This window comes from Treponema primitia, from assembly GCF_046533075.1.
Taxonomy (GTDB): domain Bacteria; phylum Spirochaetota; class Spirochaetia; order Treponematales; family Breznakiellaceae; genus Termitinema; species Termitinema primitia_B.
In genome coordinates this window covers 1-43,313 of the sequence record NZ_JAJQRB010000059.1, presented here as the reverse complement: position 1 = coordinate 43,313, position 43,313 = coordinate 1, and the positions used below count along the sequence as shown (strand labels likewise).

Below are 43,313 nucleotides of genomic sequence, written 5' to 3'. Positions count from 1 at the left end.
AAATTTCCCGAAGGGGGAGGTTGGGTAAAATTTCGGGCAAATTTTTTTTTTTAAAAAAAATTACCCCCCCCCCCCCCCCCCCCCTACAATAATAAGTATTTTTGCTTAAGAACGGTTTTACAGGATCTGATTCATAGGAAGGTCCGTCTCTTGCAGAGGATTACTAAATAAATGTCAAAAAGGAGTAATATATGCTTAAAAAAACGTTTGTATGTTTTGTTTGCTTCCCGGTCTTTATTTTCTTAAGTTCCTGTGCATCAACCACAGTATGGGACGATACAATTCCTGAGGACCAACTGGCGACAATCCATTTTAACAGAATAGACCCTTCCGGTTATAACGGAATCCCCGTCAGAAAATGGGACAACGTCAAAATACCCCAGGGAGAGGCGGCCTTTGTTGCCGATGTGAATATCAGCTATGCGGGAATTATGGTTCTTGTGCATGGTATGGAGTTTGCCTATAACTTTGAATCCGGAAAAGAATATAGCATTACCGGTATAGCGCAGAATATGCAATGGGGTGTAAAAATATACAGCGGATCGGACAGTACCGATTATGATTTTGTGCCTTTTAAAACGCAGCCTGTTTTCAGATGACAAATTAACTATATAGTGATCTTACAATAGACATAGGTTTCATAAGGAGGATTTATAAAATGAAAAGGATATTAATCATTACGGGTTTACTTGGCGTATTGGTTTTTTCAGGATGCGTCGGTACCACGGCTTTGGGAATTTTAGACGAAACAATTCCGGAAGAATCCCTGTGTCCGTTGGAAATTCGGAATAACCTTGCGGTAATTATATACGATAATATGCCGGTTGAATGGGTACCGACAATTACGGCAAATAAAACAACTATTTCCTTACCCCCCGGTAAACATTCCTTTATCCTCAGATATTATACGGGTTCCAGTTCCGTCAATGTGGCAACAAAGAGCACCAATACTACGGTAACCCTTGAGCAGGAATTTCTTCCCGGTCACAGTTATAGGATCTATGAGTCCAGTATCTGGCTTATCTTTTTTACAATTACGGACCTTAAGATTAAAGATGTAACTCCTAAAAACAGATTATAAGGAGAACCGAGGCTGAATGTTTAAAAAAATTATATTCTGTTTCTGTCTTTTGTTTTTTCCTGTTTTTTTGTTTGCCCAAACCGGTGCGGGGGTGCTCCGCGATTATGTCGGCGTTATTCATCAGTCTTACCATCCTGATGTGGTTGGTTTTATGAATAAGCTTAAAGACTTGGCAAAGAAGCGCGGCAGAACCGAGGTGGTAAGCAACATAGAGGCCTTCCTTAAGGGCGGCTTTGGTTCCGGTTTTGTTTATGTTGACTCGGCCGGGAATAATTATATCCTGACGAACTATCATGTTATTACCAAGGCGTATACCATTTCGATTGAATTTGAAAAACAGGACGGTACAAAAATATCGTTTACGGGATTGAATGTTATTGCCGCCGATGAAAATACCGACATTGCATTACTGGCGTTTCCTCCGGGAGAACGGCCCTTTAAGACCGGTTTGCCCCTTGCTTCAAGGCTGGTGGAAGAGGGGGAGGACGTATATTCTGCGGGGTTTCCCGGGTTAGGCGCTAATCCTGTCTGGCAGTTCGGACGCGGTATTGTTTCAAATGCCCGGGTTGTGATACCCCCCACAGAAGAAGACAATAGGGAATATGGTCCATGGGTACAGCATACGGCCCAGGTTGACGCGGGGAATTCCGGCGGGCCTCTGCTTGTTATGGAAGAGGGTCAGTCCATTGCATACTCGGTTGTGGGTATCAATACCGCCAGCGGGGTAAACCGTCAGGCGGCGAATTACGCCATTCCTATTAATACGGCGCTGGATTTTATCTCCCTTTCTCTTAAAGATAAGGATTCAGGTGAGCAGCGCAGGAAACTGGAAGAAAAGGTTAGGGAATTTGTTGAGGGATTATCCGCAAACAAGGCGGTTTATCCCCACATTGCCCGGTATCTTTCCAATGAATGTGTGGCAAGTAACGCGGAATTCGCAATTTCAGAAGTTGAAGACAGTGCAAACTACGGTATCCAGAATACTATTTTTAATCAGTCTGTGTTTACCGCCATTGATTATTCTGTGGGCTGGCTTATTGAATCGGAATTCAGGAAGATTAATAATACCGGAGCAATGCATCCTTCCGTAGGAACTATAACGGGTAATGCGGATGGGACATGGACCGTACCTATCGTTTTTCCCAACAACAGGGAAGTTAATACCATTTGGGTGAGCGAGTACGGGATGTGGCGGTTGAAATCATCGGGGTCCGTAACCGGAAACAGTGCGGCGATGGATAAAAAAATTAAGGAAAGAAAGACGGAAAAGAATCTCCGTACTGATTATACCTTTGCCCTTTCGGCGGGCTATGCTTATCTTGGTTTAGGCGAAAGCGACCCACGGGGAAGCGCCCTGGATGTTTCAATGGAGTTTGGCGATGTATTTACCTATGGCGTCCACTTGTTTTTTCAGGGCAGCGATTTCGGTATTGCGGAAGGAAAGTTTGGATATACCGGGGCAATACGGATCAACAAGGTTGCGCTTATGCCATTTGGAAATGTCGGATTTGGATTATCCTGGCATGAAAAAGATTACGAGTATTCTTACTCCGGGTTGAAGGAAGAAAAGTTTGGTATATCGGATATATCTACGGGTCTTTCTTTTCAGGGAGGCATTAAGGTTACCACAAGCTATGTGCCCGGTTTGTTTTTAAAAACCGCATATCAGTTTAATTACTACCGGGGTGATTTTTTCGGAAGAAATGTGCCGTTGAAGGATGTTACCCACAGCGTAATTATTGGGGTGGGGTATTTGTTTTAGACATATACTCATGCTCCTTCCGTACTTCCCGGATCAGGGCCTTTATCTTCCACTCCAGATTCGTCGGGGTGGTGGTGGTAAAGGCGATGCTTCCGGGATCAATCCCCGCTTCACCGGCAACGCTTTTCACCGCCCTGACCACAGCCATCAGTGCATCCCCGTCAAACCCGTGCAGTAATACTACCGGCTCCCCGCTTACCGCAGGTTTTTCCCTATTCCCCATTTCTCACTTCTCCTTCCTAATTCATCATTATTACACCGGAAGCTTCCGTATCTCCACCCCCAGTTTAGCCGCCGCCTTTTCCGCTTCTGCGGTCCCGGCGATCACCGTGGGTATGCTCCGGCCTTGTTCACCGGCGGCAGCGGCAAGCCGTTTCGCTGCGGCGCAAAGCTCCTCTGCGGTGATTGAAACCATGGATTGCAATTTGTTTGCCCTGTGGGAGTCTTCAATGCCGTAGAGGAAACGGAAGAAATCTGAAAGCCCCTTTTCGGCGCCGGTCCGGGGCCGGGTTTCCTTGGCAAAGCTGCCTATCACCGCCTTGGTCATGGTCTCCTCGTCCGGCGTGTCCAGAGCCGCCGCTTCAAGGATGAGCGGAAAGGCTTCCAGGGAACGGAGGGGGCCCGGATCACGGTAGGTGGAAAGGGAAAAGGTTCCCTCCGCCAGATCAGGGTGGGCAAAGGCGCCATAAGCGCCCCCTTTCATGCGTATCTCTTCCCAGAGTGCGCCCGTGGAAAGCTGGTGGGCCAGCACCGATTCTATGCCCGGCCTGGGGCTGTTCAGGAAAGTGCCCGGTAGAGTTACTGCAGCAAAACCCACCTGAAGGGAAGGGGAGGACAGGACTTCCGCCCTTGGGGTATCGGCGCCATTTTTGAGCTGATCGAAGAAGGGCGTCCCTTCCGCAGTAACGGTGTTCCTGGGCCGGGGTGCGCCGAAGCTGCTGAAAGCTTCCGCCGCACCCTTCACTGCGCCCTGTATGGCTCCGGCGTTTCCGGTGATGTTTACCAGCAGTCCCCCCCGGCTTACCAGGGTGTCCCGTATGCGGCTGAGGACTTTGCAGATTTCCGCAGTATCCGTGTCGGCGATTTTATGAACCGTCTCAAGCTGGGAAATGCCGTTCCAGATTTCTTCCACCGCATGGGAGCGGGAGAAGAGGCGGCTCGAGCGGCCCATGGCGTAGCTGTGCCCCGAGGGGGCCAGGCTTGAATCGGTATCGTTTTTCATTTCCAGGACCAGATCCCGGATACGCCGCTGATCGGAAAAATCCGCCTCAGTAATGATGCGCCGGGCCAGATTCAGGGAATCGGGTATCCTTTCGTCCAGCGCCTTGAGCCGGAAGCAAAGCCAGTCCCGGCCGCGCAAATCCAGAGTTCCCGTGGGAATGGCCGCAGTCCGGGGGAAGCCAGGCAGGCAGGAACCGGTCTGGAGAGTGGCGTAGAAGGCGCCGGTGGTACGGGCCAGAAGGCTGGAGACCGCGCCGTAATCCATCCCCGGCAGCCCCAGTGATACTACGCAGCGAGAGAAGAGGGGGAACCAGGGGTAGTCGGCGGGTTCCATGATGTCCAAGGGGAAGGCAAGATCCAGGTAGGTGATACCGTTTGTAAAAAGTTCATGGGTCAACACCGGTATGCCCTTTGCATCCAGGATATCCCGGGGGATTGTTTCGATTTCTGGAACCAGGTCTTTCCGGGCAAGGTGGGGGATGGTCGCTAAAGCCTCAGGGCTCTCCCCCTCGCTTTGAAGTTTTTCCAGGGCGGCGGCTTTTTCCAGTATGTCCAGCCGCCCGGTTTCTGAAAGGGCCGCCTCTTTCTTTATCAGCGCCTCTGCCAGAATGGCATCCTTCTTTTCCTGAAACCCCTCTTCGGGGTCAACTGAAATCAGAGCCCGGTGGGGGTTATTCAGCAAATAGATTTCGATAAGTTTTTCAAAGTACCGGCCATTTTCGGCAAGGCGGCGCCTTAGTTCCGTAAAAGCCGGAACAAAGAGCAGACTGTCCCAGGGGCGGCCTCCGTGGAGCCAGGACCGGAGGGAGCGGCGCATCCACACCAGGGAGTAGGGTCCGCCGGATCGGCGTATCTCCCGGTTGGCGAATTCCATGGACAGCAGCGCCGCCTCAATTTCTTCCTTAGGGATTCCTTCCGATGCCAGACGCCGTAATTCGTCCATGATTAGTTTTTCTACTTTTTCGCTGATGCCCCTGTTCCCATTTTGCCGATCCACCCCCCGCAGCCCGGCGGTAAAGAGGGTTTCCCGTGATTCATTTTCCAAGCCCGTTGCCGGGGCGAGGTCCTCCCCCAGGCCGGATTCGATGAGCAGCCGGGTCAGGGGGGACCCGTCGTGGCCAAGCAATATTTCTGTCAGCGCCCCCAGGGCGATAGTTTCATTCGCATCGGTGGTGTCTCCGCAGAGCCAGCTGAGGACCACGGTTGATTTCTGTTCCCCCCCCGCCGGACAGGGGATAGAGATACTTTGTGGGGTGGTCCACCGTGCGGCCTTGGGAATAGGGGCCGTCGCCTTTCCCACCGGCAGGGAGTCGAAGAATTGTTTGTTAAGAAAACTAAGCTGCTTTTCTGTGGGAATGTTCCCCGCCAGAAAGATACGGCAGTTTGCGGGTGAGTACTTCCGCCGATGGAAGTCCCGTAACCCCTCCCAGGTCAGATCCGGTATTTTTTCCGGGTCACCGCCGGAATCAAAGGCGTAGGGTGTATCCGGCAGTACCGCCCGGACGGACCAGCGCCCGGCGTATTCGTCCGGAGACGAATAGGCGCCCTTCATTTCGTTGTAAACCACCCCGGTTATTTGCAGCTTTCCTACGGAAAGATCAGGGTTAGTGTTTTTTTCCGGCGGCAAAAAAGCTAAGCGGTGTCCTTCCTGCATGAAGGTCCATTCCGAAATGAGGGGCCGGAACACCGCATCCCCGTAGACCGCCATGAGGTTGAAGTAGTCCTGCTCGTTTACGGAACTTGCGGGGTAGACCGTTTTGTCCGGAAAGGTCCAGGCGTTGAGGAAAGTCTGGAGGCTTCCCTGGGCAAGAACCAGGAAGGCATCCTTCAGGGGGTAATGCTCGGAACCGCAGAGCACCGAATGTTCCAGGATATGGGCGACCCCGGTGGAATCCTCCGGCGCTGTAGCAAAGGCAAAACCGAAAAGATTTTCCTTATCATTGTTGAGGATATGAAAAACTTCGGCGCCGCTTTTTACGTGCCGGGCCCATATGCCCTTGGCTTCCAATTCCGCAAGATCAACCGTTTCCAGTATTTCAAAACCACTGTCTAATATCATAGGATCACATCCTTATCATCGATTAGTAAAATTCGTCCTTCCTCACGACACTGTCTGAACCAGGTGAGGAAGGCTTTGACCGCTTCGTCCACATCCCGCCGGGGGACCGGTCCCATAATTTGGATCTCCTCCCGTATCTCGGTACGCCGCTGAGCGGAAACATTTGAAAGGATCTTTTCGGTAAATTCATCATCCTTCCCTTTAAGGAGCAGTGCGATATCCTGATTCGTCATGGATCTGAATTTTTCCTGGAGAGGCCGATCCTCGGCTTTGATCACATCCGCCAGGGTATGGAGCCGTTCCTTGAGTTCCTGGCTTAATTCGGGATCATCCTCATCAAGCTCCCGGAGTATACGATCCCCAAAGGAATAATCCGATTGTTTCAGGATCGCCGCCAGGGCGTTCCGGCCATCAACATTGATCTGATTATTCGCAGCTGTACTACTGCCCAGACGACGGGCTTTTTCCCGCAGCGCTGCTGCCACCTGTTCCAGGACCTCCGGAGCGGTCTGACCCTGATGGGCTATGCGTTTGACAATCTCCATCTTACGGCCCGGTTCGATATTAACCAGGACCGCTGCGGATAATTTTGAAGGCAGCCGGGAGAGGATCAGCGCCGCCGCTGCGGGGAACTCTTCCTTTAAGAGCAGGGCTATCTGCTCACCGGTAAAATCCTCTAAAAAGCTGAGGGGATTTTCCTTGGTTTCCGGCAGAGCCCTGATGAGGAAGTCACTCCCCTTTTCCGGTCCAAAGGCGGCGTAGAGGAGACGCCGGGCGGCTTCTATACCGCCTGAGGAGGCGCCTAAAAGACCATAGGTGGAAGACAGGAGGGTGCGGAATTCCTCAAGGACCTCCGAGGCCTCCTCTTTGGAGATTCCACGGATAGTGGCGATTTCCCGGGAAATGGCCTCTACCTGCTCAACATCAAGCTTGGAAAGGATGCCCGCCGCCTCATTTCCCCCGATAAGGATGAGGAACTTAGCCACCCGCCGGAGTTTAGAGTCCTCTTCACCCGCTTCCGCTTGGCGGGGAAGGACCTTGGGTAGTTTTAAGAAGGGGTTTTCATCGTTTTTTGGGAGCCCGGTGGTCTCCGGAGCCTCTCCGGTTTTTACAAACCCGTCTTCAGGAATTACCGGAGGACGGCGCGGAGGGGGTTCCGGCACAGTTTCCTTCGGTTTCAGAGTGTTCTGATATGCCGCAATACCGTGACTCAACGGCGCTTTAGCGCCCGGCGCCTTAGCGTCTTCTGATGACAATTCTGGCCATACCGGAGTTCTAATCTTCGCCATACCCCTATAGTACGCAAAAGAGGGCGGGGCTTCAAGGACATGCTCTGATGGTTATGCCAATAAGCGATAGCCTGCGCCCCAGACTGTTTGTATATGTTCAGGATGGGTTGGATTTTTTTCGATATCAACACCCGAGGCTTTCGGCAATAAACATCGAACAAAAGAGGTTAAATCCCGGTAAACACTTTTGAAGATATTTTTTTGTTTTTTGTAACTTTATCTCCATTTGTGCCTTTTATTATTAGAACTCCTCCATATATTTTTTTTCGCCGCCGCCGTTTTCCTCCTTTTCGGCGGCGGTCTTTTTTAGGCTTTGTATCGTATATTGCATAAAAGCCCTTTTTTTTGTATATTCATGGGAATTGTTTTTTTTAAGGAGCCATCATGGGCGAACATGAGGAAGGGGCTGACCAGTGTCCCAAGGGTTTGTATCGGAAAGAAGACGAGCATGATGCCTGCGGTATAGGTTTTGTAGCGGATATTAAGGGTCGCGTTTCCCATGATATTTTAAAACGGGGTCTTGAGGTCCTGGAACGGATGGAACACCGGGGCGCCGAAAGCGCCGATAACAAGACCGGCGACGGTTCCGGGGTGCTTTTACAGATACCCCATGATTTTTACAAAGGGTTTATCCCCAATCTTCCCCCTGCGGGAAGCTACGGAACGGGCATGGTGTTTCTTCCCGGTCCGGCGAATGATAAAAAAGCGGAAACAAACAGCTCCACAATCGTTAAGCATATTGAAGAAACCGCTCTGGGCTTGGGTTTAAAGGTCCTGGGCTGGCGGGATGTGCCCACCAATAGCGAGGCTGTCGGCGCTATCGCCCGGGCTGCGGAGCCCGTCATACGGCAGATCTTTCTGGGCGGGGTTCCGGACCTGGAATTAGCCCTCTATATCTTCAGAAAGAAGCTGGAAAAACGTATCCGCCTTGACGCATCCCTGGAAAACGCCGGGACCAGGGGCTATATACCCTCCCTTTCCTCCCGAACCATTGTCTATAAGGGTATGCTCATGTCCGCCCAGCTCAAGGATTACTATCCGGAACTCAAGGATGAGCGGATAAAGACCGCGGTGGCACTGATCCATTCCCGGTTCTCCACCAACACCTTCCCCAACTGGACCCTGGCCCAGCCCTTCCGCATTGTTTCCCACAACGGCGAAATCAACACCGTCCGGGGGAACCGTTTCTGGATGGCCGCCCGGGAAGCTCTGTTCTCCCATCCCCGCTTCGGCGAGGCTCTGAAGGACATACTCCCGGTGATAGAGCCGGACCGGAGCGACTCCGCCAGCTTTGATAATACCCTGGAATTGCTGGTCATGTCCGGCCGCAGCCTCCCCCATGCCCTGATGATGCTCATCCCCGAATCCTGGAACGACAAAAACCCCATACCCCAGGATTTAAAGGCTTTTTACGAATACCACGCCAGCATCATGGAACCCTGGGACGGCCCTGCCTCCATGGTTTTCTGCGACGGCCGCTTTGTGGGGGGCACCCTTGATCGTAACGGTCTCCGCCCCTCCCGTTATACCATCACCAGGGATGATCTCATCGTCATGGCCTCCGAAACCGGGGTTCAGGACTTTAAACCCGAAGAAGTGGTCTACAAGGGCCGGCTCCGCCCGGGGAAACTCCTCCTGGTGGATATGTCCGAAGGCCGGATCATCCCCGATAACGAGGTAAAGCGCCAGGTTTTCCAGGCTAAACCCTACGCCGACTGGGTGGCCAAACAGCTTATCACCCTAAAGCAGGAACTGGGGGAAGGCGGCACGGCGGAAGCCTTTTCGGACCCCCAGATAGACACCGACGGCAAGCTCCTCTACCTGGAAAAATCCTTTGGTTATTCCCGGGAAGACCGGGAAAAGCTGCTTTTGGTTATGGCGGAAACCAGCCAGGAGCCTACCAGTTCCATGGGAACCGATACTCCCATCGCGGTTTTCTCCGACCGGAGCCAGCGGGTCTATTCTTATTTCAAGCAGATTTTTGCCCAGGTAACAAACCCACCCATAGACTCTATCCGGGAAGACCTGGTGATGACCTTGACCAGTTTTATCGGCCCCCAGAAAAACCTGTTGGACGAAACCGAAGCCCACTGCCGGCGGATCAAGGTGCTCAACCCCATCATGACCCCTGCGGATCTGGAAACCCTGAAAAAAACCGGCGGTGATTTTAAGTCCCACACCCTGGACGCTACCTTTGAAGTGAAGGACGGAGTTCCCGGCGCCCTGGAAGCGGCCCTGGAAACCCTTATCGCCCAGGCGGTTGCGGCGGTCAAGGACGGCGTTACCCTGCTGATCCTCTCCGACCGGGCAAGTCTGAGCTCCGGTCTGCGTTGTTCCATACCGGCCCTGCTTGCAACCGGGGCGGTACACCACGGCCTTATCGAAAGGGGCCTGCGGATGAACCTGTCGATTATCCTGGAATCCGCGGAACCCCGGGAACCCATGCACTTCGCCCTGCTTTTCGGTTACGGCGTGGATCTGGTGGTTCCCTACGGCGCATTGGCTGCCCTTGCCGCCCTTTGCGCCGGCCCCGACGGGAACCGTACCGGGAGTTTCCCCGAGGCGAAGAAGCATTATATCAAGGGCCTCAACAAGGCCATGCTCAAGGTTATGTCCAAGATGGGGACCAGTACCCTCCGGTCCTACCGGGGCGCTCAGATCTTCGAGGCCATAGGGCTTGGCAAAGCGGTGATAGACAAATGTTTCCGGGGTACCCCCAGCCGTATCGGCGGAGCGGGCTTTGCGGAACTGGAAGCGGAAGTTCTGGACCACTACCGGGTTGCCCGGGAATTCCTGGACAAAACCGGGGGTGAACCCAAAGGGGCGGATTACCTCCTCGCCGGAGACGGCCAGTACCGGTGGCGGAAGTTTGGGGAACGGCACGCCTGGAACCCCGAAACTATCTACCTCCTCCAATGGGCTACCCGTACCGGGAACTATAAAAAATTTAAAGAATTTTCCACCCTGGTTAATAAGTTAAACCAGGCGCCCCATGTTATTCGGGGTCTCCTGGACTTTGCCCCCGGTTCGGCGATTCCCCTTGACGAGGTGGAGTCCGTGGAAGAGATCATGAAGCGTTTCACCACCGGGGCCATGTCCTTTGGCTCCATCTCCAAGGAAGCCCACGAAACCGTAGCCAAGGCGATGAACTCCATCCACGGCCGTTCCAATTCCGGTGAGGGCGGTGAAAGCCCGGAACGTTTTGCGGTTAAGAGCGACGGTTCTTGGCTGCGGAGCGCCATCAAGCAGGTAGCCTCCGCCCGGTTCGGGGTTACCAGCGAGTATCTGGCCAACGCCCAGGAGCTTCAGATTAAGATTGCCCAGGGCGCTAAGCCCGGCGAGGGCGGCCAGCTTCCGGGGCATAAGGTGGACGCCATGATCGCCAAGGTCCGGCACTCCACCGCCGGCGTTACCCTGATCAGTCCTCCCCCCCATCACGATATCTATTCTATAGAAGATTTGGCTGAACTTATCTTCGATCTTAAAAATGCCAACCCCCAGGCCCGGATCAGCGTCAAGCTGGTATCCGAGAGCGGGGTGGGTACCGTTGCCGCCGGGGTTGCCAAGGCCCACGCGGACAACATCCTCATCTCCGGCTACGACGGCGGTACCGGAGCGAGTCCCCAGAGCAGCATCCGCCACGCGGGGCTTCCCTGGGAACTGGGTCTTTCGGAGACGAACCAGGTTCTGGTAAAGAACGGCCTCCGGGGCCGGGTGCGGCTGCAAACCGACGGCCAGCTTAAAACCGGCCGGGATGTGGTGATCGCAGGAATGCTGGGGGCCGAAGAATTCGGTTTCGGTACATCCACCCTGATCAACATGGGCTGTGTGATGATGCGGAAGTGCCACGAGAATACCTGCCCCATGGGGGTAGCCACCCAGGACCCGGAACTGCGGAAACGCTTTACCGGCAAAAGCGAGTACCTGATCAACTTCTTCCGCTTTATTGCCGAGGAAGTTCGGGAAATCATGGCCTCCCTGGGCATCAGAAAGTTTGATGAACTGGTGGGCCGGTCGGATCTGCTGGTGGAACGGAAGAGCGGTAAGGCGAAATCCGCCGGGGTCGATCTTTCGGCCATACTCTACAAACCCGAAGGTCCCGCATACATACCCGGCGGTCAGGCGCGCAGCTGCGTTGAGGATCAGGTCCACAAGATTGCTGCGGTCCTGGACCGGGAGCTTATCGAAAAGTGTGCCTCCGCCCTGGATGGAAAGATCCCCATAGCACTATCCCTGCCGGTACGTAATACCGACCGGGCGGTGGGGGCCATGCTTTCCTATGAGGTTTCCAAACGTTTCGGCGGCCAGGGGCTTCCGGAAAACTTTATTACCATCGACTTTACGGGCTCCGCAGGTCAGAGTTTCGGCGCCTTCCTCGCCAGGGGAATCACCTTCCGCCTGGCCGGGGACGCCAACGACTACCTGGGCAAGGGCCTTTCCGGGGGCCGTATCGTGGTAGCGCCTCCCAAGGGTTCCGGCTTTGAGACCGGCGAGAATATCATTGTGGGTAACACCCTGCTCTACGGCGCTACCTCCGGGGAATTCTACGCCGCCGGGGTTGCGGGGGAACGTTTCTGCGTACGGAACTCCGGGGCCACCGCGGTGATTGAAGGCGCCGGGGACCATGCTGCGGAGTACATGACCGGCGGCAGAATTATTGTTCTGGGAACCGTGGGCAGAAACTTTGCCGCCGGTATGTCCGGTGGTATCGCCTACGTACTGGACAAGAAGGGCGACTTCGAGTACTTCCTCAACAAAGGTATGGTGGAGCTGTCCGGCCTGGACAACGAAGAGGACGAACAGTTTGTCAGACAGCAAATTGAACAGCATATCTACTGGACCGGTTCGTCCTACGCTAAAAATATTTTTGATAATTGGGGGGAATATAAACCTAAGTTTGTAAAAGTACTCCCGGTGGAATATAAGATGGCCCTCCAGAAGATGAAGCTGGCGGAACTGGACCGGAAACTCTATGACATCCGGGAACGGGAAGAAATTGCGGACCGTGTATAAAAAACGATAAGAGAGGAATATATGGGTGATCCAAAGGGATTTTTAAAGATAAAACGTAAGGTTTCCGCTTACCGGCCCGTGGAAGAGCGGGTGAACGACTACAGTGAAGTAGAAATACTGCTTTCCGACGACGAACGCCGCTTACAGGCTGCCCGGTGTATGGACTGTGGAGTACCATTCTGCCATTGGGCCTGCCCGGTCTCCAACGTGATGCCTGAATGGCAGGACCGCCTCTACCGGGGCGACTGGACCGGCGCCTGGGCGGCCCTGGAATCCATGAACCCCTTTCCGGAATTTACCGGCCGGGTTTGTCCCGCCCTCTGCGAAGCTTCCTGCGTCCTGGGCGCCAACGACGAGCCCGTAACCATCAGACAGAACGAACTTGCCGTCATCGAAAAGGCCTACGAACTGGGTCTGGTGGCGCCGCGTATCCCCCGGGTGCGTAACGGCAAGAAGGTAGCCGTGGTCGGCGCCGGTCCCGCGGGACTTTCCGCCGCCTATTATCTTAACCGGGCGGGCTTCAGCGTTACTGTTTACGAGGGCGCACAAAAACTGGGGGGCTATCTCCGTTACGGCATCCCGGACTTCAAACTGGATAAGAGTTTTATTGACCGGCGTGTCAGGATCATGGAAGCCGAGGGGGTCGAGTTCAAAACCGGCGCCCGGATCGGTTCCGCCCGCTACGGATTCGGCGCAAAGGACGCCGGCGGAGCAGAGGGGGGCAAGGTCATTTCCGCTAAGGAACTGGAATCTTCCTACGATCTGGTGCTCCTTACCATAGGCGCACGGGAGCCCCGGGATGTAAAACTTCCGGGCCGGGAAAATTTCGGCATAGTCCAGGCCCTGGATTTCCTCTCCCTTCAGAACCGTGTCCTGGGCGGCGAAGTTACGGGGCTTGAACCCATCACCGCCTACGGAAAACGGGTGGTGGTTATAGGGGGCGGCGACACCGGCTCTGACTGCGTGGGTACGGCTAACCGTCAGGGGGCCTTAGCGGTTACCCAGATTGAGGTGCTTCCCAAGCCTCCGGAACACCGCCCCGACGCCGAACCCTGGCCGCTGTGGCCCAAGGTCCTCAAGACCTCAAGTTCCCATCTGGAAGGTGGTGAGCGGCTCTGGTCCGTTAACACCAAGTCTTTCACAGGGAATAACGGCAAGGTGAGCGCCATCCGGGCCTGCCGGGTAGACTGGGCCGAAAAGGACGGCCGCTTTACAATGTCCGAAGTAAGCGGTTCAGATTTCGATATCGGCGCAGATTTAGTGCTGCTGGCCATGGGCTTTACCCACGTGGTCCAGAACGGCGCCGTGGCCGACTTCGGCCTGGAACTCGACGAGCGCGGTAATATCCGTACCACGGGCACGTTCCACACATCCAACCCCAAAGTCTGGGCCGCCGGGGATTCCCGAAACGGCGCCAGCCTGGTAGTCCGGGCCATCTCCGACGGCCGTGCGGCTGCGGAGGCGATTATTAAAGCCCTATGATATGTCAGGAGGCGTTATGCGTGTACTTTTAATCAACGGAAGCCCCCATGTTAAGGGTTGTACTTATACCATCCTTGCGGAGGTGGCGGGGCAGATTGAAGCCGCCGGTATTGAGACGGAATTTTTTCATATCGGTGATGGACCTATCCGCGGCTGTACCGGCTGCGGAGGCTGCGCAAAAACAACCCGGTGTATTTACAACGATGATGGGGTAAATGCCTGCGTAGAAAAACTAATCAAATCGGATGGGGTGGTTGTTGGTTCGCCGGTTTATTATGCGGGACCAAATGGCGCCCTCTGCGCCTTTCTGGACCGGCTGTTTTTCAGGAAATCCCAGCTCTTTGCTTTTAAGCCCGCCGCTGCGGTGGTAAACTGCCGCCGGGGCGGGGGGACTGCCGCTTTTGATCGGCTCAATAAATATTTTACCATTTCCCGAATGCCCGTGGTTTCTTCCCAATACTGGAACACCACCCATGGTTTTACCCCCGAGGAAGTACGGCAGGATAAGGAGGGTATGCAGATCATGCGTACCCTGGGAAAGAATATGGCATGGATGCTCAAGGCCATCGCAAAAGAAGGAACCGCCGAAATTACCGCTCAAGAGGAAGATGCCATGCGGACGAACTTTATTCGGTAAGCAGTTTTACTGTTTTTACCGCCGTCCGCGGTGGGGAGCGCCGGAACCTCCATGGGAAGCTTCGGCATAGGTACCGGGGGATGCGGGCTTTATAGTCGGGTCGTTCGGGGTGTTTTGGGAAAAGGCGCAGGCCCGCCGGGCGGCGTCTTCCGGAAGGGTAGCAAAGGCACAGTAATCCTTTACTTCGATGGAGTCCACCAGCCGGCCCGGTACGCCGCCGGCGCGCATCAACAGTCCTGCTACGTCACGGGCGGTGGCGCCATGGCGGCGTCCCAAGCCCACATATACCCGTGCTCCTGTTCCTTGCATGGGGCTTTCACCGCCGTCCTCGCCTCCGTGTCTTACAGCCCCGTGTTTGCCCCGTATGGCGGCCGGTCCGGGCATATTCCGCCTGGGCCCTCCCCCGTGCAAGTGGGACCTTTCGGTGTTCCCCTCCGGATACGCAGCCGGGGCGAATCGTTTGCCTTTGCCCATCCGTTGTTTTACATCCAGTTCCCGCTGGGGGACTTCGGTGAGTTCAGTAATAGTACCGTAGCGGGAGGGGTCCAGCTTTTCCCCAAAGGCCATGGCGATTAGGGCTTCTACCGCAGTTTCCGCGCCCAGCTTTTTTACCAGTTTCCGTCCCAGCCGGGTTTGGGGCAGCGCCGACCCTGCCGGTGTTTCAGCCTGGACCGGCTGCCCTTCTCCGGAACCGAGGCTGCCGGGATCGGCTGCCAAGATATCATTTGCCGCCGGAATAGTATTGCTGATCTCCGGAACAGTATCACTGTCCGGGAGGGTCCCCAGGATGGCGCCCAGGATGCGGTTTTCCAGGGCCTTGGTTACCGACGAAACCGCCGGGGCTTTCATCCAGTTAATCTTACTGCCCAGGGTCCGTTCAATATTGTGTGAAAGGTGGCTGATGCGGCCCCGCTCCGACGGCAGGGCCATGCTGATGGCCGTCCCCCGCCTGCCCGCCCGGCCGGTGCGGCCAATACGGTGGACATAGGTTTCCCGGTCATTGGGGAGGTCCCAGTTAATCACATGGGTAAGCCGCTCTATGTCGAGACCCCGGGCGGCCACATCGGTGGCTACCAGGGCGGAGACTTCCCCGCTCGCAGATCCGTACCGGGCGCGGAAACGCCGCAGGGTCCGTTCCCGGGCTTCCTGGGTAAGGTCGCCGTGGATAGCCTCCGCGGAATAGCCTCCCTCGGTGAGCCGCCGGGATAGTTCATCCGCTCCGGCCTTGGTGGCGCAGAATATCAATCCGTAAAAACTTTCCGCGCTGTCGATAAGACGCCGCAGGGCTTCCAGGCGATCCTCTTTCTTAAGCACCAGATAGTACTGGTCTACCAGGGGCTTTTCGTCATCCGGGGTGGTATCCTCCAGGATATCCACTGCGCCTATATGTTCCCGGACTATTTTCAGGATAGGGTCGGGCATGGTGGCGGAAAAAAGGGCCACCCGGCGATCGCTCTTTACCGATTTGAGGATATGTTCCACATCCTCAAGAAAGCCCATGTCCAGCATTTCGTCCGCTTCGTCCAGGATGAACCAGTCAACAGCGGAAAGGTCCAGGACCTTCCGATCCATGAGGTCCATAACACGTCCCGGTGTACCCACCACAATCTCGGTCCCCCGTTTGAGGTCCAGAATCTGGGTTCTGATTGAAGCCCCGCCGTACACCGCGGTGATCCGGGGTATGGAGGATGATGCCAGGGAGGCGATTTCCTTGGCAACCTGGAGGGCAAGTTCCCGGGTCGGGGTGAGTATCAGCGCCCGGGGTGCGTGGCCGCTCTGCCGCAGCCGTTCCACCAGGGGTATGCCGAAAGCGGCTGTTTTGCCGGTCCCGGTCCGTGCTTTAACGATCAGGTGTCCCTGATCCGCCAGGAGGCGGGGTAGGGCTATGCTCTGTATAGAACTGGGGGCGGTGAATCCCTTGCGGGTCAGGGCCTCTAAAATGTCATCGGATAAACCAAATGAAGAGAAAGGGTGGGCGTCGTCGGTGGTCATATATTCCTTAGGGTTTAATTTCTAGTATATGGTAACATTTGCGGGATTTTCCGTCTAGTGGGCGGGAAATACCCCCGGTTTCTGGGCTATCGGCAAAATCGGGCGTGGGGAGGGGCACACTTGGCTTCATGTGCGTGTAGAGTCTGCTTGCGGAGCCCAGTAGGTCTCCTCCAGCAGGGAATTCCACATACATGAAGCCAAGTGTGCCCCTCCCCACGCCCGCCGGTGCAGGATGGGGGAGCTTTACTGATCTTCCCAGTACCACTCTAGGGCTTGGTTGGAAAAGCCTTCCCGCTTAAGTTGTCCCTTGAGGAAGCGATCCTCACGGAACGAGTTAGCTGTGAGGGGGTGCCTTTTGGATATGAACTTTTGGAGGAGATTGGTTTCTTTTTCAAAATCCAGTATGGCTTTGCAGGCGGATTTGGCAATTTCCCGGCTTATGCCCCTTTGACAGAGGGCGGTGACGAGGCGGAGGGGGCTGTCGGCGCCGCGGTATAAACGGGATTGGATCCAGCGTTCGGCAAAACGGCGGTCATCTACGATTTCCAGGTCCGTAAGGTAGGAGACTGCGGCCCGTACCTGGGAGGACCCGTGACCCCGCTGTTCCAGCTTTCGGGTAATGCCTGCCCGGGTTTGCTCGGCACGGGCTACCAGGCGTAGGGCGGCGCGTTCGGCACGGAAACAGTCTGCGGCAAAACGGAGACTCGTTTCTTCTTCGGGGCTGATTTCTTTGTTAGGGGAAAAATAACCATCACCCTGGAAAGGATGGAGAAGATAGACCGAGTTGAGGGAAAATAAAGAACCATCCGAAAGGCCGATTCGGAGGATTACCGGACCGGCCTTTGTTTCGGTTGTTTTTAATGATGCCACCACCATTGAAGGCGGTCCAAATCTAAGCTTAACGCTTGGAGAACTGGAAGCGGCGGCGGGCGCCGGCTTGACCGTACTTCTTGCGTTCCACCATCCGGGAATCCCGGGTAAGGAAGCCGTTGCTCCGCAGGGCGGTATAGTTAGTCTGGTCAATCTGGCAGAGCGCCCGGGAAAGCCCGTGACGGCATGCACCGGCTTGACCGTTAGGTCCGCCGCCGTAGACATTGATCAGAATGTCAAACTTATTTTCGTTAGCGGTCACCATAAGGGGTTGACGTACCACCATGGCGTGCTCACTGAGGGCAAAATACTGGTTCAGCTCTTTGCCGTTGACCACAATTTTACCATCCCCATCCCGGACATATACCCGGGCAACCGACGTTTTCCGTCGTCCGGTTCCGATACCAAGATTCTTAATCACCTGCATAACCTCTAATTAGTACAGCATCCGCCGTACAGTTTAATCGAAGCGAAACGGAGTTTCGCATTATAACTCAATAGCCTGGGGGTTCTGCGCCGCATGGGGGTGCTCGGTCCCTGCGTAAACCTTGACGTTTTTCCACAGCTTCCGGCCCAGAGGGCCCTTGGGGAGCATACCCTTAATCGCCAGTTCCAGAGGGGATGTCGGGTGCCGGGCGGACAGCTTTTCGTAGGTGACGGTCTTAAGTCCCCCCACATAGCCTGTGTGATGATGATACAGCTTGTTTTGGACCTTTCTACCGGTCACCGTGAGCTTTTCAGCATTAACCACTACCACAAAATCCCCAACTTCCTGGTGGGGAGCATACACAGCCTTTTCTTTTCCCCTGACAATGGAAGCTGCCTTAGCCGCAATCCTGCCGAGAACCTTGCCCTCGGCGTTGATTATAAACCACTTCCGCTCCACATCAGCGGGCTTTACAAATATCGTCTTCATACCCAACCTTCTCATTAATATACGGAGTAAGATAAAATAATCGCACAAAATGGGAAAAAATGTCAAGGCCCCTAATTAGGAATAACCGAAGAAAATCCTACCGCAAAGTCGCAGAAGTCGAAAAAGGAAGGGGGAAAAGGGAGGACTTTTCCTTGAATACTGAATCAGGTAGGGGTTTCTTTTTCTTCTTTTTTTGCCTCCACCCGGTCTTTAATATCCGCAATACCGATAAATACCGCGATGAGGCCGATAAGGGCTGCAAGTACCGGCAAGGCGCCCCGGAGAAAGGCCAATACATCCCCCCACCAGCCAAGGCCCGCTGGAAGAACCGCACAAACCGCCGCGGCAATAATAACAATGCCAAGAATCAACGCTTTCACACACCCTCCAAAAACTAACGGTGAAATTTGCGAATAACCATAACCAAAAACGCGGCTATAAGGAAGCCGGTTGGCAGATTGGACAGTATCAGGGAAGGTAAGGGGATAGAGCCTACCAGGGGTACTGTCCCCTGGGTTATGCCGAACAGACCGAGAATGGAATATACAATTTCGGCATAGGCCGCTATGGTGCCGATAACCATGAGCATCCATGCCATATCCCTGGTTTTTGACCACAGCATGATGGCAAGAAAAGCCGCCAAGGCCCCTAAAAACAGGCGGCTCGATATATAGAGTATCTCCCCAATATCCATGGATACAGTATCATCGGTTGGGGACTAAAATTCAAGGTATGATTTACCGGGGATAGTAAAACCGGTTTACAATATTTTAGGATAATTGTCCAGGGTCTGAAATATCACCTAGCAGTTTTGCCAGCTTGATTTCTTCCCCGGGGGATAAAATTCCCGGCAGAATCAGAGGGTCCTGCGGGGTTGGAGGTAAAAGGAAGTCATGGGCAAGGAAGGTCTTAAATCGTTGAAGGATGTTCTGCTCTTCCTGGGCTTCCCCATAATGAAGGTATATGGAATTACCCTGCCATTTGCTTTGATTCAATGTTTTTTTTATGTGGGGGAAGTTTATTTTTTTTCGTTCCGGGATGACGGTGATGAGATCCCAAAGGCTTCGGGTCGCTACGGTAAGGGAAAGGGGCGAGATGAGATCCGATGGGGGAAAGCCGGGGGCGATGGTGGGTTCCAGGGCCAACACTTGGGGAGCGCCGGGCCAGGGCAGGGGTAGAACCGGGATAAGGATTGGACATTTGGAAAAGGTACCCTCGTCCAGAAAGGGACGCCAAAGAACTGGTCCCGAATTGGGGAGAGTAACCGTGGACAGGGCCGGGTCCGGGAAAGGGACGCTATCGGGGATGGGATACCCGCCTTGAACTAAGGCCCGGCGGAGGGATGCTTCGCCGGTATAGAGCCGGAAGATGCGGCTGGGGAGCAATTGAGAGAGGGCTTTGATGAAGCGCTTTTCCTGGGGGTTGGGGAGGGGGGCAAAAAGGCCGCGCTGGGCGGTGTTTTTCAAGGTCCGGAGAAATCCCGCCGGTGTATGGCCCAGTATTGCTGCGCCCCCGTACTGCCAGAGGTCAACCAGGCGGCGGCCATCCTGGGTGTAGAGGCGGAAGTCCCGGGCACGGAGTATGGGCGGGACGAGGCGTAACAGGGTTTCGTTAATCATCATTACCTATCTTCGTATACCTTGAGCTTTGGCGGAGGCTGAGGAAGTGGGTATCTTTACCGGTTTCAAATTTGACCCGGATTACCGGCCCCTCATCACTTTCCCGGATTTCGGTTACCGCGCCGTAACCCTGATCATCGTGGAATACCCGGTCTCCTACTTTCCACCGGCCATCTGAGGAGGAGACGGGCTTTCGGACCATAGGTCCGGTCCCGGGTCCCTGGTCTGTAAGCTCCCGGCCTTCAAAGCCGAAGGGAGGTTTTCCTATGATTCTCAGAACATTTTTATCCGCCTCGCCAATAAAAAGGGACGGCTTCATGGGCATGGTACGGCCAAACATGCGGCGCATGGCGCAGGAAGTCAGATAGAGTTCATCCATGGCCCTGGTGGCGCCCACGTAGAAGAGCCGGCGTTCCTCCTCCAGGTCATCTCCGACCTTGTCGTCCCGGGGGAAGACCCCCTGTTCAATGCCGGTCATGATTACCCGGCGGAATTCCAGGCCCTTGGTATTGTGCACCGTGATTAGCGTTACTACACCATTTTCACCTTCATCCCCGGTTTCCTTTTCTATGGAACGATCCAACTCAATATGTTCCAGGAATTCCAAGAGCCCGGCCCGGGTAGCGGGATAAATACTCGCCGCATTGGCCAGTTCCTGGAGATTGCCGATACGCTGAAATCCGGTGATATCGTCGTGGGTCAGGTGGTATTCCCCAATCCCCGAATCCTCAATGAGCCGCACTACGCAGAGCGAGAGCCCCTCACCGGCGCTTAGGCCTTCCCTTTTGCTGCCCTTAGGGGGGCGTTTTTTCCCATCGGCTGCTTCCGCAGTTTTTTTATTAAAAAACAGAATGTTGTTGTTTTCATCGCTTGCTTCCACAGTATTTCTATTAAACATCAGAATATTGTTGTCCCCGTCACTCTCCGGCGATACCGGTTCCAGCATGGACAGTCCCCCCTCTAGGGCTTTGAAGAAGGCGGAAACCCCGGCGCGGGCTTTGGTAGGCAGGGTCGGTAAGATCCGCCGGACCGCTTCGGCCAGGTCCCCTGCGGCTTCTCCCACGATGCGGTCCACCGTGGCGGGTCCAACGCCCCGGGCCGGTTTGTTCACCACCCGGCGGAAGGCGATTTCATCCCGGGGGTTCACCAGGAAGGAGAGCAGGGCCAGGGCGTCCTTTATTTCTTCCCGCTCGTAGAACTTGAGGGACCCCACTACCCGGTAGGGAATACGGCGCCGGAGAAATTCGGTTTCGAAGCCAAGGGACTGGGCGTTGGTACGATAGAGTATGGCCCAGTCGGAGTAGGCCGCAGCTTTTTTATTCACGGATTTTTCGATCAGCTCTGCGCAGAATTCCGCTTCCGTATCCTGATCCGGAAGGAAGGCCAGGGTTGGTGTTTTACCGGTCCCCCGATGAGAGACCAGGGTTTTCCCCAGACGGCCTTCGTTTTTGTTTACCACCGAAGACGCCAGATCCAGGATGGGGGAAAAGGACCGGTAGTTTCGTTCCAGCCGGATGATATCGGCGCCGGCAAAGCGGTCGGGGAATTCCAGGATGTTCCGTACCTCCGCCCCGCGGAAACGGTAGATGGACTGATCGTCATCCCCCACTACACAAATATACGTGGCGGGCCCGCAGAGTTCCTTCAGTAATTCAAACTGGGCGATGTTTGAGTCCTGGTATTCATCCACCAGGATCACAGAGAAACGGTCATGGAAACGCCGGGCTACCTCGGGGTTTGCGCGCAGTATTTCTACGGGCTTCTTGATCAGGTCCCCAAAATCCACATTGCCGATCCGGGCCAGCTTATCTTCGTATTGGGTATAGTAGCGGCGAAATTCCGGGTGGAAATCTATCAGGTCCAGATCCGGGTCTTCCGGGGAGAGGAAATAATCCTTAGCCCGGGCGATGGAGTGGGCGATCTGTTTTAGCTCCGCCTTGGGGAGATCCTCCAGGAGGGGGAGGGTGGCGAGCAGTGCGACCGAGTCATCATCATCATAGATGACAAAGTTGGAACCCAGGCTTCCCAGGTTTCCGTTGCGGCGGAGGAACCATGCGCCGAAGGAGTGGAAGGTCCGCAGCATGGCAAGGCCGGCCCGGTCGTCAATGAGCTGCGCCCGTCCGGCCATTTCCCGGGCAGCCTTGTTCGTAAAGGTAAGCGCCAGGATGGAAAACGGGTCCGCCCCCTGTTCCCGGATAAGCCAGGCAATTTTGGTGGTAATCACCCGGGTCTTTCCCGAACCGGCCCCGGCGAGGATGAGGAGGGGATGCATAAGGGCATCCCCTGCGGCCTTCCCGGTATGGAGCACCGCTTGGCGCTGTTCCGGGTTGAGGGCTTCCAGATAGGGGGGTATCATGACGGGCACAGTTCCAAATCAAAGCCCGCACGGGCGAATACCCGGCCCTGGATGAAGGCGCCCGGTGTCAGCGGATGGTCCGAGCGTATTACTGTGGAACCGTCAACCTCCGGGGCCTGGCAGTAGAGCCGGCCCAGATGGATGGTTTCGTCCACCGCCTCCTCTACCAGGACTTCCATGGTCCGCCCAACGAAACGATCCATCCGTCTTTCGGTGATCACCGTCTGCTGTTCTTCGATCAGGGCTTTCCGCTGGGCCGCAGTTTTCTTGGCGATCCGGGGTTTCATATCATAGGCAGGGGTGTCTTCTTCCCGGGAATAGGTAAAGACCCCAACCCAATCCAGTTCCGCCCGGGCCTGGAAATCCAGCAATTCCCGGAAGTCCTCTTCGGTTTCCCCGGGGAAGCCCGTAAGGAAGGTGGAACGGATCACCGCTTCCGGGAGAACGCTGCGGATTTCCGCTATCAGGGAAAGGTAGGCGGCGGCGTCCCCCCGGCGGTTCATGGCGCGGAGTATTTTAGCGGAACCATGCTGGAAAGGGAGGTCGAAATAGGGAAGAAAACGTTTGTCCCGTCGGCAGATCTCCAGGATGGGCCGGGGGAAATTATCCGGATGTATGTAGAGAAGCCGTACCCAGAAATGATCCTCCAGGGCGGACAGGGCTTCCAATAGTGCCGGTAGTGGCGCTGCCGTATCGAGACCGTAGGAACCCAAGTCCTGGCCGATAAGGCAAAGTTCCCGGATACCCCGATTCAGGAGCCGGCGGCATTCATCCAAGACCTGTGGTATGGGCCGGGAATGTTGGGGGCCCCGTATGCCCGGGATGGCGCAGAAGGAACAGCGGTTATTGCAGCCTTCGGATATTTTGACATAGGCCTGCCCGGGCAGAGAAAGGAGGGGACGCTCTCCTAATAGGGGAGCGGTTTCTTCATTACCGTTTACGAATAATTCCCCATTGTCTATTCCGGTAACAGTGTTCGCAGTTTTAGTGATGGCAGCAAGGTCGGTATTGCCGAAAAGGGCATCCGCTTCCGGAAGGGAATCGGCCAGCTCCTTTGGATAGCGCTGGGCCAGGCATCCGGCAAGGAGGATCTTCTTATGGGGATACTGCTTGCGGTACGCCAGGACGGCGTTGATCGATTCCTGCTTGGCGCTTTCGATAAACCCGCAGGAATTGATGATGATAAGGTCGGCGCCGGAAGCATCCTCCGCCTGGGACCAGTTTGCCCGATCCAGAACGGCCATCATGGTTTCTGCGTCCACTTGGTTTTTTACACAGCCAAAGGGATCGAGAAAGTAGCTTGCCACCGTTAATCGATCCGGATCTGAGCCAGGCGGAACCGGCCATCGTCGTCCCGGACCCAGCGAATATCTGTTACCACTACTTCCCCGGCGCCGCCGATTTCCAGGACTTTCGTTTCTCCGGCAACTATGACCTGGAGTTTTACCGCCGTGGCGTTGGACACCCAGATGCGAATACCGTTTTTGGCCTGGATATCCAGCTCATTGGTCCTGACAAAATACTGTTCCTGTCTATCCGGCCGGTCCGGTTCCCGGAGTAATTCCCAACGGAACATGCAATAACCCTGGAATGACGCCTGGAGAGTAAACGGGTAAGCATTGGCGGATTTAAAAATTTCTTTAATATTAGAAGCATTGTTGGCAGTGATGTCATTTCCGGTACCGGCAGGCGTCGACAGAATTTCTTCGTTTCTGATATTCTCGCTGATTATCCCCATATCAGAATTGATATCAAACCGGAGCCGGACTCCCAAGGAAGGATCGTTCCGCACAAAATCCTGTACGCCTACCCGGATATCATCCAATCCGTCGCTGTTGATATCTATGCTTCTCTCCTGGCCTAAATCCAGAATTACATTTCCCATGGGCGCCGCGAGGGTTACCGCTTCTCCCAAATTGAAAAGGGTGATTTTATACTGATTTCCCCCCAGGGGGATCAGAATAGAGTCTCCACGATAGAATCGCTGTTCGAGGAAACTGCCCTCCAGGGTATACGCCACTAAGGGACGTTCCGCCGTTTTCGCGGTATTTGCTTTCCATGGGATACGCATAAAGAAATACACCCCGCCGCCTACCACCGCTACACCCGCAAGGATCAGGAAGACGGTGAGTAGTATCTTTGGCAGTTTTGACGGGGACTTGAGCAGCTGCTCCACCGGGATGGGCTGTTCCTGAATCTTCCACGCCCGGTACATGGCAAGCAATTCATTCACATCAAGGCCCAGATATTCGCCGTAGTTTCTTAAAAAACCCAGCAGATAGGGTTCTCCGGGGAACACCGAAAAATTTTCGGTTTCCAGAGCTTCCAAATACCGGGTGGCGATATTAGTTTCCCGGCCTATATAATCAAAGGTATATCCTTTACTTTCGCGGGTAGTTCTTAACTTATCCCCCAGGGACTCCACAGAATTCCTCCTCCGATTCGTTAATAAAACTAATCGGTATCACTAAATAGAAAATTATTATAATTGTTAGCCGAAGCAGGGGAATCGTAAATAAACCGCTGCTCCGGAATTCCTTGATTGATCTTTATATCGGAAAAATCGAACCGGACCAGGACTTCTGCGATGGTTCTCCCGGTGATACGCCGTATCAACCGGGTAGTGGGATTGATGCTCAGGATAATCTCCCGGAACCCTTCGGAGACAGACCGCCGGGAAAGGCGCAGGCTTACTACCATTTCATCGGACCCGGTCTCCAGGGGCACGGGGTCCGGGCCGGTGACAAAGGAAGGAATATAATTACGCCTTAGCAGGGCCAGCCCCTGGGCGCTTGCCAGGTTGGCCCCCGCAGACCCGGAGTACCTGCGGCTGGGGGTAATGGACTGGTTCAGGGTGGCCCGGTATTCGGGCAGGTATATGGTCAACATTTCCCCGTTAAAGGCAATAACCTGTTCCATGGGCTTCGTAAAATCGATGCGCAGAAAGGACGGGGCAAGATGGCTCACGGTTCCGAACATCTCGGTATTGCCTGAATGGATAACGATCCGGGCTTCATAGTCCCGAATGCTGCCGTAACGCTCGGAAACCATCTCCAGGTACCGTTCGGCGGTTATAATTTCCTGGGCGGACACCCTAAAAAGGCCAATTAAGCACAAAAATAAGATAAAAACTCGATTCTTCACTATTATATACTAGCCAAGGGGAGCAAAAAACGCAAGGGGGAAGGACCGGAATTCAAAATTCAACCACGGACGAGGGCCATTATTGCCTGGGTAAAATGGTATAGCTGAATTTGGCGGTCGCCACGGGACGGATTTCGACTCGGTCGCCGGAAGCCGGGCCGCCTGAGGCTTCCACAAGGATGCCCCGGGCAATGACGGAACCGGAGACGGGGGCGCTGCCCCGGGTGTTGCTCTGGGTAAGCGTAAAGGGCCTTTCGTAGGCCGCGACCAGGATGTACTCTTCGCCGTAGGGCTGGGTCATCCTGAACCGGGTATTATCCGGTATGCGCCGTGTTTCCCCTGCATTGATGGAGTTGTTGTCCTGCGCAACGGTTGGGTAAATGACCTGGGCGTTTCCCTCCACGTCAATATGGGTTATCTTAAAGTAACAGTTTCTTTCAGCGTAAATGCGCAGGGTCATAAATTCATCATCGTAATAAACGCCGTCCAAATCGTCGGGGGTGACCGTAAAGGTAAAGGCATTGTTCCTGCCGTCGTAGAGGGCAATGGCCGCCTGTTTGGCGTCAAACTCCGCCTGGGAAATGACCGCATTATTTTTAAGGGGCAGCACCGAAAGGTTCCTTTTACCCAGTTCATCCGCGGGGATGACAAATTTGGCGGAGCCGAGGACGGCGCTGTCACGGGCGGTGGAAATGAGCTGGAGGGAGACCTCCGCGTCCCTGCCCTGGGGGGAGAAGCTCCCCACCACCAGGCTCTGCACTGCCGCCCCCGGCCCTTCAACGGCTATGCCCCGCCGGTCTACCGATGCTGCGGCAAATTCGCTGCTCACACTATCACTGACGATAAGGTACTTTTCCTGCTGCCGGGAGGCGCTGATAGCTATGTTGCGTTTCAGATAATCCGAAAGGCTCGTTACGGTTCCGCCGCCGTTAAGACTTATCCTGCCTATGCCTACTTTCAAGCGCTGGTTGACATTCCGGCCCATGGCCGCCACTGCCCGGTCGATTTCCGCGTCCAGCCCGTTTTGGGCGCCGGAACCTGAGTCCAGTAAGCCGGTCAACCGGGTATCGGGGCGCACATTCAGGGCGCGCATACTGCTGCTGGCGTGTTCAACATCGGTGGCGTAGATCACCAGGCGGTATTCGTTGCCCAGCCGGGTCATACGCCCGTAGACGATGGTCTGGGGACCGTAATGCTGCCCGATGGACCGGGCGGATTCATCGCTGACTTCCCCCGAAGCCTGGTAGTTCAGTTCCGCGCGTATCTGTTCCAGGTTCCGCCGGTCTACCATGACAAAGCTTTTTGCGTTTTCAAAATTGTTCCACAGTTCTTCAAAAATATAGTCGGAGATGTTTTTGGTTTCCGCTTCAAATCCGGTGATTGCCAGGTTGGAACCTTTGGGTAGTTTTTCGGAAAAATAGGCTGACGCATCGGAGATGGCGGCGTCCAGGGTCAGGCTGTTTTCGGAATAGACCGGAGCGGGAGCAGGCGCGGAGTCCGGGACAGCGGACTTTTGGGAGGCGCAGGCGGCCAGGGTTAAGACTGTTATACTTAGTAATACTGCGAATTTTTTCATGAAACGCTCCTTAATTATTTTTGCACAATGGGAAAATCGAAGAAAAATTTTGTATCCAGGCGCGGATGCTGCCTGCCGCCGGTAATGCGGGTAACTTCCTGCAATACATAATCGCTTAACTGTACCATTGTTAAAGTTCCCGTTTGCCGCTGCGCTGTCCCCGTCACCCCCTGAATGATGCTGTAGGTGTAGGCCCCGTGGGAGTTCCACCGGATAGATTTCGGGTCATCCTCATAGGAGAACTCGTTACCCTGGCTCGAAGCAAACACCACCGCATTGCTGTTCATAAGGGCGCGTATCATCTGGGCGCTGTCAACACCGCCGGATTGGCAGGCGTCTATGAACACGAGCCGGTTCCCCGGAGCGTCCAGCACGGTGAGCAGTTCGTCGTTGACAATAACCCTCGAACGGTCGGCGGTGATGTTCGCATAGGAAACGGTATTTCCTACCTGGTTAGTAATTCTGTCGGCGGAGAGAACCGCATCGCGGGGGAGGAAGCAGAAGGTTCCGGCCCTGTCTATGATGCCATGGCCCGCCAAAAAGAGCAATACCACATCACGGGGACCGGCTTGTTCGAGAAACTTCAGATTATCGCGGATATTCGCGGCGGTGGGCGTCATGGTCCCGCCATCGGCAATGAGCAGGCCGTTTACTTTGCCGTAACGTTTGCCCTCCTGTAATTTGAAGGTGTCGATGATGGTCTTTGCGTCATTGGCGCAGAAGTTCAGGTTGGCCAAGCCGGGCAAACGCGGTGTGCCAGCGTTGTCGTACTGGTTTACGCCGATGGCAAGTATCCACAGGTTCGGCAGGCTCGGCTTTTGATTACCCGCCGTCCATGTTACTGTGCTTGTCTTTTGCTCATAGGCGTTATCGTTGAAGGCAACCACGTCTATGGTGTTTTCACCGGGGTCAAGGTTGACGGTAAACTGAAACTGAACACTCTTTGTGTCACCCGTAACGCCGAGGCTGGCCTTCTCCACAGTGAGGGCGGAACTGCCGGTAACGGTTTTGAACTCGTCCCGCCCCACAAGCCGCCCATTCACCATGACCTTGATGTTTCTGATGGGCTGGTTCCGGTCGGCAACAGAAACCGCCAGCGTTGCTGTGCCGGTTGCGGTGGTTTGGCCGCTTACCGGGGATTGTATGGTAACAGTAGGCGGGATCATGGCGGCTGCGTTCTGTATGTTGGCCGTCTTGCCCGTGAGGAACTCCGCGCCGCTTTCGCCCGCAAGACGGGCCTGGATGAGCTGCGGGTTGTAGAAGGTTTCGCTGAACTGGTCGATACCGTAGACTTCGTTGCCAACACGCACGTTGAGGTAGCGGTCGCCGCGGGGGGAAGCCTGGTAGTAGCCGTCCGGGGTGATGCAGACCCACTCGCCATTAATAGCGGAGGCTTGTTCTACGGTTTCCACGGTGAGGCCCCGGGAAGCGGCGGCGAGGCCTGAGTCCGCACCGGTGAAGGCGACTAACTGGGTGATTTCTTTGCCGGTGGCAGCGTCCCAGATGCGGGTAGTACCGTCTGCAGAACCGGAGATAATTTGCTTGCCATCGAGACTGAAGGCAACTGAATTAACAGGATAGCTATGTCCTGAAAAGGTACGTAGCTCACGTCCGCTCTCCGCATCCCACAGCTTGATGGTATTATCCCATGAACCGGAGATTATCCACTTGCCGCTGGGACTAAAGGCGACCGAATTAACGCCGTCATTATGGCCTGAAAGGGTTTGCAATTCACGTCCTATTTCTGCATCCCATAGCTTGATGGTCCCATCCTTTGAACCGGAAATAATCCGCCTGCCATCAGGACTGAAGGCGACCGAATTAACACCGTCATTATGGCCTGAAAGGGTACGCAACTCACGCCCTGTTTCCATGTCCCATATTTTGACGGTTTTATCCGATGAACCGGAGATAATCCACCTGTCATCGGGACTAATGGCGACTGAACTAACACTGCCATTATGGTCTGAAAGGGTGTACAGCTCGCGCCCCGATTCTGCATCCCATAGCTTGATAGTCCTATCCTTTGAACCGGAGATTATTCGTCTACCGTCGGAGCTGAAGGCGACAGAGTGAACGAAGGCGCTATGCCCTGAAAAGGTACGTAACCTGCGCCCCGATTCCGCATCCAGCACTTCAACTGTATAATGTGAACCGGAGATAATCCGTTTATCGTCAGGGCTGAATGCGACCGAGCGAATTAGACTACCCTGATGTCCAAAAAGAGTACGCAGCTCGCGCCCTGTTTCTGTGTCCCACACTTTGATGTCAAAATTCATAGAACTAGAGATTATCCGTTTACCATCGTGACTGGAAGCGACAGAATAAATCTCGTTACAATTTTTTTTAGAAAAAGAACGTAGTTTATTATAGGTATCAGTGTCCCACATTTGGAAGTTATATCCGGCATCGAATATAAACCATCTGCCATCATTTAATTTAATATAACCACTCTCACTATATGTATGGGTTTGCAGCTCACGTCCTGTTTCAGCATCCCATGCCTTGATGGTAACAGTACCAGAACCAGAGATCCTCCTGCCGTCGGGACTAACGGCGACTACTTTAACCGCTTCCGGATGGCCTGAAAAAGTACGCAGCTCGCTCCCCGTTTCCGCATCCCATATCTTGACAGTTTTATCCGATGAACCGGAGATTACCCGCCTGCCATCGGGACTAACGGCGACTGAATTAACGGCTTTACTATGGCCTGAAAGGGTACGCAGCTCGCTTCCTGTTTCCGCATCCCATATCTTGATGGTATTATCAGATGAACCGGAGATTATCCGTCTGCTATCGGGACTAAAGGTGACTGACATAATGTTTTCACTATGGCCTGAAAGAGTACGTAGCTCGCGCCCGGTTTCCATGTCCCATACCTTGATGGTTCTGGCATTAGAACCGGAGATAATCCGCTTGCCATCGGGGCTGACGGCAACTAAAGTAAATTGGGTACCATGCCTTGAAAGGGTACGCAGCTCACGCCCGGTTTCTGCGTCCCACACCTTGATGGTACCATAAGAACCGGAAATAATCCGCCTGCTATCGGGACTATAGGCAACTGCCTCAACAATGCTGCTATGGCCTGAAAGAGTACGCAGCTCACGCCTGGTTTCCACGTCCCATATCTTGATGGTTTTATCAAATGAACCGGAGACAATATGCTTACCGTCAGGACTAAAGGCGAATGACCAAATTGACCCACTATGTCCCAGCTGCGGGAACACCGTCACGTCCTGGGCCGGGTCTTCCACTTCCAGCCCCCGCGCGCGCGCCGGAGATGCTTCTTCAGACCTTGCCGCGCTTCCTGCAGACGCCGCCGTATCCGCCGCTTTCACCGGGCCAGTCGTCCGCGCCGCCGCGCCCCCCGCACAGGCCGCCAGAGCCGCCGCAAGCGCCACGCCCACGAGTATCCGCAAGCCCCAAGAGCGTACTTTCACCATGCCGTCCCCTTTTTGCGTCCGATTACGGGATTATAGCATAGGATAGGCGCTTTGGGAAGTTTTTTTGCAGACATAGGGGGGGCTTTGGCTCCATCGTGATGTCGAAATAGGCGCTAGGCGCCTGTTTTACCTGGCATTCTTCTAATTCCTCTAGTCCTGTCTCTGTTTCCCGGCTACAATAACCTTATGGAAACCGCTTCCGGATTCTCATCCAACGCCGAAATATCCCACAAATTGGCCGCCGTCCTCTTCCCGGGTGAGGAATGGGTGCAGAAGGAGCCTAATATCTGGATAGCCAAATCCCGTCTCGGCGGAGGCCACAAGGAGCAATCCAAACTATACCGGGAAATATCCCACGTCAGGCTATTAACCAATCGGGGCAGTGTTGCCTATTTTCTCCCCGAACAGACAAAGGACGAAGAGGAAAGCGAAGATGACTTTATTCACAATATGCACGCCGACACCGTGATAGACGGCGCTGTTGTCGAGCTAAAAACTATATCCGGGAACAGGGCCACCCTTGGCAAGTCTTTCCGGCGCGGGTACAAACAGGGCCGATCCCTGCTCAAAAAACACGGCATTACAGCCCACCATTCGGTTTTTCTTAGGGTATATACCCCATTCAGCGTGGACAGTATTAAGGCAAAATTAGCCGGAGAACTCAAGAATTCAACCGATGAGGGCCGTTGTATTTGTTTTTTTGAACCAACTGAAGAACTCTATTCTTGGACCTATGCCGAACTGCGGGCCATCGTGGGAACATAAAAATCACCCAGCCCTTTCGGGCTGGGATCGGCAGAGGAGGCTACAATGCCGCCTCCCCAGGTGGCACTTTAAACATTACGCTATTTTATCGGTAAAGTCAATCATTACGGGATTATAGCATAGAATAGGCGTTTTGGGAAGTTTTTTTGCAGCCTGGGGAGCTAAACTTGATCCACAAATAAAAAAGAAGAAGAAAAAAGGGATGGAAATACCGGAAATCTCATGTTTCCCCCCTTTCCTTCCTCTTTTTCGCCTTCGTGTCCTTCGCGGTTAAAAATTTCTTCGTGATCGGTTTTTAGTTAGTGATTTTTTCACTTTTTTTCATCAAGACTCAAGCAAAAAACCACCCTCGTCCCCTATTACGGGCGGAGGGACCAAATGGCCCACAGAATAGCCCAAAACCAAAATCAGATTTTCGATGACTTGTTCAAAGCCCTGATGCGGCTTTCGGATACTGCGGTCATTACATTCATTACCAATGGTAATTTACTCGTACAGGGTAAAGGCCGCCCAGTAATACGGGTGGGACCACTTGGGGTCATGTCTGAATTCGTTCCGGACAACATAATAGGCGTCCCGGAAACTCATCCCCTGCTGAATGACCCCGCGGTATAGCCGGGACATAAACTCTACCGTGGCCGTATCACTAATGGACCAGAGGCTTACCCCGACATTTTCCGCTCCCGCTACCAGAAAGGATCGCGCAAGACCCACCATGCCGTCGCCCCGTTTAACCTGCGCAAGTCCGGTCTCGCAGGCAGACAGTACCACCATACGGGCATCCATATTAAGCAGAGCGATTTCCGGTATGGTTAAATAACCGTCCTCCGCAGTGTTTACAAACCCGGAGACTTCGGAAAAAACAATGCTCGACATGGCGGGAACTTCTTCGTTAAAATATCCGTGACAGGCAAAATGTATGACGGGATAATTCCGCAGGGTTCCGCTGCCGGATAGTTCCTTTACCTTCGCTTCACTGACATCCCTGCCGGTAAAAATTGCGGACCTGCCTTGTGCGGAGGTCAGGCTTAAAAGCCCCCTTACCTCGGCCTCCGTACCGGGAAGATTGAGCCAGCGTATCCTGTCCGTGTAATACTGCCCCGCTCCTCCGTCATAGGCGTTTCCTTCTACGGTGATGCCCCTGCCGTTCCCTGCGCTTACATACCCCCGATTTCCCCGGTCGGATGAAGCGCTGTTCCGGTCGTATACCGCGCCCCCAAAGGCCAGGAGCGGTTCGTTCCGCCGCACGCCGGTTTTCGCTGCAAGAACACTTACCGAAACCGAGGGCGATAGAGAGAGCCGGTAGGTTTCGCCGAACTCAGGCTTGTCCTTATTTTCCCGCAAAACGTCAAAGGGCAGATACATGAGCGGCCCATCGGGAACGATGACTATGTTTTTTATATTCGCCGGAATGCGGGGAAGTACCGGCTTGATAAGTTTGTCGTATAAGACATTCAGGGTACTTTCAAACTGTCCCTGATCCGAGGGAGTTATAACACTAAGGCCGCGGGAACGGTTTTCATCATTTATTATTTGGCTTCTCAGATCGTTGATAGATTTAAGATAATCAAAAGAAGGATCAAGTTGAACCGGAGTTACGCCGTTTTTTGATAAAACCAGGCAGTAGGAATTGATGGACGGACGATTTTTGCCATTGTAATCAATAGAATTATCCCAAAGTACATATTCCAGAACGACCCGGTCATCCCCGCAATAGGCTTTGGCTTTTGCAATATCTACAGGTTTTGGGTTCCGTAATTCAGCATAGCGGGGAATACGTTTACCGATTTCGGCGTCCAGGGCGGTAAGCCGGTTTTCTGCTTCGGTAAGTTGTAATCCCGCTTCGGCATATTTGGCGTCAAGTTCAAGATTCTTTTCGCTATAATTGTTTAATACGGTTTGCCGTATGTCTCTGCGTTCGATCAATTCCTGTATGGACCTACGTTCGTTTGCGGTAATACCGGGAAGGCGCAGGGCAGCCTCGGTTCCCAACTGTTCCAAAAAACCGCGGCTGCGCAGGGATTCTGAATAAATAAAAGCCGCTTCTCCGTTGCCAAAATGGGATTCAAGATCCACCCCCGCATAATAGAGGTAGAGACGCCGGGATGTTAATTCGGAACTGCGCGATCCAAGTCCGCTTCGCAATAATTCAGCCTTGCGTATTCCTAAAGAAACACCCTGCCGAGACATGTCAATATATCGCGTAACATACGGGTTGGTTTTGTCACGTTCAAGATAGGGATAAGATGCATAAATTGAATCCGCAAACATCCAGGAAAAATCCAGAGCTTCATTGAAATTAATGACTGAATCAAGAACCGCTAAGAATTTTCCCAAGTCTTCAAACCCCTGATCCATATTATTGTATAAAATATTTAAGCGGCCGCGTCCCTGATAGGCCAGCGGAGCATTTGGATTGATCTTTATTGCCTGGGAATAATCTGCGATAGCCTTTCCTGTTTCCTTTTGCTTTTCATATTCGCGGGCACGGGCAATATAAGCGCCTTCGCGTTCCGTATTAAGCCGAATCTCTTGGGTAAAGTCTGCTATTGCCCTTTCCGTTTGGCCTTGCTCACTGTAAAGAAGGCCCCGGTTACGGTAAATATCGCCATTGCCCGGATTGAGTCTAAGGGCCTGGTTAAAATCCGCTAACGCTTTTTCAAATTCGCCTGTCCCCCTATATACTGCTCCCCGGTTACTATAGGTTTCGGAAAAGTTGGGGTTTATTCTTATTGCCTGGGAAAAATCCGCTATAGCCTTTTCTTTGTCGCCGCTTATACCATATACAATACCCCGGTTTTGATATGCTTCGGCATATACCGGATCTATTCTGATAGCCTGGGTAAAGTCCGCCAAAGCACGGCTATTATCACCTTTTTCCCGATACGCATTTCCGCGGCTATTATAGGGCAGGGAAAAATTCGGATTTACCCTAAGGGCCTGAGTATAGTCTTCTATTGCCCGATCATAATTACCCTTTTTCCGGTATGTCTCACCGCGATTATGATAGGCAGAGGCATAATTCGGTTCAATCCCGAGAGCTCTGTTAAAATCTTCCAGCGCGTGATCATATTCACCCTTGTCCATATATGCAATACCACGATTGTTATAGGCAAAGTTATCGTTCGGCTTAAGTCTTATGACCTGACCTAAATCCGCTATGGCCCTGTCATAATCTTTTAAATCTGAATGTACATTGGCACGATTAAAATAAAATTCCGCAGAATTCGGATCGAGCCTAATGGCATAGTTGAAATCTTCTAAGGCCGATTTGTATTCACCCTTATCCCGGAATTCAAGACCTCGCTCGTTATAAGCATCAACAGAATTCGGATCGAGTCCAATTACCCGCGTATAGTCTGCAATAGCCTTGTCATGCTCCTTTATTTTTCCATATACCAAAGCACGCTCAAAATAATAAATAATATCCGGCTTGATTCTGATTGCCTGGGTAAGATCTTCAATGCCTTTTTCCATTTCCCCTTTTAAGTTGTACATAACACTCCGGGTATAATAGGTTCCGGCATTATTCGGATTAAGCCGAATTGATTGAGTAAAGTCCGCGATAGCCCGGTCATAATCGTTTTTACGGTAATATGCCATACCACGAAAATAATAGGCTTCAAATGAATCCGGTGTTAACCTGAGCGCCGTATTAAAGTCAGCAAGGGCTTTTTCATAATCACCGCTGCGGCTGTAAGACTGTCCGCGCTGAACATATGCGGGGAAAAAATTTGGATCAAGCCTGAGGGCCTGAGTGAAATTCTCTATGGCGTTATCGTATTCTTTTTTCGCCGCATGATTATAACCGCGATTGTAATAAGATAAAACTTCTTCAGGCCCGGCATGTAAAAAGCCAAGGGTTACAAGAAAAAACATACAAAATGCCGCTTTACTCACTCTTTTAAACATGCCTGCCTCCCTGTCTGACGAAGTCGCGTTATTCCGAATACCATCTGCCGTCTTTTTTATCTATTCCGTATACTCCCGCCTTCCTTCCTGCCTGGTTTATATAAATGGAATCAAATTCACCAAAGGAAACCGCATCACGTAATTCCGGGATCAGATCTTTTGCCAGTTTGACGCCGGAGCCTATGGTAATTCTAATTGAGTAGGGCATCTTTCTATTTGTAAGAATATATAAGATATCTTCCGGACTCATTGTAAAGGCCATAAATTCAATAGACCGGACACTTTGAGGAAGTGTGATATTTTCCAGCGGATTACCGCTAAATGCGGATTGCCCTATTGAAGTAACCCCTTCCGGAATAATAACGGATTTTAATCCCTTATCACCAAAAGAGCGGGCTCCAATAACTTTTACCGGAATATTATCTATTTTGTCAGGAATGGCTACAGCAGTAGCGGTGCCTTTATATTTTGTGATGGTTATTGATCGGGAATCACCCTGCCCGGTTACTTCGTATTCAAGCTGTTCCTTTGGAATAAACCTGTATTTGGCCTGAAGTGCGCGGTTGCCAAATTTCCAAATACCGTTGGTAAATACATACTTACCCTTTTGTCTATCATTGTTTGCATAGGCGACCTCAAATTCATAATTAAAGGGCATACCCTCAAGATTGAGACCCGGGCCGATGGTAATGGCAGTTTCGGGCACACTTGTTTTACCGGATGTGGCAAATCTAGAGGATAATGCACTCGCCAATTCTTTCAACTGATTTGCGGTGCTAAAGAAGGATGCAAAACCAAGAGAATTTACGCTATCGGGAAGTATAATTTCTTTTAAGGTATTATTCGCAAATGCCTTAATTGCAACGGAACTTATTCCATTAGCGATAGTTATGCTTTCGATTTCCTTGTTTTCAAATGCACCTGGCCCGATTTCCTTAACAGGCGTCTGGTTCAACTGGGAGGGAATATTGATATTCTTGTTCTGCCCTGCATAGCCGGTTATAGTAATGGTTCGGGAAGCGCCTTCACCGTTGTAGGATATAATAAAATTGCTTATATTAGTGATGCGGTCCGGAAATCTGAAATTGGTTAGTTTATTGGCATTGAAGGCGGTGTCATAAACCGCAGTTACGCTTTCGGGAATGGAAACGTCTGTCAACTGGTTTCCGGCAAAGGCAAATTCTCCTAAAACGGTAACGCTGCCAGGTATGACAATGCTGGTCAACTGATTTTTATTAAATCCGGAAAGATAAGTTACTTTGCCGGGTATAACAATATTGGCTAATTTATTATCCTGAAATGCTGCGACATTAATAGTAGTAACACTTTCAGGGATGACGACTCCGGTAAGCTGGTTTTCAGCAAAAGCGAAAGTTCCTATCGTTGTTACACCTTCAGGAATGGTTATATTTGATAATTTGTTTTTATAAAATATTTGAGGTTCAATAGTTGTAATGCCATGGGGAATAGTAACACTAGCTAATTGATTTTCCTGAAACGCGTAAGCGCCAATGGAAGTAACACTTTCAGGAATGATGACTTCGGTGAGCAGGTTTTTAGAAAACGCCCATTCACCTATCGTTGTTACGCCTTCAGGAATGGTAACTCCGGTAAGCTGGTTTTCGGAAAAGGCGGATTTTCCTATTGTTTTAATACTGCCGGGTATAACCACATTGGTTAACTGATTTTCCCTAAAAGCTTCATCGCCAATGGAGGTAAGGGTATCAGGAATAGTTACAGCAACCAATTCTTTCTTTGAAAATGCTTTGGACCCAATTTCTCTTACGGGGGTCCCTTTGATTTTTGCCGGAATGTTGACTGTTTTTGATGTTCCGATATAACCCGTAATAGTCACCTCCTTCTTTTTCCCTTCCTCCCGTATTCTAAACTTAAAATCTCCACTGGTATCCCCCCCAGTCTTCGGTCCGGAAGCGCAGGTCAAAAACAATCCAATAAATAATAATACGCCCGCATAACCCAATCTCTTCATAAAAATCCTCCGTATAATGTTTCACAAGCCCTCAAAAGACTTATGTGTATCCCACGCGAAAAAGAGAAAGAAGCCGTTAATCTTCAAATAAATCAAAATATATATTTATACATACTATGGCCTAATTCCTCTGGCTCTGCTCCTGCTTCCTTATCTGATTTCCGCTACCGGGAAGTCGTGGTACCCCTGGTAGTAGGCTTTTGGGTGCTGGGGCCAGTACTTATTACGGTCGTTGGTAAGGCGGACGACTCCGTTTGTAACAAAGCTGCTCAACTGCAACATGCCAAGGCTCCCGATGGATCTTGCTGACCCCGCTCCCTGTAGTTCACTGATGATGCTGTAGGTAAAGGCTCCATGCTGCCAGGCGGCATCTTCATTTGAGTATTCATCGGCCTTGCTTGCGGAAAACACAAAAGCATTGCTGTTCATTAGGGAAGAGATGAGCTGGTTGCTGTCCACGCCGCCGGATTGACAGGCGTCGATAAAGACCAGCCGGTTGCCCGGTTCGCCCAGCACGGAAACGATGTCGTCGGTGCTGATTGCACTGTCGCTGTTAATTGAACCGTCGGCGTTAAAAGCGGCGTCACGGGGGAGGAAGAAAAAGCGTCCCGTACGGTCACTGATCCCGTGTCCCGCAAGGAAAAAGAGGATCACATCACGGGGACCGGCTCCGGAAAAGAATTGCAGGTTGCTGCGGATGTTTCCGGCGGTGGGCGTTACGGCGGAATCATCGGCAATCAGGAGGCTGTTCACCCTTCCATAACGTTTGCCCTCCTGACTTTTAAAGGAGTTGATGATCTCCCGGGCATCGTTGACGCAGAAGTTCAGGTTTTTTAATCCCCCCGGACGGGAATCGGCGTTGTCGTATTGGTTTACCCCAACGGCGAGTATCCAGAGATTGGGGAGGGCGATCTGCTGCCCGGCCTGGGTTTGCCAGGTGATCTCCGTTATTTTCATGGTATCCGAATTGCCATTAAAGGCGGCAACTTCTATGATGTTCCGCCCCGGATACAGGTTTACCGGAACCTGAAAGTTCAGACTTTTGCGGCCCCCGGTAACCGAGAGGCTTGCCTTCTCCGCCACAAGACCGTTGTCTCCGGTAACTGCGCTTAATTCATCCCGCCCCAGGAGCGTACCGTTTACCAGGATCTTGATGCTCTGAATGGGCCGGTTCCGGTCGCTTATGGTAACGGAAAGATTTGCGATCCCCGCAGTAACACTGCTTCCCGCCAGGGGGGATTGTATGGTAACCGTTGGAGGGAGGATAGATGCGGCATCCTGAATGGTGAGGTCCGCCTTATAGGGCTTGCCCGCGATATTCGCCGCTACCGCTTCGGGCTTATAAAAGGTAGAACGGAACTGGTCTATGCTGTACACGTTGTTGCCGGACCGCACGTTGAGGTATGCGCCTCCCCGGGGGGATGCGTTAAAATAACCTTCCGGGGTAATGCATATCCATTCGTGGTCCTGGGCGCTCTGCTCCGGCATTTCCACCGTAAGCCCCCGGCTGGCAGCGATAAATTCTTCGTCATCAGGAAAGCTGAGGAACCGGACTACTTCCTTACCCGTGGCATCGTCCCATATCCGGGTAGTACCATCGGCGGAACCTGAGAGAAGGCGTTTTCCGTCGGAACTAAAACTTACCGAATTTATCTCGCCGGTATTACCGGTGATGTCTAAAAGTTCCGTTCCGTTTTCTGCGTCCCACACCCGGATAGTATTATCTGCCGAACCGGAAACAATACGTTTGCTATCCGGGCCATAGGCCAGGCTCAGTATAAGATTGGTGTGACCGGAGAGGGTCCGCAGTTCCTGTCCGGTCTCCGCATCCCACACCCGGATTCCATTCCAGGCGCCGGAAATGATGCGCTTACCATCGGGACTGTACACCGCCGATTCGGTTGCCATGCTGGATTTTCCAACAAGACTCCGCAGTTCCCGCCCGGTCTGGGCATCCCATATTTTGATAGTATTTTCTCCGGAACCGGTAACAAACCGTTTCCCGTCGGATCGGTAGGAAAATGATTTTACCCCCTGGGTATGACCGGCAAAGGACAGCAGCTCCTTGCCGCTTTCCGCATCCCATATTTTAATGTAGCCGTCTATTTCGGAAATGATCCGTTTTCCGTCAGGACTATAGGCCGCGCGATCAACCGGCAAAACCCCCCTGGCAAGGGTCCCCAGTTCCTGTCCGGTCTGGGCATCCCATACCCTGATGGTTCTATCTGCGGAACCAGAAACAATACGCTTACCATCGGGGCTCCAGGCTATGGCATTTACTCCCCCGGTATGTCCGGTGAGGGATAAAATTTCCCGGCCCCCTTCAAGGTCCCATATCTTGATGGAATGATCGCGCCCTATAAATTCAGCATTAGCGGAGGCGATACGTTTTCCGTCCGGACTGTAGGCTGCGGAGCTTACACCTTCGGTATGCCCGGATAGTTCCCGCAATTTCCGCCCGGTTGCCGCATCCCACTCCGAAATATCCTTGACGGATCCGAAAAGCAGCCGTGTACCATCGGAGTTTACGGTCACCGAATATGCCCCGATACCCGAAAGGTTCATCAGATTTCGGCCGCTTTCAATGTCATAAACTGAACCGCTGCTGGAAAAAATCCGCTTGCCGTCTGCGCTGTAGCCCCTGCCGGAGGCGGCAATGGTCCGCAGTTCCCGCCCGGTTTCCGCATCCCATATTTTAACATCCCTATCGGACCCGGAGATGATCCGAGAACCATCGGGACTGTAGGCGGTAAAGTAAACTTCCCCGGTATGACCGGAGAGGGTCCGCAGTAATCCGCTTGCCGTATCCCACACCTTAACAGTTTTATTGAGGGAACCGGAGACGATCCGCTTTCCGTCGGGGCTCCAGGCGAGGGCCTGCACTACGCCGCTTCTGCCAAAATCGCCCAGGGTCCGCAGTTCCTGCCCGGTAAGCGCATCCCATATTTTAATAGTATGATCCCGGGAACCTGAAACAAGGTATTTCCCATCGGGGCTCCAGGCGGCGGCGTTTACCCCCAGGGCATGGCTGGTAAGGGTCCGCAGTTCCCGTCCGCTCTCCGCATCCCATATTTTAAGGGTATTGTCATCGGACCCGGAAACAATACGCTTTCCATCGGGACTGTAGACCACCGAGAATACTTCTTTGGTATGACCGCTGAGGGTCCGCAATTCCCGGCCGCTTCCGGTGTCCCACACCTTGAGGGCGGTGTCCCTTGACGCGGAGACGATCCTGCTGCCGTCAGGACTGTAGGCCAAAGCCTGCACCCTATCGCTGTGCCCGGTCTGGGGAAAAACCTCCACGTCAGTTTTCTGCTCCACGCTCAGGCCCCGCCGGTTCAAATTATTTTGACCGGCGCAGGACCCAAGGAGGGGCAGCATAAGGATTAACAGAAGCGCTGCGTATTTTACCGCAGCGCTTTTTTTGACATTCATTCCTTAACGCCTATTACATCGGTACCCAGGCCCAGCCAATTTTTTATGGAGATGCCCTTTCCGTCTGAGGTGATGATATAGTCCATGACCGTGGTTCCGCCGCTGTCACGCAGGCTTAGCTTTGAGCCCGTTGCGGTATAATAAAACCCGCCGCTGCTTTCTTTTACGCCGCCCACGTATATATCGGCGTATCCCGTGCCGTCCGCCTTGAAGGTTTCTACGAATACGCCCGTACCGTTCTCGAATAAATCGATTTTCCAGGTTCCCAGCAATTTATTGTCCACGGAGGATGCGCCGCCGCTTGCCCCGCCTGTTGTGGCGCAGGCGGCGAAAAGCAGGGTGAAGATCAGCGCCGTAACGGTGACGCCTGTTAGCGATTTTTTTCGCATTTTGTGTCAACCCTCTTTTTTCAACAGCATCCGTCCCATGCCGCCGTCCAGAATGAGTGAACCATCGGAGGTAAACGAATAGTTGGATATAAATTCAAGTTTAATAATGGAAGTAGATCTAAACCGGCGTTTTTGAGGATCATACATTTCTTTTACGGCAAGTGTTATTTTTCCGTCTTTGCAAGAATAGGTTCCCTTCATTTTTTGGGTAGTCGCTTTTTCAACATTTTCCAAAAGAAAAGTGTTTTTATTGAATGTATAGCTTGTATGACCAAGTGATCCATTCATCGGAACAGAAGCGGACCATGTGCCATCAAAGGCTTCCGCCACTCCGGGCGGAACAGAAGCGCATCCTGAAATTATCAAACAAACTGCGGTAATACAAAAGAAAAAGCTAAAGAAAAGCCGCTTGCCATTCATTGGTATCTCCTTCATTTTTTAAGCTCCTTGGTCCATTTTTGAGCGTTCCGTAAAGTCCCCGCCAGGAAAATTCCACCCATATACAGAACATCTGCTTTGGCGGACATTTCACAATTTTCTATTCTTATTGTAGGACTTTCAGGAGAAGAATAAAAACTGACTGTAGCCACAAGATAACCGGCTGCCGTGTTTCCCGTGTAAGAAAAATAACCACTTTCGGTTTCTGTTCCGTTTTTAAGGATAGTATATTGATTATCCTTAAAAATCATTTGAAAAGCATCACTGTCAGCACGTCTTTCCCAAACCCCGGTAAGCGGCGAGGGGTACCCCCCAGGCTTGGCGGTGATAGAAATACAACCGCTTAAGGTTTCCACAAGAAACAGCGCCATAAGGCCCATTACTATTCCGCGAAATTTCTTTTGCATCCGTAAACTCCTTTCTGAAAATAATATAGCTAACTTAAGTTAGTTTTAGTTTAGTATTCTCCGCAGATTCTGAAGTCCCTCTATCTTTCTCTGATATTCCTGATGTTCTTTTTCCAGTGCTTCTTCCGCTTTTTTTGCAGCAAGCTCCGCTTCTTTTAAAACAAGCTCCGCTTCTTTTAAAACAAAGTTATCCCACAAGGACTTTACATAATCATTCGGACAGGTAACCTGAATACTTTTTAAATCCAAAACAGAATCTCCGTTTTTATAAAAAGCATGGTCGCCTATTGATATCAGTGTGGCCGGGAAAACAATTCTAGCTATTTCTTTTGAGTCAACTTTAAATGCCTTTTCCCCTATTGCCGTAACAGGTATACCGTAAAGTGATGACGGAATATAAACGGTAGGAGACGAACCAACTACAAGGTCACTGGTGATGGTAATAGTACGCGAATTCCCTGTACCATATACTTTTCCTGATCCAAGGGTAGTAACACTGTCAGGAATAACCAGTTGACCGGTGATTTTGTTATTATAAACAATGGCATATCCTATACGTTTAACGCCTTCAGGAATAATAAGGCTGGTTAACTGGTTGCCTGAAAATGCCAGATCCTCTATGGTTTCAACACTTGCCGGAATAGTAACGCTGGTTAACTGGTTACCCGAAAACGCTTCCCGTTCTATGGTTTTAACACCTTCCGGAATAGTAACGCTGGTTAACTGGTTGCCTGAAAACGCTTGCAATTCTATGGTTTTAACACCTTCCGGAATAGTAACGCTGGTTAACCGGTTGCCTGAAAACGCTTGCTGTCCTATGGTTTTAACACCTTCCGGAATAGTAACGCTGGTTAATTGATTGTTCATAAATGCAAATGGCCTAATAGATATAACTCCGTTTGGGATATTTATACTCGTCAGTTTGTTGCCGTCAAAACCGCCCAAAGAAACTACGGAATCCGGTATAATAACGGCAGTTAGTTCATTGGCACTAAATGCGCCGGGGTTTATAAAAGTAACGGTATCAGGAATACCTACAGCAACTAATCCTTTCTTTGCAAATGCATCTTTCTCAATATTTCTTACAGAGACTCCTTTGATTTTTGCCGGAATGCCGACCGTTTTTGATGTTCCGATATAAGCTGTGATAGTCGCCTGAGTCTCTGTCCCCTGTCGTTTTCCATTACGATAAATTTCTACATCCTTTTTTATTTTAAACTCAAAATCCTCCACCGCATTCACCGGTATCCCCGTATTCCCCACGGTCTTCGGTCCGGAAGCGCAGGCCCAAAAACACAGCCCGATAAACAACAATACACACGCATAACCCAATCTTTTCATAAAAATCCCCCGTATAATATTTCACAAGCCCTCAGGCTTATGGGTATCCCAAGCAAAAAAGAGGCTGTTAATTTTCGAATAGATTGAGATATACTTATTTGTACACGGGGGGGGGGGGGGGGGGGGAAAATTAAAAAAAAAAAGGAATTTAGGGGGTTTTTTCTTTTAAAACCCCT

At 52.5% G+C, this 43,313-nt stretch carries 30 protein-coding genes; 7 read left to right on the top strand and 23 right to left on the bottom strand.

The genetic code is table 11. The features are described from left to right. The first annotated feature begins 191 nt into the window (after positions 1-191). Genes LQZ19_RS12520 through LQZ19_RS12510 form a run of 3 tightly spaced genes read left to right on the top strand, consistent with a single transcriptional unit; the run spans position 192 to position 2,843 of the window. Positions 192-599, top strand: coding sequence for a hypothetical protein (locus tag LQZ19_RS12520; RefSeq protein WP_411048007.1), 408 nt, complete (start codon positions 192-194; stop codon positions 597-599). A gap of 59 nt (positions 600-658) precedes the next feature. Next, on the top strand, positions 659-1,081 hold the full coding sequence (locus tag LQZ19_RS12515) for a hypothetical protein (RefSeq protein WP_411048006.1): 423 nt from the start codon (positions 659-661) through the stop codon (positions 1,079-1,081). Between the two features lie 16 nt (positions 1,082-1,097). Beyond that, positions 1,098-2,843: a trypsin-like peptidase domain-containing protein gene (locus LQZ19_RS12510; protein ID WP_411048005.1), complete on the top strand. Its 1,746-nt coding sequence runs from the start codon at positions 1,098-1,100 to the stop codon at positions 2,841-2,843. Here LQZ19_RS12510 and LQZ19_RS12505 read toward each other — a convergent pair. From LQZ19_RS12505 to LQZ19_RS12495, 3 genes are read right to left on the bottom strand one after another with little or no spacing between them, the layout of a single operon-like run. Continuing rightward, complete coding sequence (locus tag LQZ19_RS12505; protein ID WP_411048004.1) at positions 2,818-3,066, bottom strand: DUF3783 domain-containing protein; 249 nt, start codon at positions 3,064-3,066, stop codon at positions 2,818-2,820. The two genes, LQZ19_RS12510 and LQZ19_RS12505, sit on opposite strands and share 26 nt — an antisense overlap. Before the next feature lie 30 nt (positions 3,067-3,096). Then, entirely contained in the window at positions 3,097-6,123 is a 3,027-nt protein-coding gene (locus LQZ19_RS12500) for an insulinase family protein (RefSeq protein WP_411048003.1), read from the bottom strand. Continuing rightward, positions 6,120-7,412 carry a flagellar motor switch protein FliG gene (locus LQZ19_RS12495; protein ID WP_411048002.1) on the bottom strand — a complete coding sequence of 431 codons (1,293 nt, stop codon included), beginning with the start codon at positions 7,410-7,412 and terminating at the stop codon, positions 6,120-6,122. The genes LQZ19_RS12500 and LQZ19_RS12495 overlap by 4 nt, the downstream gene beginning before the upstream one ends. A 384-nt stretch (positions 7,413-7,796) precedes the next feature. On the opposite strand from LQZ19_RS12495, the gene gltB reads away from it, so the two are divergent. Genes gltB through LQZ19_RS12480 form a run of 3 tightly spaced genes read left to right on the top strand, consistent with a single transcriptional unit; the run spans position 7,797 to position 14,544 of the window. Continuing rightward, positions 7,797-12,425, top strand: coding sequence for a glutamate synthase large subunit (gltB, locus tag LQZ19_RS12490; protein ID WP_411048001.1), 4,629 nt, complete (start codon positions 7,797-7,799; stop codon positions 12,423-12,425). Positions 12,426-12,446: 21 nt separating this feature from the next. Continuing rightward, positions 12,447-13,907 (top strand): glutamate synthase subunit beta, encoded by a 1,461-nt coding sequence (locus tag LQZ19_RS12485; protein ID WP_411048000.1) that lies wholly within the window; start codon positions 12,447-12,449, stop codon positions 13,905-13,907. A 16-nt stretch (positions 13,908-13,923) separates the two neighbouring features. Then, positions 13,924-14,544, top strand: a complete 621-nt coding sequence (locus LQZ19_RS12480; protein WP_411047999.1) for a flavodoxin family protein — start codon at positions 13,924-13,926, stop codon at positions 14,542-14,544. A 15-nt stretch (positions 14,545-14,559) separates the two neighbouring features. Here the strand turns inward: LQZ19_RS12480 and LQZ19_RS12475 are convergent, their stop codons facing one another. The 13 genes from LQZ19_RS12475 to LQZ19_RS12415 all read right to left on the bottom strand — a co-directional run bounded on the left by LQZ19_RS12475 (position 14,560) and on the right by LQZ19_RS12415 (position 30,460). Further along, a complete protein-coding gene (locus tag LQZ19_RS12475; protein WP_411047998.1) occupies positions 14,560-16,536 on the bottom strand; it encodes a DEAD/DEAH box helicase in 1,977 nt (658 codons plus the stop codon). A 243-nt stretch (positions 16,537-16,779) separates the two neighbouring features. Then, positions 16,780-17,412: a regulatory protein RecX gene (locus LQZ19_RS12470; protein WP_411047997.1), complete on the bottom strand. Its 633-nt coding sequence runs from the start codon at positions 17,410-17,412 to the stop codon at positions 16,780-16,782. Between the two features lie 22 nt (positions 17,413-17,434). Beyond that, positions 17,435-17,827, bottom strand: coding sequence for a 30S ribosomal protein S9 (rpsI, locus tag LQZ19_RS12465; RefSeq protein WP_411048009.1), 393 nt, complete (start codon positions 17,825-17,827; stop codon positions 17,435-17,437). Positions 17,828-17,893: 66 nt separating this feature from the next. After that, positions 17,894-18,322, bottom strand: a complete 429-nt coding sequence (gene rplM / locus LQZ19_RS12460) for a 50S ribosomal protein L13 (RefSeq protein ID WP_411047996.1) — start codon at positions 18,320-18,322, stop codon at positions 17,894-17,896. A gap of 164 nt (positions 18,323-18,486) precedes the next feature. Continuing rightward, entirely contained in the window at positions 18,487-18,702 is a 216-nt protein-coding gene (locus LQZ19_RS12455; RefSeq protein WP_411047995.1) for a hypothetical protein, read from the bottom strand. 14 nt (positions 18,703-18,716) lie between these two features. Beyond that, the gene (locus tag LQZ19_RS12450; protein WP_411047994.1) at positions 18,717-19,016 is read right to left on the bottom strand and encodes a hypothetical protein; all 300 of its coding nucleotides are present in this window, start codon (positions 19,014-19,016) and stop codon (positions 18,717-18,719) included. A 76-nt stretch (positions 19,017-19,092) separates the two neighbouring features. Beyond that, positions 19,093-19,944, bottom strand: a complete 852-nt coding sequence (locus tag LQZ19_RS12445) for a hypothetical protein (RefSeq protein WP_411047993.1) — start codon at positions 19,942-19,944, stop codon at positions 19,093-19,095. After that, on the bottom strand, positions 19,934-22,297 hold the full coding sequence (locus tag LQZ19_RS12440) for an ATP-dependent helicase (protein WP_411047992.1): 2,364 nt from the start codon (positions 22,295-22,297) through the stop codon (positions 19,934-19,936). The genes LQZ19_RS12445 and LQZ19_RS12440 overlap by 11 nt, the downstream gene beginning before the upstream one ends. Continuing rightward, the gene (gene rimO, locus LQZ19_RS12435; RefSeq protein WP_411048008.1) at positions 22,294-23,544 is read right to left on the bottom strand and encodes a 30S ribosomal protein S12 methylthiotransferase RimO; all 1,251 of its coding nucleotides are present in this window, start codon (positions 23,542-23,544) and stop codon (positions 22,294-22,296) included. Before rimO ends, LQZ19_RS12440 begins: the two co-directional genes overlap by 4 nt. Positions 23,545-23,606: 62 nt before the next feature. After that, positions 23,607-24,722, bottom strand: a complete 1,116-nt coding sequence (locus LQZ19_RS12430) for a helix-turn-helix domain-containing protein (RefSeq protein ID WP_411047991.1) — start codon at positions 24,720-24,722, stop codon at positions 23,607-23,609. A 29-nt stretch (positions 24,723-24,751) separates the two neighbouring features. Next, on the bottom strand, positions 24,752-25,414 hold the full coding sequence (locus LQZ19_RS12425; RefSeq protein WP_411047990.1) for a LolA family protein: 663 nt from the start codon (positions 25,412-25,414) through the stop codon (positions 24,752-24,754). Between the two features lie 106 nt (positions 25,415-25,520). After that, a complete protein-coding gene (locus LQZ19_RS12420; protein WP_411047989.1) occupies positions 25,521-27,017 on the bottom strand; it encodes a DUF4384 domain-containing protein in 1,497 nt (498 codons plus the stop codon). A 14-nt stretch (positions 27,018-27,031) separates the two neighbouring features. Continuing rightward, positions 27,032-30,460, bottom strand: coding sequence for a caspase family protein (locus LQZ19_RS12415; protein ID WP_411047988.1), 3,429 nt, complete (start codon positions 30,458-30,460; stop codon positions 27,032-27,034). Positions 30,461-30,646: 186 nt separating this feature from the next. On the opposite strand from LQZ19_RS12415, the gene LQZ19_RS12410 reads away from it, so the two are divergent. Next, positions 30,647-31,225, top strand: a complete 579-nt coding sequence (locus tag LQZ19_RS12410) for a hypothetical protein (protein ID WP_411047987.1) — start codon at positions 30,647-30,649, stop codon at positions 31,223-31,225. Positions 31,226-31,711: 486 nt separating this feature from the next. Here LQZ19_RS12410 and LQZ19_RS12405 read toward each other — a convergent pair whose 3' ends face one another. From LQZ19_RS12405 to LQZ19_RS12375, 7 genes are all read right to left on the bottom strand, one after another. Continuing rightward, positions 31,712-35,137 (bottom strand): CHAT domain-containing protein, encoded by a 3,426-nt coding sequence (locus LQZ19_RS12405; RefSeq protein WP_411047986.1) that lies wholly within the window; start codon positions 35,135-35,137, stop codon positions 31,712-31,714. A gap of 28 nt (positions 35,138-35,165) precedes the next feature. Next, positions 35,166-37,127 carry a leucine-rich repeat domain-containing protein gene (locus LQZ19_RS12400; protein ID WP_411047985.1) on the bottom strand — a complete coding sequence of 654 codons (1,962 nt, stop codon included), beginning with the start codon at positions 37,125-37,127 and terminating at the stop codon, positions 35,166-35,168. 150 nt (positions 37,128-37,277) lie between these two features. Next, a complete protein-coding gene (locus tag LQZ19_RS12395) occupies positions 37,278-40,562 on the bottom strand; it encodes a caspase family protein (RefSeq protein ID WP_411047984.1) in 3,285 nt (1,094 codons plus the stop codon). Continuing rightward, positions 40,559-40,951 (bottom strand): hypothetical protein, encoded by a 393-nt coding sequence (locus LQZ19_RS12390; RefSeq protein ID WP_411047983.1) that lies wholly within the window; start codon positions 40,949-40,951, stop codon positions 40,559-40,561. Before LQZ19_RS12390 ends, LQZ19_RS12395 begins: the two co-directional genes overlap by 4 nt. 6 nt (positions 40,952-40,957) lie before the next feature. Further along, positions 40,958-41,386, bottom strand: coding sequence for a hypothetical protein (locus LQZ19_RS12385; protein WP_411047982.1), 429 nt, complete (start codon positions 41,384-41,386; stop codon positions 40,958-40,960). Further along, positions 41,383-41,796 carry a hypothetical protein gene (locus LQZ19_RS12380; protein ID WP_411047981.1) on the bottom strand — a complete coding sequence of 138 codons (414 nt, stop codon included), beginning with the start codon at positions 41,794-41,796 and terminating at the stop codon, positions 41,383-41,385. Before LQZ19_RS12380 ends, LQZ19_RS12385 begins: the two co-directional genes overlap by 4 nt. A 45-nt stretch (positions 41,797-41,841) precedes the next feature. Beyond that, positions 41,842-43,137, bottom strand: coding sequence for a leucine-rich repeat domain-containing protein (locus LQZ19_RS12375; protein ID WP_411047980.1), 1,296 nt, complete (start codon positions 43,135-43,137; stop codon positions 41,842-41,844). Between the last annotated feature and the right edge of the window lie 176 nt (positions 43,138-43,313).

Coding starts and splice junctions, on each gene's coding strand:
- LQZ19_RS12520 (WP_411048007.1), top strand. CDS start 192: ATGCTTAAAAAAACGTTTGTATGTTTTGTTTGCTTCCCGGTCTTTATT.
- LQZ19_RS12515 (WP_411048006.1), top strand. CDS start 659: ATGAAAAGGATATTAATCATTACGGGTTTACTTGGCGTATTGGTTTTT.
- LQZ19_RS12510 (WP_411048005.1), top strand. CDS start 1,098: ATGTTTAAAAAAATTATATTCTGTTTCTGTCTTTTGTTTTTTCCTGTT.
- LQZ19_RS12505 (WP_411048004.1), bottom strand. CDS start 3,066: ATGGGGAATAGGGAAAAACCTGCGGTAAGCGGGGAGCCGGTAGTATTA.
- LQZ19_RS12500 (WP_411048003.1), bottom strand. CDS start 6,123: ATGATATTAGACAGTGGTTTTGAAATACTGGAAACGGTTGATCTTGCG.
- LQZ19_RS12495 (WP_411048002.1), bottom strand. CDS start 7,412: ATGGCGAAGATTAGAACTCCGGTATGGCCAGAATTGTCATCAGAAGAC.
- gltB (WP_411048001.1), top strand. CDS start 7,797: ATGGGCGAACATGAGGAAGGGGCTGACCAGTGTCCCAAGGGTTTGTAT.
- LQZ19_RS12485 (WP_411048000.1), top strand. CDS start 12,447: ATGGGTGATCCAAAGGGATTTTTAAAGATAAAACGTAAGGTTTCCGCT.
- LQZ19_RS12480 (WP_411047999.1), top strand. CDS start 13,924: ATGCGTGTACTTTTAATCAACGGAAGCCCCCATGTTAAGGGTTGTACT.
- LQZ19_RS12475 (WP_411047998.1), bottom strand. CDS start 16,536: ATGACCACCGACGACGCCCACCCTTTCTCTTCATTTGGTTTATCCGAT.
- LQZ19_RS12470 (WP_411047997.1), bottom strand. CDS start 17,412: ATGGTGGTGGCATCATTAAAAACAACCGAAACAAAGGCCGGTCCGGTA.
- rplM (WP_411047996.1), bottom strand. CDS start 18,322: ATGAAGACGATATTTGTAAAGCCCGCTGATGTGGAGCGGAAGTGGTTT.
- LQZ19_RS12450 (WP_411047994.1), bottom strand. CDS start 19,016: ATGGATATTGGGGAGATACTCTATATATCGAGCCGCCTGTTTTTAGGG.
- LQZ19_RS12445 (WP_411047993.1), bottom strand. CDS start 19,944: ATGATGATTAACGAAACCCTGTTACGCCTCGTCCCGCCCATACTCCGT.
- LQZ19_RS12440 (WP_411047992.1), bottom strand. CDS start 22,297: ATGATACCCCCCTATCTGGAAGCCCTCAACCCGGAACAGCGCCAAGCG.
- rimO (WP_411048008.1), bottom strand. CDS start 23,544: ATGATGGCCGTTCTGGATCGGGCAAACTGGTCCCAGGCGGAGGATGCT.
- LQZ19_RS12420 (WP_411047989.1), bottom strand. CDS start 27,017: ATGAAAAAATTCGCAGTATTACTAAGTATAACAGTCTTAACCCTGGCC.
- LQZ19_RS12415 (WP_411047988.1), bottom strand. CDS start 30,460: ATGGTGAAAGTACGCTCTTGGGGCTTGCGGATACTCGTGGGCGTGGCG.
- LQZ19_RS12410 (WP_411047987.1), top strand. CDS start 30,647: ATGGAAACCGCTTCCGGATTCTCATCCAACGCCGAAATATCCCACAAA.
- LQZ19_RS12405 (WP_411047986.1), bottom strand. CDS start 35,137: ATGTTTAAAAGAGTGAGTAAAGCGGCATTTTGTATGTTTTTTCTTGTA.
- LQZ19_RS12400 (WP_411047985.1), bottom strand. CDS start 37,127: ATGAAGAGATTGGGTTATGCGGGCGTATTATTATTTATTGGATTGTTT.
- LQZ19_RS12395 (WP_411047984.1), bottom strand. CDS start 40,562: ATGAATGTCAAAAAAAGCGCTGCGGTAAAATACGCAGCGCTTCTGTTA.
- LQZ19_RS12390 (WP_411047983.1), bottom strand. CDS start 40,951: ATGCGAAAAAAATCGCTAACAGGCGTCACCGTTACGGCGCTGATCTTC.
- LQZ19_RS12385 (WP_411047982.1), bottom strand. CDS start 41,386: ATGAAGGAGATACCAATGAATGGCAAGCGGCTTTTCTTTAGCTTTTTC.
- LQZ19_RS12380 (WP_411047981.1), bottom strand. CDS start 41,796: ATGCAAAAGAAATTTCGCGGAATAGTAATGGGCCTTATGGCGCTGTTT.
- LQZ19_RS12375 (WP_411047980.1), bottom strand. CDS start 43,137: ATGAAAAGATTGGGTTATGCGTGTGTATTGTTGTTTATCGGGCTGTGT.